Source organism: Winogradskyella sp., from assembly GCF_965656915.1.
GTDB lineage: Bacteria > Bacteroidota > Bacteroidia > Flavobacteriales > Flavobacteriaceae > Winogradskyella.
The window spans coordinates 57,672-114,534 of record NZ_CBFHMI010000002.1; the positions used below are offsets into that span (position 1 = coordinate 57,672).

General features: G+C 32.8%; 54 protein-coding genes, 1 other RNA gene and 2 pseudogenes (1 of these 57 running past the window's edge). 24 read left to right on the plus strand and 33 right to left on the minus strand.

The genetic code is table 11. From position 1 onward, the window contains the following. The 6 genes and pseudogenes from ACTG3Y_RS01440 to ACTG3Y_RS01465 all read right to left on the minus strand — a co-directional run. On the minus strand, positions 1-977 hold the 5' portion of the coding sequence (locus ACTG3Y_RS01440) for an ATP-binding protein (protein ID WP_439151145.1). The gene continues 1,714 nt to the left of window position 1, outside the view; 977 of the gene's 2,691 nt are visible here — the first part of the coding sequence; its start codon is at positions 975-977; its stop codon lies off the left edge, out of view. 257 nt (positions 978-1,234) lie between these two features. Beyond that, entirely contained in the window at positions 1,235-3,010 is a 1,776-nt protein-coding gene (locus tag ACTG3Y_RS01445) for a sodium:solute symporter family protein (protein ID WP_439151146.1), read from the minus strand. Between the two features lie 32 nt (positions 3,011-3,042). Then, the gene (locus ACTG3Y_RS01450) at positions 3,043-3,303 is read right to left on the minus strand and encodes a DUF4212 domain-containing protein (protein ID WP_439151147.1); all 261 of its coding nucleotides are present in this window, start codon (positions 3,301-3,303) and stop codon (positions 3,043-3,045) included. 38 nt (positions 3,304-3,341) lie between these two features. After that, a complete protein-coding gene (locus ACTG3Y_RS01455; protein ID WP_439151148.1) occupies positions 3,342-4,565 on the minus strand; it encodes a hypothetical protein in 1,224 nt (407 codons plus the stop codon). Positions 4,566-4,672: 107 nt separating this feature from the next. Continuing rightward, a complete protein-coding gene (locus ACTG3Y_RS01460; protein ID WP_439151149.1) occupies positions 4,673-5,092 on the minus strand; it encodes a transposase in 420 nt (139 codons plus the stop codon). Between the two features lie 86 nt (positions 5,093-5,178). Further along, positions 5,179-6,123: pseudogene (locus ACTG3Y_RS01465) on the minus strand (alanine/glycine:cation symporter family protein); the annotation flags it as partial. Between ACTG3Y_RS01465 and ACTG3Y_RS01470 the strand changes: the two are divergent. Together ACTG3Y_RS01470 and ACTG3Y_RS01475 are read left to right on the plus strand one after the other, a co-directional pair. Beyond that, positions 6,124-6,549, plus strand: coding sequence for a hypothetical protein (locus ACTG3Y_RS01470; protein WP_439151150.1), 426 nt, complete (start codon positions 6,124-6,126; stop codon positions 6,547-6,549). It begins immediately after the preceding pseudogene. Between the two features lie 209 nt (positions 6,550-6,758). Continuing rightward, the gene (locus tag ACTG3Y_RS01475; RefSeq protein WP_439151151.1) at positions 6,759-7,853 is read left to right on the plus strand and encodes a heparan-alpha-glucosaminide N-acetyltransferase domain-containing protein; all 1,095 of its coding nucleotides are present in this window, start codon (positions 6,759-6,761) and stop codon (positions 7,851-7,853) included. Here ACTG3Y_RS01475 and ACTG3Y_RS01480 read toward each other — a convergent pair. Then, positions 7,850-8,773, minus strand: a complete 924-nt coding sequence (locus ACTG3Y_RS01480) for a LysR family transcriptional regulator (RefSeq protein ID WP_439151152.1) — start codon at positions 8,771-8,773, stop codon at positions 7,850-7,852. The two genes, ACTG3Y_RS01475 and ACTG3Y_RS01480, sit on opposite strands and share 4 nt — an antisense overlap. A 108-nt stretch (positions 8,774-8,881) precedes the next feature. Here ACTG3Y_RS01480 and ACTG3Y_RS01485 point away from each other — a divergent pair, with 108 nt between their 5' ends. The 4 genes from ACTG3Y_RS01485 (at position 8,882) to ACTG3Y_RS01500 (ending at position 10,194) form a co-directional block, all read left to right on the plus strand. Further along, positions 8,882-9,103 (plus strand): hypothetical protein, encoded by a 222-nt coding sequence (locus ACTG3Y_RS01485; RefSeq protein WP_439151153.1) that lies wholly within the window; start codon positions 8,882-8,884, stop codon positions 9,101-9,103. Positions 9,104-9,138: 35 nt separating this feature from the next. Then, on the plus strand, positions 9,139-9,450 hold the full coding sequence (locus ACTG3Y_RS01490; protein WP_439151154.1) for a hypothetical protein: 312 nt from the start codon (positions 9,139-9,141) through the stop codon (positions 9,448-9,450). A 394-nt stretch (positions 9,451-9,844) separates the two neighbouring features. Continuing rightward, the gene (locus ACTG3Y_RS01495) at positions 9,845-10,003 is read left to right on the plus strand and encodes a hypothetical protein (RefSeq protein WP_439151155.1); all 159 of its coding nucleotides are present in this window, start codon (positions 9,845-9,847) and stop codon (positions 10,001-10,003) included. Continuing rightward, the gene (locus ACTG3Y_RS01500; protein WP_439151156.1) at positions 10,000-10,194 is read left to right on the plus strand and encodes a nuclear transport factor 2 family protein; all 195 of its coding nucleotides are present in this window, start codon (positions 10,000-10,002) and stop codon (positions 10,192-10,194) included. The genes ACTG3Y_RS01495 and ACTG3Y_RS01500 overlap by 4 nt, the downstream gene beginning before the upstream one ends. A gap of 323 nt (positions 10,195-10,517) precedes the next feature. Here ACTG3Y_RS01500 and ACTG3Y_RS01505 read toward each other — a convergent pair whose 3' ends face one another. From ACTG3Y_RS01505 to ACTG3Y_RS01530, 6 genes are read right to left on the minus strand one after another with little or no spacing between them, the layout of a single operon-like run. Further along, positions 10,518-11,066, minus strand: coding sequence for a 1-acyl-sn-glycerol-3-phosphate acyltransferase (locus ACTG3Y_RS01505; protein WP_439151157.1), 549 nt, complete (start codon positions 11,064-11,066; stop codon positions 10,518-10,520). Position 11,067: 1 nt separating this feature from the next. Continuing rightward, positions 11,068-12,150, minus strand: a complete 1,083-nt coding sequence (locus ACTG3Y_RS01510; RefSeq protein ID WP_439151158.1) for an iron-containing alcohol dehydrogenase family protein — start codon at positions 12,148-12,150, stop codon at positions 11,068-11,070. 38 nt (positions 12,151-12,188) lie between these two features. Beyond that, entirely contained in the window at positions 12,189-12,899 is a 711-nt protein-coding gene (locus tag ACTG3Y_RS01515; protein ID WP_439151159.1) for an HAD family hydrolase, read from the minus strand. Then, entirely contained in the window at positions 12,890-13,603 is a 714-nt protein-coding gene (kdsB, locus tag ACTG3Y_RS01520) for a 3-deoxy-manno-octulosonate cytidylyltransferase (RefSeq protein ID WP_439151199.1), read from the minus strand. The genes ACTG3Y_RS01515 and kdsB overlap by 10 nt, the downstream gene beginning before the upstream one ends. A gap of 49 nt (positions 13,604-13,652) precedes the next feature. Further along, on the minus strand, positions 13,653-14,228 hold the full coding sequence (locus ACTG3Y_RS01525) for a DUF4126 domain-containing protein (protein WP_439151160.1): 576 nt from the start codon (positions 14,226-14,228) through the stop codon (positions 13,653-13,655). Positions 14,229-14,232: 4 nt separating this feature from the next. Then, a complete protein-coding gene (locus tag ACTG3Y_RS01530; protein WP_439151161.1) occupies positions 14,233-15,675 on the minus strand; it encodes an ATP-dependent DNA helicase in 1,443 nt (480 codons plus the stop codon). Between the two features lie 155 nt (positions 15,676-15,830). On the opposite strand from ACTG3Y_RS01530, the gene ACTG3Y_RS01535 reads away from it, so the two are divergent. From ACTG3Y_RS01535 to ACTG3Y_RS01555, 5 genes are all read left to right on the plus strand, one after another. Beyond that, positions 15,831-16,556, plus strand: a complete 726-nt coding sequence (locus ACTG3Y_RS01535) for a hypothetical protein (protein WP_439151162.1) — start codon at positions 15,831-15,833, stop codon at positions 16,554-16,556. A 2-nt stretch (positions 16,557-16,558) separates the two neighbouring features. Next, positions 16,559-17,365, plus strand: a complete 807-nt coding sequence (locus ACTG3Y_RS01540) for a DUF3822 family protein (protein ID WP_439151163.1) — start codon at positions 16,559-16,561, stop codon at positions 17,363-17,365. Beyond that, complete coding sequence (gene rsmD, locus ACTG3Y_RS01545) at positions 17,365-17,904, plus strand: 16S rRNA (guanine(966)-N(2))-methyltransferase RsmD (RefSeq protein ID WP_439151164.1); 540 nt, start codon at positions 17,365-17,367, stop codon at positions 17,902-17,904. Before ACTG3Y_RS01540 ends, rsmD begins: the two co-directional genes overlap by 1 nt. A 253-nt stretch (positions 17,905-18,157) precedes the next feature. Further along, on the plus strand, positions 18,158-18,562 hold the full coding sequence (locus tag ACTG3Y_RS01550; RefSeq protein ID WP_439151165.1) for a hypothetical protein: 405 nt from the start codon (positions 18,158-18,160) through the stop codon (positions 18,560-18,562). A gap of 29 nt (positions 18,563-18,591) precedes the next feature. Next, positions 18,592-19,104, plus strand: coding sequence for a hypothetical protein (locus tag ACTG3Y_RS01555; RefSeq protein WP_439151166.1), 513 nt, complete (start codon positions 18,592-18,594; stop codon positions 19,102-19,104). Positions 19,105-19,143: 39 nt separating this feature from the next. Here the strand turns inward: ACTG3Y_RS01555 and rnpB are convergent. Next, an RNA gene (rnpB, locus tag ACTG3Y_RS01560) (RNase P RNA component class A) lies at positions 19,144-19,451 on the minus strand. 101 nt (positions 19,452-19,552) lie between these two features. Between rnpB and dnaX the strand changes: the two genes are divergently transcribed. From dnaX to ACTG3Y_RS01575, 3 genes are read left to right on the plus strand one after another with little or no spacing between them, the layout of a single operon-like run. Next, entirely contained in the window at positions 19,553-21,274 is a 1,722-nt protein-coding gene (gene dnaX, locus ACTG3Y_RS01565; RefSeq protein WP_439151167.1) for a DNA polymerase III subunit gamma/tau, read from the plus strand. Between the two features lie 4 nt (positions 21,275-21,278). Next, positions 21,279-21,863 (plus strand): hypothetical protein, encoded by a 585-nt coding sequence (locus tag ACTG3Y_RS01570; protein WP_439151168.1) that lies wholly within the window; start codon positions 21,279-21,281, stop codon positions 21,861-21,863. A gap of 2 nt (positions 21,864-21,865) precedes the next feature. After that, the gene (locus ACTG3Y_RS01575) at positions 21,866-22,447 is read left to right on the plus strand and encodes a tRNA-(ms[2]io[6]A)-hydroxylase (RefSeq protein WP_439151169.1); all 582 of its coding nucleotides are present in this window, start codon (positions 21,866-21,868) and stop codon (positions 22,445-22,447) included. A 62-nt stretch (positions 22,448-22,509) separates the two neighbouring features. On the opposite strand, the gene ACTG3Y_RS01580 is transcribed toward ACTG3Y_RS01575, so the two are convergent. From ACTG3Y_RS01580 to ACTG3Y_RS01595, 4 genes are all read right to left on the minus strand, one after another. Beyond that, positions 22,510-23,040, minus strand: a complete 531-nt coding sequence (locus tag ACTG3Y_RS01580; protein WP_439151170.1) for a porin family protein — start codon at positions 23,038-23,040, stop codon at positions 22,510-22,512. Positions 23,041-23,135: 95 nt separating this feature from the next. Continuing rightward, positions 23,136-24,041 (minus strand): Ppx/GppA phosphatase family protein, encoded by a 906-nt coding sequence (locus ACTG3Y_RS01585; RefSeq protein ID WP_439151171.1) that lies wholly within the window; start codon positions 24,039-24,041, stop codon positions 23,136-23,138. Between the two features lies 1 nt (position 24,042). After that, positions 24,043-26,097, minus strand: a complete 2,055-nt coding sequence (ppk1, locus tag ACTG3Y_RS01590) for a polyphosphate kinase 1 (RefSeq protein WP_439151172.1) — start codon at positions 26,095-26,097, stop codon at positions 24,043-24,045. Beyond that, entirely contained in the window at positions 26,097-26,582 is a 486-nt protein-coding gene (locus tag ACTG3Y_RS01595) for a SixA phosphatase family protein (RefSeq protein ID WP_439151173.1), read from the minus strand. Before ACTG3Y_RS01595 ends, ppk1 begins: the two co-directional genes overlap by 1 nt. Positions 26,583-26,908: 326 nt before the next feature. On the opposite strand from ACTG3Y_RS01595, the gene ACTG3Y_RS01600 reads away from it, so the two are divergent. From ACTG3Y_RS01600 to ACTG3Y_RS01610, 3 genes are read left to right on the plus strand one after another with little or no spacing between them, the layout of a single operon-like run. Further along, a complete protein-coding gene (locus ACTG3Y_RS01600) occupies positions 26,909-32,467 on the plus strand; it encodes an HYR-like domain-containing protein (RefSeq protein WP_439151174.1) in 5,559 nt (1,852 codons plus the stop codon). Between the two features lie 9 nt (positions 32,468-32,476). Then, positions 32,477-33,412 (plus strand): PorP/SprF family type IX secretion system membrane protein, encoded by a 936-nt coding sequence (locus ACTG3Y_RS01605; RefSeq protein ID WP_439151175.1) that lies wholly within the window; start codon positions 32,477-32,479, stop codon positions 33,410-33,412. Between the two features lie 14 nt (positions 33,413-33,426). Beyond that, positions 33,427-35,334, plus strand: a complete 1,908-nt coding sequence (locus tag ACTG3Y_RS01610; protein WP_439151176.1) for an OmpA family protein — start codon at positions 33,427-33,429, stop codon at positions 35,332-35,334. A 174-nt stretch (positions 35,335-35,508) separates the two neighbouring features. On the opposite strand, the gene ACTG3Y_RS01615 is transcribed toward ACTG3Y_RS01610, so the two are convergent. Both ACTG3Y_RS01615 and pdxH read right to left on the minus strand, forming a co-directional pair. Next, a complete protein-coding gene (locus ACTG3Y_RS01615; protein WP_439151177.1) occupies positions 35,509-36,006 on the minus strand; it encodes a CAP domain-containing protein in 498 nt (165 codons plus the stop codon). 200 nt (positions 36,007-36,206) lie between these two features. Next, the gene (pdxH, locus tag ACTG3Y_RS01620; protein ID WP_439151178.1) at positions 36,207-36,854 is read right to left on the minus strand and encodes a pyridoxamine 5'-phosphate oxidase; all 648 of its coding nucleotides are present in this window, start codon (positions 36,852-36,854) and stop codon (positions 36,207-36,209) included. 82 nt (positions 36,855-36,936) lie between these two features. Between pdxH and ACTG3Y_RS01625 the strand changes: the two genes are divergently transcribed. Together ACTG3Y_RS01625 and ACTG3Y_RS01630 are read left to right on the plus strand one after the other, a co-directional pair. Further along, on the plus strand, positions 36,937-37,065 hold the full coding sequence (locus ACTG3Y_RS01625) for a hypothetical protein (RefSeq protein ID WP_439151179.1): 129 nt from the start codon (positions 36,937-36,939) through the stop codon (positions 37,063-37,065). Between the two features lie 57 nt (positions 37,066-37,122). Further along, positions 37,123-37,350, plus strand: coding sequence for a hypothetical protein (locus ACTG3Y_RS01630; RefSeq protein ID WP_439151180.1), 228 nt, complete (start codon positions 37,123-37,125; stop codon positions 37,348-37,350). Positions 37,351-37,385: 35 nt separating this feature from the next. On the opposite strand, the gene ACTG3Y_RS01635 is transcribed toward ACTG3Y_RS01630, so the two are convergent. The 5 genes from ACTG3Y_RS01635 to rpsA all read right to left on the minus strand — a co-directional run bounded on the left by ACTG3Y_RS01635 (position 37,386) and on the right by rpsA (position 42,083). Beyond that, on the minus strand, positions 37,386-38,294 hold the full coding sequence (locus ACTG3Y_RS01635; protein WP_439151181.1) for a ribonuclease Z: 909 nt from the start codon (positions 38,292-38,294) through the stop codon (positions 37,386-37,388). Between the two features lie 4 nt (positions 38,295-38,298). Beyond that, positions 38,299-38,631, minus strand: coding sequence for a ribonuclease Z (locus ACTG3Y_RS01640; RefSeq protein ID WP_439151182.1), 333 nt, complete (start codon positions 38,629-38,631; stop codon positions 38,299-38,301). A gap of 3 nt (positions 38,632-38,634) precedes the next feature. Next, positions 38,635-39,564, minus strand: coding sequence for an aspartate carbamoyltransferase catalytic subunit (locus tag ACTG3Y_RS01645; protein WP_439151183.1), 930 nt, complete (start codon positions 39,562-39,564; stop codon positions 38,635-38,637). A gap of 16 nt (positions 39,565-39,580) precedes the next feature. Further along, entirely contained in the window at positions 39,581-40,120 is a 540-nt protein-coding gene (gene pyrR, locus ACTG3Y_RS01650; protein WP_439151184.1) for a bifunctional pyr operon transcriptional regulator/uracil phosphoribosyltransferase PyrR, read from the minus strand. Between the two features lie 124 nt (positions 40,121-40,244). Beyond that, positions 40,245-42,083: a 30S ribosomal protein S1 gene (gene rpsA / locus ACTG3Y_RS01655; protein ID WP_439151185.1), complete on the minus strand. Its 1,839-nt coding sequence runs from the start codon at positions 42,081-42,083 to the stop codon at positions 40,245-40,247. Positions 42,084-42,365: 282 nt separating this feature from the next. Here rpsA and ACTG3Y_RS01660 point away from each other — a divergent pair. Further along, positions 42,366-42,742: pseudogene (locus ACTG3Y_RS01660) on the plus strand (LysM peptidoglycan-binding domain-containing protein). 42 nt (positions 42,743-42,784) lie between these two features. Here the strand turns inward: ACTG3Y_RS01660 and cmk are convergent. From cmk to lon, 4 genes are all read right to left on the minus strand, one after another. After that, positions 42,785-43,498: a (d)CMP kinase gene (gene cmk, locus ACTG3Y_RS01665; RefSeq protein ID WP_439151186.1), complete on the minus strand. Its 714-nt coding sequence runs from the start codon at positions 43,496-43,498 to the stop codon at positions 42,785-42,787. Then, positions 43,482-44,513 carry a type IX secretion system protein PorQ gene (gene porQ / locus ACTG3Y_RS01670; RefSeq protein ID WP_439151187.1) on the minus strand — a complete coding sequence of 344 codons (1,032 nt, stop codon included), beginning with the start codon at positions 44,511-44,513 and terminating at the stop codon, positions 43,482-43,484. The genes cmk and porQ overlap by 17 nt, the downstream gene beginning before the upstream one ends. A gap of 73 nt (positions 44,514-44,586) precedes the next feature. Further along, a complete protein-coding gene (locus ACTG3Y_RS01675) occupies positions 44,587-45,321 on the minus strand; it encodes a LysM peptidoglycan-binding domain-containing protein (protein ID WP_439151188.1) in 735 nt (244 codons plus the stop codon). Then, positions 45,305-47,758 carry an endopeptidase La gene (gene lon, locus ACTG3Y_RS01680; RefSeq protein WP_439151189.1) on the minus strand — a complete coding sequence of 818 codons (2,454 nt, stop codon included), beginning with the start codon at positions 47,756-47,758 and terminating at the stop codon, positions 45,305-45,307. The genes ACTG3Y_RS01675 and lon overlap by 17 nt, the downstream gene beginning before the upstream one ends. Before the next feature lie 229 nt (positions 47,759-47,987). On the opposite strand from lon, the gene ACTG3Y_RS01685 reads away from it, so the two are divergent. From ACTG3Y_RS01685 to ACTG3Y_RS01700, 4 genes are read left to right on the plus strand one after another with little or no spacing between them, the layout of a single operon-like run. Beyond that, the gene (locus ACTG3Y_RS01685) at positions 47,988-48,542 is read left to right on the plus strand and encodes an RNA polymerase sigma factor (protein ID WP_439151190.1); all 555 of its coding nucleotides are present in this window, start codon (positions 47,988-47,990) and stop codon (positions 48,540-48,542) included. Between the two features lie 12 nt (positions 48,543-48,554). Then, on the plus strand, positions 48,555-49,118 hold the full coding sequence (locus ACTG3Y_RS01690; RefSeq protein WP_439151191.1) for a hypothetical protein: 564 nt from the start codon (positions 48,555-48,557) through the stop codon (positions 49,116-49,118). Next, complete coding sequence (locus ACTG3Y_RS01695) at positions 49,096-50,184, plus strand: hypothetical protein (protein WP_439151192.1); 1,089 nt, start codon at positions 49,096-49,098, stop codon at positions 50,182-50,184. The genes ACTG3Y_RS01690 and ACTG3Y_RS01695 overlap by 23 nt, the downstream gene beginning before the upstream one ends. A 26-nt stretch (positions 50,185-50,210) precedes the next feature. After that, positions 50,211-50,933, plus strand: a complete 723-nt coding sequence (locus tag ACTG3Y_RS01700) for a head GIN domain-containing protein (RefSeq protein ID WP_439151193.1) — start codon at positions 50,211-50,213, stop codon at positions 50,931-50,933. Positions 50,934-50,990: 57 nt separating this feature from the next. On the opposite strand, the gene ACTG3Y_RS01705 is transcribed toward ACTG3Y_RS01700, so the two are convergent. From ACTG3Y_RS01705 to ACTG3Y_RS01720, 4 genes are all read right to left on the minus strand, one after another. Beyond that, positions 50,991-51,875: a hypothetical protein gene (locus ACTG3Y_RS01705; protein ID WP_439151194.1), complete on the minus strand. Its 885-nt coding sequence runs from the start codon at positions 51,873-51,875 to the stop codon at positions 50,991-50,993. A 64-nt stretch (positions 51,876-51,939) separates the two neighbouring features. Then, a complete protein-coding gene (locus ACTG3Y_RS01710) occupies positions 51,940-53,322 on the minus strand; it encodes an MFS transporter (protein ID WP_439151195.1) in 1,383 nt (460 codons plus the stop codon). A gap of 68 nt (positions 53,323-53,390) precedes the next feature. Continuing rightward, a complete protein-coding gene (locus tag ACTG3Y_RS01715) occupies positions 53,391-54,221 on the minus strand; it encodes a M48 family metallopeptidase (RefSeq protein WP_439151196.1) in 831 nt (276 codons plus the stop codon). A gap of 91 nt (positions 54,222-54,312) precedes the next feature. Beyond that, positions 54,313-56,718, minus strand: a complete 2,406-nt coding sequence (locus ACTG3Y_RS01720) for a glycoside hydrolase family 31 protein (RefSeq protein ID WP_439151197.1) — start codon at positions 56,716-56,718, stop codon at positions 54,313-54,315. Positions 56,719-56,863: the final 145 nt, after the last annotated feature.

Here is a 56,863-nt window from a genome sequence, read left to right on the forward strand (position 1 = left end):
AATGTGTTGCCATTTTGCAAAGGCAATAATAAGGCATAGTATTCTGCTTGCTCAGTGTTTCCAATCGTTAAATTACCAGCCCAAGCAATAAAAATGACAAAAACATTAAATAGAAGGAGGTATAACGGAAACATCCAAATTGCATTCTTTAAATGCTTCTCTCTAACATTCTCAACAACAGAAACCTGAAACTGTCTTGGCAATAAGAATATTGCCATAAAAGACAACATTATGGTGTATAACCAATTAAAGCCACCTTCAAAACCATTGATTGTAGTTAAGGTCTCAAAATTATCAGCGTTAGACATTTTGGAGTAAATATCTGAAGTACCATCAAATAAAACATAGGTTACGTATATACCAACAAACAAAAAGAAAAGCAGTTTTAAAATAGACTCAAAAGCCACTGACACTACAATGCCTTTATGCTTTTCGGAAGCATCTGTAGTTTGGGTACCAAAAAACGTTGCAAAGACCGCTAACAATAAGGCTATATAAAATGTTGAATCATCATAAACAGAGGTTGACACATAACTCGTTTCGTCCGATAGGATCTGAAACGTTTCTGATACTGCCTTAAGTTGCAATGAAATGTATGGCACAATTGCCATGAGACAAACAATGGTTACTAATGCTCCTAAAAACCTATGATTACCATAACGCAATGAAATAAAATCTGCGATAGAACTTATCTTATGCTGTTTAGAAATTCTTACAATTTTCCTCAATAAAACGATCCATAGCGGCGCAGCAATCACAGGACCTAAATATATCGGTAAAAAGTTGACACCAGAGTTAGCTGCAATACCGATACTCCCATAGTAAGTCCATGCAGTACAATATACCGCTAGAGACAAAGTATAAACTACAGAGTTATTTACCCATTTGCTCTTGGAATTCTTCTCTGCTAGGTAGGCAATGAAGAATAAAGTTGCGAGATACGTTACTATGATTATAAATAAAACGTAATTACTCATAATGACGCTTTAAAACGATATAAGACACTAGTACAACAATCAACCAAATTAAAAAAATTGAAACGTAAAATATTGGAACTCCAAATATGTGACCATCATGATTAAAAATCAATAAGAATGGTAGATTTAATACAACTAGAGCTGTAATTGAAAGAATAATTAATTTTTGCTCGTGTCTTTTTTTCATGGGTAACTAAAATACAAAAAACAGTGTTGTAAATGCAACACTGTTTTTACTGACTAATAAAACTTGTCAATTAATGACTTTGTGCTTCACCAGCTCCTGAAGGAATTCTGATGTTTTCTACTATTTCCTGAACATGTTGTGGTGGTGGTGGTGTCATACGAGAGACAACAACTGAAACAACCACATTAACAAGCATAGCTACTGTACCAAAGCCTTCGGGCGATGTTCCAAACCACCATTCACTTGCTGGTCTAGGATCCATAACACCAATAAGTCCCGTTTTGTAACGAATCATATAAAATAGCATTAAAGTTATACCGACTATCATTCCTGCAACCGCACCTTGGCGATTCATTCGTTTATCAAAAATTCCGAGAATAATTGCTGGAAAAAATGATGCAGCTGCTAAACCGAAGGCTAGTGCGACGACCGCGGCGACAAATCCTGGTGGATAAATACCGAATAATCCTGCAATTATAATTGCAACAACGATTGCTCCTCTAGCCCACATTAACTCACCTTTATCAGAAATATTTGGTTTTAATTGTTTCTTAATTAAATCGTGTGATATTGATGTAGAAATAACCAGTAATAATCCTGCAGCCGTTGATAATGCTGCAGCTATACCACCAGCTGCTACTAAAGCTATAACCCAATTTGGTAGATTTGCAATTTCCGGATTAGCTAATACCATAATATCTCTATCTACATAAAGTTCGTTAGCTTCAGCATTAGGGTTTGAAATGGTGCGCTCGCCATATTCGCCTCGAACATCAGTATATACTGGCTTTTTACCCTCGATAGCACTTCCTGCTACATATTGAATTTTTCCATCACCATTTTTATCAGACCAGGCAATTAATCCTGTATCCTCCCAATTCTTGAACCATTGCGGAATTTCTTTATATTCAGTATTACTAACCGTTTCGATTAAATTAGTTCTTGCAAAAACCGCAATTGCTGGTGCCGTTGTATATAATATAGCAATCAGTAATAATGCATAACCAGCAGATTTACGGGCATCTTTTACTTTTGGTACTGTAAAGAATCTCACAATTACGTGAGGTAATCCTGCTGTACCAACCATTAATGCTAAAGTAATAGCGAAGACATCCCATGTTGACTTACTACCATCCGTATATTCGTTAAAACCTAATTGCGTATGTAATGCGTCCAATTTATCGAGTAAAAATGTACCGTCTTCAACGGTTCCGCCCATACCTATCTGTGGGATTATATTCCCTGTCATCTGAATAGAAATGAAAAAAGCAGGAACCATAAAGGCGAAGATTAATACACAATATTGTGCCACTTGTGTATAGGTAATGCCTTTCATTCCACCTAAAAAGGCAAATATTAAAACAACAGTCATACCGATAATCACACCTAGTGTAATATCTACCTGTAAGAATTGAGAGAATACTATTCCTACACCTCTCATTTGTCCAGCTACATATGTAAATGATACAATCAATGCACATATAACTGCTACAGTTCTTGCTGTGTTAGAGTAATATCTGTCACCAATAAAATCAGGCACTGTAAATTTTCCAAATTTCCTTAAATATGGCGCTAATAGTAAAGCTAGTAGCACATAGCCACCTGTCCAGCCCATTAAGAATACTGAACCATCATAACCCATAAAGGAGATAAGACCAGCCATTGAAATAAATGACGCTGCACTCATCCAATCTGCGGCAGTTGCCATACCATTTGCTAAAGGTGAGACTCCACCGCCAGCAACATAAAATTCTTTTGTTGAGCCCGCTCTGGCCCAAATTGCTATTCCGAAATATAGTGCGAATGTTACGCCAACTAATATCCATGTCCAAGTTTGTACACTCATAATTTTTTATTTTTTTTGGTTATTAGTTCAGACTATTCGTCGAAACCGTATTTTTTATCAAGTTTATTCATAATGCGAACGTATACGAAGATGAGAACAACGAATACGTAAATAGAACCTTGTTGTGCAAACCAGAAGCCTAGCTTAAATCCACCAAGTCTAATTTCATTTAAAGCATCCTTAAAAAGGATACCACAGCCATAGGATACGATGAACCATATAGCTAACAAGATAGAAAGGTATTTTACATTTTCCTTCCAATATGCTGTTGCGTGTTTTTGTTTTTCTGACATAATTGATTGTTTGATTATTAAATTGTATCAAGCGAATTCTATAAAAAGATCATGGCTTGTACAGTAAAAATTCCTGTGGCATCGCCATCTCCAACTTTACTATTGGTATAATCAAAACTTAATTTTGAATGATGACCAGTAAAGAATATATTGGCTCCAAGCTTAAATTGATTTGCATTATCTTCAATAACATCAATGCTTCTTGTAGAATATGCCACATAAGGTTGAAATCTGGTTTTAGTTTTATCTCCAGGAAGTACATAACCAACATGACTGTATATCATATCACCAGTGGCATATGGTCCTAGAAAAAAATCCTCACCATAATCATTACTTTGGTACGTTGCGTAAGCTGTGATTGCAGATCCATTATCTCCTATTGGAGCATCATAGAACGCATCTGCTGCAAATAAAAGTACATCATCTCCTTCGCCATTTGGTAATACCACACCATTTGAATGGCTAAAGAAACCAGCACCAATATTGAATACCTTTTTACTACCCATATATGTTCCTACCTTGTATGGTAAGGCATTAGACTCCTGGTCTAGAAGGTTGACATCTACATAGCCTTGAATCACTTTACCAGCAGCAGCTGAACCTAATACTTCTCTACCACGATATACCGTTGCAGACCCAACATCTCTAGGTGCTCCATCATTATCCAAGGTATTTGCATTGGCTTCATTAAGCGCAAATCGATATTGTAATTTTCCTAATTTACCTTTTACGTAAAAACCAATATGTCTTGCAAATTGATCAGAAAGACCAAGTGTTGACCAAGACGATCTATTGTTGTCTAAAGTCAACATATTTAATGTACTTTGATTATTTAATCTAGAAATACCATTCCAATAATGAAGTCCACCACCAATGTACAGGTCATCACTAACCTTATATTCTCCCCAGAAATCGTGAAAGAATAGTTGTGCGCTAGCATCTTTTCCTACTGGCCCAGTATTGTCGCCATTTAAGCTGTTAAGTCCAAAGTGAGCTACCATTGAGAATTTATCACTGAATTTAATCCAGGTTAAGATTCTAGCTCTTCTTACACTGAGCGCAAGTTTTTGGGTACCTTCTGGTGCATCATCATTATACTGTGCCCAAAATTGTCCCCATGAAATAAATCTCATGTATTTGGTACCGTCATCGTTGAAATTAATTCTGTAGCCTTTCCCGTAACCTGTTTCTTCTTCAGATTGAGAATACCCAGAAAAAAAACATAGCAATAGAATTACTATGATACCATTAAGTTTCTTCATAAAGTATAGAGTTAGTTAGTTATACATTGGTTTTGTGTGCAGCACTAAGCTCTATAAAAGATGAGTTGTAAAAAAAATTGGTATAGTTATTTGGTAATTATATATATCTAATCTCTAAAGCGTTCCCATTTTATAAGCATAAACTTATCGCCAAGTTCGGTAACTAAAGTTCCTGCACCGGAAAGATTATCTGCATTTGAGAAGAATTTAGATAGCTCTTCGGCATTTAATATTTTATATGTTGGATGGTATTTTGAATTGTAAGGACGCTTAATATTATACTTCTTAACCCAGTTCATAATACTAACATGAGATATCCCTAAAATACGCTCTATTTCTCTATAGGTTAATCCTTCTAAATAGAGTTGTAACGCCTTATTAACGTAATAATCGTCTATCTTTTTTCCTAACTTATTAACCGTGAAATAATAGTTGCACGATTTACATTTATAACGTTGTCGGTCATTGACTATACCACTTTTAACATAGTCATCGGAGTTACAATTAGGACAAAGATTAATCTTCATGTATATTATTTTAGCATAAATATATCAATTTAGCACAATATACCAAACTACACCTTGTTTTAGACGTTAATTCTTACAAAACAAAACTATTTCTGAGATTTTAGATATTTGAAATATCGTTTAGACTCGTTAATAACTTTTGGCGCTAAAATTATAGTTGCCGTCATAGTTGGTATAGCCATAAGCGCAAATACTCCATCAATTAAGTTAATCATAGTTTCAAACTCAGTTGTTGCCGCTAGTACGATACTGGCGATATATACATAGTTGTAGTAATGTTTCTTATCCGCATCTATTAAAAAGGACATACACTTATTGCCATAGTAGGCATATGAAAATAATGATGAGACGCTAAATAAAAATACGCATAGCATTAGTAAATATTGACCATAAACAGGTATCGCGCTCTGAAATGCGGCAGCCGTTAAAGTTACTCCATTATTTGAAGATGATTCCCAAACACCAGTCACTAATATGACTAATGCCGTAAGCGTACAAACTACAAGTGTGTCTATTGCTGGTCCTAACATTGCCACTAATCCTTCACGAACAGGTTCATCCGTTTTTGCTGCACCATGCGCCAAAGGCGCCGTACCTAAACCAGCTTCATTAGAAAATGCACCACGTTTAATGCCATGTAATATTAAAGCACCTAGAACACCTCCCAAGAATAGTTTGTCTTCTGGAAAATAATCGGCATTAAAAGCATCGGTAACAAATAAGGCTAAATATTTAGGAACTTCAGAAAAATTTAGTGCTAAAATGATGATGACTAATACAAAGTACAAAACCACCATAGATGGCAGTAGTTTAGAGGCTATTTTACTTATTCGATTTAAACCGCCAAGTATTACCATACTTGTAAATACAACCAGAATTGACGCAATTATAAGATTTGACTGAAAAGAGACTTCTACTCCATTAGGTATTAGAATAATATCATTGATAGCTTGCTTTAATTGGTTAACATTAACCACAGGCAATGCACCTAACATACCAAAGAAACTGAACATTACAGCTAGAAATTTCCAGTGATTCAAGGACAGGTAAACTACCCACCAAATATTTTATATACACTTGCATTTATTGATGTGTGTACTTTAATTGGTTTTGCAGTTCTATATACCCTAGCATTGTATTTTCGGAAAAACCTGATGCTTCATTCACGATTTATGGTTAGTACTATTTTTGGTCCTCTTATTCCTGCGTTAACCAGATTGTTTTTAATCGTGTTGGGAATTGCCTCTAACTTTACTGATGCTTTAACCTACTCATATATTACTGTTGAATTTGTGCTACTGATAATCATTTGGAAAGAAAGAAACGCAAAGGAAATTAAATTTACATTTGTGCCTTTTTTGATTTTTATTTTAGTCCAACACATATTCATATACTATGTGGATAATTGGATTTGGTGGAAAACATTAATGAATAGTTTCGCTAACTATTCAACTTAAGTAAATAAAAAAAACGACTACCAACAATTCATATAAAAACTGACGAAACATTAATAAAAACAAGGCTTTAGACTCAAATTAAACGTTAGACCTAAGTGATAGTTTCGGGCTTCAAAATCGGCTACTTTTCATATACTAACCGATAATTGCAATATTTAAAAACCAATTAATTCACGAAATAGTATATTTGAAACTCAAGCCCATTGCTATTGCAAACTACTAAACGTTTATATTTTATTGATGCTGTAAGAGCCTTTGCCATTTTAATGATGTTACAAGGGCACTTTATAGATACGCTGTTAGATGTGTCTTACAGAGACCAAGCAAACACTGCATTTAAAACCTGGGAATACTTTAGAGGTATTACTGCGCCTACATTTTTTACTATCTCAGGTTTAATATTTTCGTATTTATTAATTAAAGCAAAACATAAGGGCAACACAGAACAACGTATGCGCAAAGGTTTAGTGCGAGGCTTTATGCTTATAGGTATTGGTTACTTATTGCGCGTGCCTGTTTTTGAGTGGCTTATTGGCGAGTTTGATAGCTATTTTCTAATTATTGATGTTCTACAGTGTATTGGCTTATCGCTTATACTTGTTGTCTTCATATACAGGCTTACTTTTAAAAAGACACTCGTATTTTCTATTTTAATGTTAGTAATTGGTATTACCGTATTTGTTACAGAACCATTATACAGATATTTGAAGTTATCACATGTACCAGAACTATTTGCAAATTATTTGAGTAAAGAAAATGGTTCTGTATTTACCATTATTCCCTGGTTTGGCTATACCGCTTTTGGTGCTTTTATAGCAACATTATTTTATCGTTATGTAGAACGTAAACACTTTAAAATAGCCATTTTATTTGGCTTTTTTATCGTTGGACTATTACTGATATTTAAATCCTCTTGGGTATTAATGCAGCTGTACTTTATACTCGATGTTGAATTATTAAAAGATGTTGCCTATTATAATTATCTATTCACACGACTTGGGAACGTCCTAATATTATTCGGCTTATTTTATGCTACTGAGCGCTATATAAAGCTACCTTTAATTTTAAAGGTAGGACAAAAAACTTTATCCATCTATGTTATTCATTTTATTATTATTTATGGCAGTTTTACTGGTATAGGCTTACACCAAATTATAGGAAAAACTTTATTGCCATGGCAAGCTATACTCGGAGCCTTAGCGTTTTTAACTACTGTTTGTTTTATGTCGTTTCATTATGCTAAAACCAATCATTTTGTTTACAATATGACAAGAAAAATGATTGAAAAAATTAAGCGCATTTAGTAATCCTCATACCAATCGAAATTTTCTTTAATTATTCGGTCTTTTTCAGCTTTTATAAACTCCAAAAATGCTAATGCGGTTGGTGATAAATTTTTTGATTTTTGCCATACTAAATTCCAGTTTGTCACAATAGGTAATCCTTTAAATGGAATAATCTCAAGATCACCATTTTTTAGCTCATTATTAATTCCTATTAAAGGCATAATAGAGTAGCCTAAACCAGCTATTACGGCTTGTTTTAGTGCTTCGTTAGAGGTTAACTCCATACGCTTTGGAGTAGATATATTATGGCTAGCTATGAAATTTTCCATAGCATTACGCGTGGCAGAACCATCTTCTCTATATAACATCGGATAGGTTTCAAAAATTTTCTTTTTACTCACCTTTCTATTGAACTTTTCTTTGGTACCACCAACAAGATAAAGTTTGTTAGCCATTAACTCTATTCGCTCTAAATTTAATTGGTCTGGTATAACAGATACCAATGAAAAATCTACTTCATTCTTTTCCAGGCTTTTTACAACGCTTGTCTTATTAGTCACATCCATGATGAGATCTACACCTTTGTTCTGATTTGTGAAGTCTGATAAAAAATAAGGCATCACATATTTTCCAGTGGATACGACAGATATTTTTAAACGACCTGCAACCTGACCTTTAAAGGACATCGTCTTATAATCAATAGCTTGTACCTGGTTTAATATATTTTCAGCAGCTTCAGCTATTTCCTGACCGAAATCAGTAACATAAAGTTGTCTTCCTACAACTTCAGTTAAAGGAATTGAAAACTGATCTTGAAATTTTTTTAGTTGAATTGAAACCGCAGGTTGACTCAAGAATAATGCTTCCGAAGCCTTAGTAATACTCTTCAATTGTGTGATCTTTAAAAAGATTTGAAGCTGATGCAAAGTGTAATTCATAACTTTTACTTATGTATATTATTATATATATATATAAAAATAAATAAAATATTCTTTTAAACTTTGTGTATCGAAAAAAATTAATGAACATTTAATATTAGAACAAACATGTCACGATTAGAATCTAATGCAAGAGTTGAAAATTTAAGAAACACAAAGTCGAAAAAATCTGCTTTAAAAACTAAAGTATATGCTGCACTTACTTTATTAGGCCTATCTGCACTTGTAACGTTATCTTATTTAAACAATAACATCTTTATTGAGCATATTGCAGTCAGTGCTTTTATAATTTCATGTATTGCCATAATTAAACTTATGGAGATCAAATAACAAATTAGTATAAACCATAATAAAACCTATAAACCATGTCAAATACAAAAACAAAAACTGACGTAAAAGAAGCAAAACAAGCGGTGCAATTAGTAGAAGGATTATTTAAACCTTCTGAAGCATCACATATTGTAAATGTATTATTAGAACAAAAAATTAACTTTCACAAAGTTCAAAAATTAAGATTATGTGAGGGCAATGAAAATTCTGACACCACATATGAAAACTCACGTATTGAAGAGCTTTTAAAAGAAAAACAGATAGCTAAAGATTATATATCTATTGCGCGTAAAGAAGGATACAATGTTGTAATCAATGGCACTTTAGATATCTCATTTGTAAAATAGTGTCTCTGTTTATATTGAGCTAATTTTATTTAATGAACTCATAATTTATTAATTTAGAGTTTTAGTAGCCAAAGCTTCTCTCATTTCTTTACCAGCCGATATTGGCTTTACTGCACCTAAGACCAGAATAATTTGTTGTTTACCAATGGAACTAGCGATTACGTCTCTAAATAATTTTGCACCAAGTGTGCAGCTATACTTATTCTGTTATTCAAAAATTTCTAAACAATAATGTTCAAGTCGAAAAGGCTTCCACAATCATGGAAGCCTTTTACTTTCATAGCAATTAATCACAATCAACTTAAAGATTTAATTACCTTTATAACATAGATCGTGCTATTACAATTCTACATACGAAGTTTTTACAGTAGCGGTTTTATATTTTTAATTTATTATGGTAAATCTTATTGAAACATTTTACATAGCATTTCAGAAATTAGATGCAAAAACCATGAATTATTGCTATCATAATAACATCGTTTTTGAAGATCCTGCTTTTGGTGTTTTAAAGGGAAATCGTGCTAAAGCAATGTGGTTGATGTTATGTGAATGACGAAAAATAAGGACTTTAAGGTGGTTTACTCAAACATTAAAACCAATGGTAATAATGCATCTGCGCATTGGGAGGCATTTTTTACCTTTAGTAAAACAGGACGAAAGGTGCATAACAAGATTGACGCTAGTTTTGAATTTAAAGACGGATTAATTATTAAGCATACTGATGGTTTTAATCTTCATAAATAGGCTCGACAAGCCTTAGGTTTCAAAGGACTTATACTTGGTAATACTGGGTTTTTTAAAAAGAAACTAAACTCACAGACTAATTATCTCCTTGATAAGTATATAAATGAAAAAAAGCTACCTAAATAATTTTAGATAGCTTTTTTTAAGTTGCAATGTTTCTTTTTAGGGACTTATTAGTTTACTTTATGTTTCATTGCATATAATAATATTCAATTCTTATGCCAAATTTCTCTTTAAATTAAAAAAAGCAAGATTCATTACTATTATTATATATCAAAGGCAGAAAAATAGGATGAAAATATAACTTTTGAAAATTTATTCGATTAACTGTAATCTTTAATTTTTCCCTCTATACCTTCATAAAAGGCTTTAATATGCTTAAAATCAGCTTCCATATCGTCTGTGGGATAGAACGGTTCTGAAACTTTATTCTGTTTATCCTTAAAGTCTAGTGTGAACATTATTATAGGCACTTTTGCAGATTTAGCAATATAGTAGAATCCCGTTCTCCATTGTGCAACTTTTTTACGAGTACCTTCTGGCGCAAGGGTTAATCGAAATTCGTCTTCTTCTTCAAATAGTTTAGTAATAGCTTCTACTTTGTTTTGACCAGATGTTCTGTCAATTGGTCTTCCTCCAATTGCCTTAAAATAGTAATTGAAGGGCCATTTAAATAATTCCTTTTTACCTATAAAATTAGTTTTTACACCTGTAATTTTCCTTAGATATAAACCAATAAAGAAATCATGCCAACTCGTATGAGGTGCTGCTATAATGACTGCTTTCTTTACGGTGTCCTTTGAAAAATTAGTGTTTCCAACGATATTCCAACCAAGGATCTTGAAGTAAATTAATTTCGCTAACCAACGCATCTTACATCTTTTTGTAGAGCGCTAAGAGCTTTTGACGCGTCATGATTTTATTCCAGTTCTTTCCCAATGCGTTTTCCCAAAGTGGCTCTAAGCTTAATGCAACATCTATCATAGTTTCAAATTCACTATCAGATAAATCTGAGCAGACACCTTGTGGTAAAGTAATATTGTGCTTAGACTTCATTTTTTTAAACATTGCAACTCCTTCAGGATAATAATCTTCTAAATGATCAAAAGCGATACAATTCCCTATGCCATGTTTAACACCTAACAAATAACTAAGCCCATAACTCATGGCATGTGCTACACCAACCTGAGAATAGGCAATACTCATTCCACCATGCCAGGAAGCCATCATTAATTTATCTTGAGAATCTTCTTTGCTCAAATTATCGCTTAAAAATATTTCTTCACAAAGCTCAAAGGCCTTTTCACCATAGCTCTGGCTAAACGCATTTAAATAAGTGCCGTTTAAAGATTCTACACAATGCACAAAACAATCCATACCTGTGTAAAACCACTGGTCATGAGGTACATTTTTAGTTAGCTCTGGATCTAGGATAACTTGATCGAAGGGCGTGAAGTCACTGTTGATACCTAGTTTACGGTCTGGTCCTGTTAATATGGTAGTACGAGATACTTCTGCGCCTGTACCAGAAATAGTCGGAATTCCTACATGACAAATAGCTGGGTATTTTATAAGATCCCAACCTTGATAGTCCTTTGATTCACCTTTATTAGTTAACATCAATGATACCGCTTTAGCAATATCCATAACTATGCCACCTCCAATACCAATTATTCCGGAAGGTAATTCACTAAATTCTAAAATAATGTCTTCAACTAATTGATCAATTTGCGAAGTTTTAGGCTCTTCTTTAGTAGGTACATAAATAATTTTATCCTTATAAGACAGTGTAATTCTTGACGTTAACCAATGATTGCCTTTAAAAACATCATCTACATAAAAAATAAATGGTGCATTTCGTCCATTTCGTTTAGGCGAAAGTATATCATCTAACTGATTAAAGCTTCCGCGTCCAAACACAACTCTAGACACCATTGGGTAATTCTTATATATCATCTACTCTATATCTTTAACAAAAATAAAACTTAGTTTATTTAATTGTTTTTAAAAAATTTTAAAATTTCTAAAAGGCTGTAAACCGTTTTGTAATCTACACCATTAGTTTCGTTTTCTGAAACTTTTTCATGCTGCCACGTGGTATGAAATGGAACATGGATAGCTTCAGAACCAATATTTATTAATGGTAAAATATCTGATTTTAATGAGTTTCCTACCATTAAAAATTCAGATGGTTTTATATCTAAATGTTTCAAAAGTCTAGAATAATTGTATTCTTGTTTTTCACTCAATACTTCTATATGATGAAAATAATCAATCAAGCCAGATTTTTCTAATTTTCGCTCTTGATCTAATAAATCACCTTTGGTTGCAAGGATTAATCTATAATCCTTAGATAAGGTTTTTAGTACTTCCTCTACTCCTTCGAGTAATTCTATAGGTTTATTTAACATTCTTTTTCCTATGTTCAGAATGTCTGAAATGATACTATTTGAAACCTTACCATTAGATAATTCTACAGCTAATTCTATCATAGATAGCACAAAACCTTTTACCCCGTAACCATAAGTTCCAAGATTTTTAAGCTCCATTTTATAAAGCTCCTGATCTATTTTATTAGGCGTTTCGTAGTGCGATAATAATTTACCTACCTCTTCTTCTGCTTCTCTAAAATAGGTTTCATTCACCCATAGCGTATCATCTGCATCGAAGCCAATAACTTTTATGTGACTGTAATCTATTTCCACAAACGTTTTGCTTTTTCTAAATCTTCTGGAGTATCTATTTCTACACCTTGCACTTCAGTTTCTACCATTTTTATACGCTTACCGTATTCAAGATATCTTATGCATTCTATCTTTTCTGTCGCTTCAATAAACTGCATTGGCAGCACAGAAAAATCTAGTAGCGCCTGCTTTCTAAATGCATATATACCTTTATGTTTAAAATATCTTGTATTAGCATTTTTATCTCTAGGGTATGGTATAGGACTCCTGGAAAAATACAAAGCAAAATTATTTTGATCTACAATAACTTTTACAGTATTTGGGTTACTTATCTCGTCCCAATCCGTAATCTCTACCATAAGAGATGCAAGGTCTATTTCTTTATTGATATCGTCTTTAAAAACTTCCAATACTTTAAACAGACTTTCCCGCTCTGTAAATGGTTCGTCTCCCTGAACATTAACAACAATATCACAATCTACATCGGAAACGGCTTCAGCTATTCTATCACTACCAGATTCATGTTCTGTTTTGCTCATAATGGCTTTTCCGCCGTTATTCACAATTTCATTAAAAATGACCTCACTGTCAGTAACCACATAAACTTCACTAAAAAGTTGAGTTGCTATAGTAGCTTCATAAGTACGTAAAATCACGGATTTTCCAGCTAAGTTTTGCATTAACTTACCGGGAAAACGAGATGCACTATAGCGTGCAGGAATCATTGAAATAATCTTCATTTTACTTACTTAAGCGAATTTCAAAAATACAGTTTTACGATGATTTAGGCTTCCTCAATTTTAACTTTTTATACAACCTATATACTATGTAAAGAATTATAAGAACTAAAATAATAGCCAGAACAGGAAGAAATATAGAAATAACGGACATAACTACAGACGTACCTGTTTCGATTGTAGACACCACAGGATTGGCAACTCCAGCTGTTGAAACTGTTGATCCCAATCTTGTGACACTTGCAGAACTTTTAATTGCTGCCGCAGTTCCACCACCAGCAATAATAGCCAATGCCCAAGTTACAACCGGACTTAAATCAGCCACTGTAGAAACCATGACGGCTGTTCCCGCAACTGTCGCTAAGGGAATTGCAATAGTATCTAGGAGATTATCAACAACAGGTAAATAATAAGCTATTATTTCTACAACGGTAGCTATGCCTAATGTAATTACAGCAACTGTACTGCCAATCCACATCCAAGATTCATTAAGTTCCCAGAAATTAAAATAGACTGCTAAACTTAAAGCAAATAAAGGCAAGAAAACTCTGAAGCCAACCGATGCTGATAAGCCTATGCCTAAAAATATGCTAAGAATTGTTTCTGCTGTCATTCTTCTAATTTAATTCATTTTCTTCAAACAGATCATCTTTAAAACCTATGAGATATAATTTTTCTTTTGCTCTTGTTACTGCAGTGTATAACCATCTTATGTAATCTTTATTCATACCTTCTGGTAAATAGGGTTGCTCAATAAATATGGTATTCCACTGACCACCTTGAGACTTATGACATGTTATGGCATAACTAAATTTAACCTGTAGCGCATTAAAAAACTTATTGTTCTTTACTCCTAAAAATCGTTTGTAATTAGAGGTTTCATCTGCATAATCTTTAGAGACTTCTTGGTATAATCGGTTAGATTCCTTATAACTTAATGATGCACTTTCTACCGCAATTGTATCTAGCAATAATACAGTTTCAAAAGGACGCATTTTTGGATAATCTACCATCTTTACTTTCACTTCAGCAAACTTAAATCCATACAATTCTTTGATGCTAAAAATCTCTAAGACTTCAATTATATCGCCATTAGCTATAAAACCAGCTTCAGATGTTGGCTTTACCCAGAAATAGTTATTCTTTACTACCATTAAATAATCACCGGCGGACAATTCACTCTCATTAAATAAAATGCGTTGTCGTATTTGTTGGTTAAACATATTCGCACGTTTGTTGCTTCGCACTATTATGGCTGTTTCCTCATAACCTTCATTACTGTAGGCATCATTGATAGCATCCATAATTTCATAACCATCGATTAGTCTTACGATATCTTTATATGGTGTAACATTAAATTTAAAACTATCGTAAAAGGTAGAAGCTAATACTGCTCTTAATTCTGTAGCGTTTTCTAATATTCCTGAATCTTGTTCTTGCCTAACAACTTCATCTAATTCTATACCGATGACATCCTTATTGTAATTGAGACTTAATTTATCAGCATCTAAAGCCGGGCTTAAATCAGATTTTACTGGTGGTAATTGTGCTTTATCCCCTATTAATAATAATTTACACTGGTGACCAGAATAGACATACTGCATTAAATCATCTAAAAGTGATCCGTTTTCAAACAATTTTGAGTCTGAAGGTACATCTGGAATCATAGAAGCTTCATCAACTATAAAAATTGTATTTCTATGTTTGTTGGGCTGCATTACAAATTTTACACCACCACTTTTTTCTTTTTTTGGAAAATATATTTTCTTATGAATGGTAAAAGCCTCTTTATTCGAATAATTAGAAATCACCTTCGCCGCTCTTCCTGTTGGTGCTAGTAAAACTGCACTTTTTTTTGCTTGCCACAGGTTTGAAACTATCGTACCAATAATACTAGTCTTACCTGTACCTGCATAACCTCTTAATAAATATAAGGTATTTTTAGAGGTACTGAATATAAACTCAGAAAGTTGCATTAAAACCAAATCTTGCTTAGATGTTGGCTGAAATGGAAATTTAGATTTTAATAAAGAGTAAAATGCAGAAGCATTAGTAATCATAAAGAATTTTTTATAAAGCAATATAACATTAATATCCATTTTTACAGAGGCATAGTGCTAATAGATATTTATTTTGAATGATTTTTATTTAGATAGTTTTAACGAACAAAAAAAAATTGTAGATTTGCGATAGACCTAATTAATAAAGACATTATATGAAAGTAATTATAGCAATTGTAGTTATTATACTGTTAACCATTTTAATTGTATGGCTAATAGATAAGTTTGTTCCCAAAAAAGCTAAACCTATAATCAACGTTTTACTTTGGGTATTAATTATTTTCTTAGGTTATAAAACCTATATGTCAGTATACAAAGAGATTCAGTTTAACCAGCTAAAGGTTGAACGCTACAAAGTTGTTATCGATCAACTTATAGATATTAGAGATTCTCAATTAGCATATAAAGAAGTCAATGGAGAATACGCTGGTAATTTTGATAAATTAGTGAGGTTTATTGATACAGCTAAAGTTCCAATCACTCAGAGAAGAGATGTTACCGTTTTAGATGAAGAGGCTACACGACGTTTTGGTGGAGTAGAAATGTTTAAAACAGAAGTTGTAATTGATACACTGAGTTATTACTCTGTAAAAGATTCTTTATTCGATGGTACTAATCGTTACAAAACAATGATGAATTTAACTGTTGGAGATAAGAGTGCTAAAATTAAATTAAAAGCAGATAAAATAGATGATATTCCGGTGTTTGAGGCTAGTATAGCAAAAGAACTTATTCTTAGCGACCAGGAAAAATATTTAATTGAAAAAGAAAAACAAGTCGTTTCAGTTGACGGTGTAAATGGATCTATGCTAAAAGTAGGTTCTTTAGAAGAAGTTAATACTACCGGAAACTGGCCAAAAAACTATATCAAATCTCAATAGTTTTGACCAAAAACAACATTAAAGAACTGTCCATTCAAGTTAATTTGAATGGGCTTTCTTTTTGTATACTAAATAGAACGTCAAATACAGTAGAGTTACTTAAAACTATCGATTTTAAATCTAAACTTACTCCATTCGATGTACTTAATAGATTAAAAACTGAGTTGAGCAGTAATACGGAGTTTTCTGACGAATTTGACTCGGTATTGGTAATACATCAGAATGAACTATCTACACTTGTTCCTAAAGCTTTATATGACGATAATTTAAAAGCAGATTATTTAAAATTTAATTCAAAGATCTTAAAAACAGATCTTATCGCAGAAGATGAGATTACGGTCAATGACAGCATTAATGTGTATGTGCCATATGTAAATATCAACAATTACATTTTTGAGACTTTTGGTGAATTTGTGTATAAACATGCCACAAGTATTTTTATAAATTCTGTGTTACAACATAAACATTCAGAAAAACATTCAGAAGTTTATATAAATGTAACCCATAACGCTATTGAATTGATTGTTACAGTACACGGAAGACTTCAGTTGATTAACGTGTTTGATTATACTACCAAAGAAGATTTTATCTATTATGTTCTATTTGTTTTTGAACAATTAAAACTAGATGCAGAAACAACACTAATTCATTTAAGTGGAAATATTGACAAAGATGGCGAGCTTTATAACGTATTATACACTTATGTTAGACATATTGACGTAGTGAAGTTTACAAGTTCATACCATTTTAATAATTCTATAGATTCTGATGGTCTACACAGACACTATCTTATTCTAAACTCTTTCTAATGCGTATTATATCTGGTTTGTATAAAGGTAGACGCATTTCAGCTCCAAAAAAGCTACCAGTGCGACCTACAACAGATATGGCGAAGGAAGCCTTATTTAATATTATAAATAATCGGTATTATTTTGATAATATTTCAGTCTTAGATTTATTTGCTGGTACTGGGAACATTAGTTATGAATTTGCCTCCAGAGGCACTGAGAAAATCTTAGCTGTAGATGATAATTATGGGTGTATAAAATTTATTAATAATACTTCCGAGTCTTTTGATATGCCTATTAATACAATAAAAAGTGACGTTTTTAAATTCCTAGAACAAACTCAACAAAAGCATACCATTATTTTTGCTGATCCTCCTTATGATTTTGAGATTGAACGCTTTTCTAAGCTACCAGAATTAGTCTTTAAAAATACTATTCTAGAAGATGAAGGATTACTTATTGTAGAGCATTCTAAACATACGGATTTAAGCCACTTAAATAACTATTCACATTCCAGAAGTTATGGAGGAAATACGTTTAGTTTTTTCGAAAATAACTGAATACCAGAAACGTAGGGCAATTCCTAGTTAATAATTATACTTATCTTGTATGTTATTAACTATTATACCTCCCTTCATTTACTTCTTCTATTTTTGATATGGTTAAATAAGCTATTAACCAAAATCAAACAATTATGAAAATTTTTAAAAAGACCATTCTTTTAGTATTATAATACTAGCAGGTAATTTTATCTATGCACAGAGTGAACCAGAAGTAACCCTAAAATTTGAAAACGCAAAGGTCGCAGAAACTTTGGTCAAAAATTATACTGATGCTTTACAAAATGGAGATGTAGACAAAATGAATGCACAACACCATGATGAGGCTATGATATATGGATTAGGTAGCGGTCTAGATTCATTAACTGTGAAACAACATAAAGTATACTTTACTAATAGCACCAATCAATACAAACATTCAAGATCAGAAGATTTATATCTACCCGTAAAAGTAGATAACAACAGGAATAAAGGAGAATGGCTTCTATCTTGGGGAACTAATACAATTACCGATAAAAAATCAGGTAAAGAGATAGTAGTACCTTACCACACAGTGTCAATGATTGCAGATGGAAAAATTGTATTTATGCGTTATTTCTATGATATGATGAATATTATGACTAGTCAAGGTTACAGTATTTCACCACCTAAAGAATAATATTTTAAAATCGTTAAAATCTCACGAATATGAAAAATTTATTAACACTAGGATTATTAGTTTTATTATTTACTTCTTGCCAGGAACAAAAGCAAAGATATTTTGCAGAATCAACTGAAACTAAGACTTTAGAAGCCGGCATTACCGCTTACGAAAGTAGTGATTGGGACAGATGGAAAAGTCATTTTGCTGACACAGCTAAGATCTATGTCAATTCTAAAGAACCGATGACCTTAGATGCTAGATTAACTAATCTAAAAGCTATGACTGACGCGTTTTCTTCTTATGGATTTGATAAAAACGATGATTACATGAAAATGGTAATAGATAAAGAAGACGAAACATGGGTCTATTATTGGGCTCAACATAGTGGAACCATGGTCAATGGAACTAAATTGTCTATGCCTGTTCATTTAGCAGTTCAATTTACTGATGGAAAAATAACAGCAGAGCACATTTACTTTGATGCCACAGCAATGAATGCTGTGCTCAATGCTATGCAAGCGGCCGAAACTGAGAACACTGAATCTATTGAAGAATAGATAGCAATCAAAAAAACCTTCTATTGCTAGAAGGTTTTTTTCTTAAGTAAATCTATAAGCCGAATTCTGTACTCAAAATGAGCCCTTATCATTTATCTACGTTTACTATTACTAGCAAACTTTAGCTGCCTACCCTCTAACATTGCACGTGCCGCACTCAAACGTTAGTTTACATGACATTGCACCACATAGAGTTTACCTGATTTCACTACAGCATTACCTGTACATACTTTCTGTTGCACTTTTCCTAGTCTCTCGACTGATGGCTGTTAGCCACTATGTCTGCACTATGGTGTTCGGACTTTCCTACTCTAAATAAATTTAGAATCGATAAGGCAATCTACTCGCAGTAAAAGTAATCAAATTGTTAATAACTCATATTAAATTTTAACTGCATTAAAGCGCAATTTATTGGTTATTCTTAAATTTGTAATTCAGTTAAATCTCAATGGAACACTTCGTAGTATCGGCACGTAAATACAGACCACAAACCTTTAAGGATGTTGTGGGTCAGCAGGCCATTACAAACACTTTACTAAATGCTATTGAGAATAATCATTTAGCCCAAGCTTTATTATTTACTGGTCCACGTGGTGTTGGTAAAACAACATGTGCTAGGATTTTAGCCAAAATGATAAATAGCGATGGTAACACCAGTGAAGATGAAGACTTTGCATTTAATATTTTTGAATTAGACGCGGCTTCTAATAATTCTGTAGATGATATCCGAAATTTAACCGATCAGGTTCGTATTCCACCTCAGGTAGGTAAATATAAAGTTTATATCATAGATGAGGTACACATGCTGTCCCAAGCGGCTTTTAATGCGTTTTTAAAGACCTTAGAAGAACCACCTAAACACTGTATATTTATTCTAGCTACAACGGAAAAGCATAAAATTATACCAACTATTTTATCACGTTGCCAGATTTTTGATTTTAAGCGTATTACAGTTACTGACGCTAAAGAGTATTTAAAGTATATCGCTGAAGAACAAGACATCAATGCAGAAGATGACGCGCTTCATATTATAGCTCAAAAAGCTGATGGAGCCATGCGTGATGCTTTGTCCATATTTGATCGTGTTGTGAGTTTTTCAGGTAAAAACTTAACGCGCCAGGCCGTAACTGAGAATTTGAATGTACTCGATTACGAGACTTATTTTACCAGTACAGATTTAATATTAGAAAATAAAATCCCTGATTTGCTGGTGCAATTCAACGCTATACTTTCAAAAGGGTTTGATGGACATCATTATATAGCAGGTCTAGCTTCTCATTTTAGAGATTTAATGGTTTGCAAAAACCAGGTAACCATAGAATTATTAGAAGTTGGTGAAGACACTAAACAGAAATATATAGAACAATCACAGAAAACATCTCATAGTTTTCTAATGAGAGGCATACAATTAGCCAACGACTGCGATTTAAAATACAAAACCAGTAAGAATCAACGCTTATTAGTGGAATTAACACTCATGCAATTAGCCTCTATCACTTTTGATGGAGAAAAAAAAAACAATAAGTACTTCATAATTCCTCCTTCATATTTTAAAGCAAGAAGTATTCAGCCAATTCCAGTTCAAAAACCAAAAGCTGAAACTAAAAAACCTGAGCAGACTGCTTCCACCACAAAAGAAGATATAGAAGAAAATATTACTGCCGTTGCAGAGCCTGTGGTTATTCCAAAAATTTCTATTGAAAAACCGAAGAAAGTCACATCTGGTTTATCGTTAAAAAGCATACGGGAGAAAAAAGAACATCAAATACGACAAATGGATGTGGTAATTGATGAAGAAGATTTGCCAAAAGAACCTGTTAAACAAGAAGATCTTGAAAAGGCCTGGTATAACTACACCCAATCGCTTCATAAGAAAGGCGAAAAAATTATGGCTTCAATTCTAGAAATGGAAGCCCCTAAATTAAAAGGTATAGCCATATGCCTTACCTATTCTAACAATACGAATAAAATAGAATTAGAGCGCTCTCAATATCCTTTATTGGTTTATTTGAAAAAGACATTAAAGAATTACGATTTACACTTAGATATTTCAGTTAATGAAGAAGTCGCAAAAAAGTATGCCTTTACTCCACAGGAAAAGTATGAGAAATTGAAAGAAAAAAATCCGAATATAGAAATTCTTAAACGTACGTTTGGATTAGATGTTTAATACTATGAAACATATTTTATATCTATTTCTAATTTCCGTTTTGGTATTTATAAGTTGCGAAGGCCGTAAAACGTCTCATGAAGCGCTACTTGAAAGTATCGAAGCATATGACAAAGAGGTTGTAACTGAAAAAATAGTTTTTATCCCAGAATATTATTCTGAACGTGAAGTAGATACTTTATTTCAAAATGGCTACAGCGTACAGATAAAAACTTACTCAGATATGGCTAATAGTATACTTTTTACCAAAATTGAAGACACTATTAATTACCAAACCTATTATAGAAATTTTAAGTTTGATATCCGTATTGAAAGAGATGGCAAACTCATCTTTGAAGAGTGTTTTGATAAAAAGAAAATTAATCTTCTTTTTAGATATGATACAATAACCAAATCTAATATCGAGGATCACGAATTTGATAAAATCGGAATTCTGAAATCAATCGAAGTCAATGATGATGCACCTATGGCTGATAAATTAAAAATAGATGTGATCTACGCTATACCTGAAACCGATAGAACATCTTTACACTCTATAATTATTGATAAAAAAGGAAGATTAAAAGTAGAACGAATAGGACCATATTAGATATGCTAGGACTAAAACTACCGACAGACCCAAGATGGGTAAATATTGTAGAAAAAAATATTGAAGAAATATTAACTGATCATGCTTATTGCGAACAAAAAGCTGCAAGTACGGCAGTTTCATTAATTGTGAGTTTCCCTGAGTATACAGAACTGGTACAGGAAATGATTGAGCTTGTTAATGAAGAGATGAGTCATTTTAAAATGGTACACGATCTTATCTTAGAGCGAGGATGGATACTAGGTCGAGACCGTAAAGATGAGTATGTAATTGAGCTATTAAAGTTCTTTCCTAAAGGCGGAAGCAGAACGACGCAACTTGTACACAGATTACTTTATGCGGCATTAATAGAAGCACGTAGTTGCGAACGCTTTAGATTATTATCTGAAGAACTAGAAGATAAAAAATTAGCTAAGTTTTATAGAAAACTTATGATAAGTGAAGCTAGCCATTATACCATGTTCTTAAATTTTGCAAGACAATATGGTGATAGAAAAGAGGTTGATGAAAAATGGCAAAACCTATTGGAATATGAAGCTGAAATAATGAAAGACTTAGGGAATAAAGAGACTGTACATGGGTAACTTAAAAAAGCCTAGCAATTTGCTAAGGATTTTTTAAGTTATTTTGATTACTGTATTACTGTTTAAATTTTAATACCAAAACCAAATTGCATAACGTGGTTATTAGCTTCTATATCAGTTAAATCTTCATCTAAGATATTAGTAAGACCATAAGAGAATCTGGCATCAACGAATAAGTCATCTGTTATCATGTATTCAAAACCAGCTACGCCAGAGAACGCAAATGTTGAAAACCCATCGTTATCTTTCCATGTTTTTAAAGCTACTTGTGGGCCAACTCCTATTCGTAAACGATCCGAAACGGATAAACGTAATAAAATTGGTAATTGAATATAATCAGCTCTTATAGATTCATCTTTTCCTCCTTCTGCAGACCATTGTAGTTCTGTTAAAAGTGATAAATTCTCTGAGAATTCAAATTCTACAAATCCTCCAAAGGCAAAACCATTTCTATGATCATTTTCAAAAGTTGCATCTGGTTCAAAGTCTAAATTTGATACGTTAATAGCTCCTCTTATACCATATCTTATATCCTGAGACACACAAATAGTTGTAAAACAAACTAACACTAAGGCAAGTAAATATCTTTTCATAATTTTCAATTTGAGAGTGCCAATATAAATTTTAATTTCAAGATTTCCATAATATTATTGATTTTCATTGCTGAAAATGGGTTGAAATGCAAGATTTAAATAGTAACGCTAGAGACTGTTTCGTGATAAATACTTTTTATAATTCCATCAGATAATCCAATTTTAGGGACATAAATATCCTTTGCTCCACTCCATTTCATCGCAGATAAATAAATTCTGGTTGCAGGAATTATAACATCAGCTCTATCTTGATTTAAATTTAATTTAGTAATACGTTCTTCGTAAGAATAATTTTGTAACATTTTATAGTAACTCGTTAAATAGAAATAAGTTAAGGGCTTACCTAAGTCCTTACCTGATATCTTAAATATCTTATTAATATTACCACCAGAACCGATCAGCTCTATTTTGTAATACTGCTTGGTATTTTCTTTAATCCAGGTTTCTAGCTCGATCCAGGTTTCATTTTTAACAATATCATTTAATAGTCTAACCGTACCTATTCTAAATGATTTGGATTTTATTTTTTCTCCGTTATGAATAATTGAGAATTCTGTACTACCACCACCAACATCTACATACAGATATGTTTTATTTGGGTCTATAAATCTGTGTAAATCTGTGGCAGCGATTATAGCTGCTTCTTCTTCCCCATCAATAATATCAATATTTATGCCGCAGGATTCTAAAATATGGTTGGACAGGTATTCACTATTCTTTGCTTCTCGCATAGCCGAAGTTGCGCATGCTTTATATCTAACCACGCCATGAGACTTAATTAGTAAACTAAATGCCATCATGGTATCAATCATACGTTTTTGATTGTACTCTGACACTTCACCATTAACAAATACATCTGCTCCTAGCCTAATTGGCACTCGAACTAATGAATTTTTCTTAAAAATAACGGGTTCTCCTTCCTGCTCAATTATATTAGATATGAGCAGCCTCACTGCATTAGAGCCTATATCTATAGCGGCATATTTGCTTATTTTTAGCATATTATTTTTCTAACTTTTTGAGATAATAATTATAGGTTTCAAATTGTGCACGTATCTTTTTATGATCATTACGTTTGTAAGTATTATCCTGAGTTTGATTAATGATACGGGCTTTTACATTATCATTCCAGCATATTTCGAATAAATCCTGTAGTTCATTTTTTATATCTTCGTCGTAAATTGGACACGTCACTTCTACCCTATTATCAATGTTTCGCGTCATCCAATCTGCTGATGAAATGAAAAATTTTGGCTTATCGTTATTCGAAAAAATAAACAATCTAGTATGTTCTAAAAATTTATCGATTATACTAATGATTTCAATATTTTCACTCATTCCTTCTACACCTGGCACCAAACAACATAATCCTCTAACAATCATCTTTATCTTTACACCTGCTCTGCTGGCCTCATAAAGTTTATCAACCATCTTATAACTACTAATACTATTCATTTTTAACTTTATATAAGCAGTATTACCTAGTTTGGCATTACGTATTTCTTCATCTATTAAAGCAAATAGTTTAGACTTGGTGTAATGTGGTGAAGTTATTATGTGCTTATACCGATGAATTTTATAATTGACCTCAAAAAAGTTGAATACTTTATTGATATCCTTTAATATTTTAGAATTTGCTGTTAACAAGGTAAAATCTGTATATATCTTAGCAGTAGATTCATTGAAGTTTCCTGTACTTACAAAGCCATAACGTACAAGCTTTTCATTTTCCTCTCGTTCAATAACACACATTTTGCAATGCACTTTTAAGCCTGTAACCCCAAAAAGCATATTTACACCTGCATCCTTCATTTGCCCAGCATAATTTATATTCGCTTCTTCATCAAATCTCGCTCTTAACTCTATGCAAACTGTTACTTTTTTACCATTCTTAGCTGCATTTATTAATGAACTTGCGACATGAGAAATTTGGGCTAGCCTGTAAATGGTAATTTTTATAGTTTTTACCTGAGGATCCAAAGCAGCTTCTCTCAAAAATTTAACTACATATGAAAACGTATGATATGGCGTATATACTAAGTAATCTTTTTGTTTGATAGTTTTAAAAATACTTACTTCTAGACTTAACCCTTTAACAGGTAAAGGTTGAATTTTACTATAAAGTAGGTCTGTTCTTCCTAAACTAGGAAAATCCATATAATCTCTACGATTATGATATCGACCACCTGGTATTATACTATCTTTAGTGTCAATACCCATGCGATCTAATAAAAAGTTTAATGTATCTTCTTCAATACTTTTATCGTATACAAACCTAACCGGATCACCACTTTGTCTATCTTTAACACTATCAGAAAGTTTATCGATAAAACTCTTACTTAAGTCACTGTCAAAATCTAACTCACCATCTCGTGTTATTTTTATCATATGGGCAGATATGCTGTCATAATTAAAAATATTAAAGATATCATCTAAGCAATAACGCAACATATCATCTAACATAATGATATAATTAGACTCTCCTTTTCGTGGTAAAACCACAAAACGATCCATTGCTTTAGAAATTTCAATTAATGCGAACTGATCTGCTCCGTTTGAGTTAGTCATTTTAATGGTTAAATAAGCTGCACTATCTTTTAATTCAGGTAATGCAACATCTTCGTTTAAGACTATGACTACTAATGCTGGACTTATTTCCTGATAAAAATAATCTTTAATAAAATCGTGTTGATCAGCATCAATATCGTTTTCTTTGATTATATGAATATGTTCATTCTCAAGCTGTCGGTTTATAGAATCTAATATTTCTAAGCTTTCACTTTGCTGATTAATTACTATTTTAGTTATCTGTTCTAAAAGTTCACTTGCTTTAATACCACCAAGTTCGGCTTTACCACCTTTGCCTGCCTCATCGATTCGCCTTACTGTTGCGTATCTAACTTTAAAAAATTCATCTAAATTGTTGGAAAAAATACCTAAAAACCGCAATCTCTCAATTAACGGAACTTCCTCATCTGCAGCTTCTTGTAATACACGAGCATTAAACTGTAACCAACTTAATTCTCTATTTATATAGACGTTTTTTTCTTTTGTCATTATCGTAATTCCTTGGGGATAATAGTTTGTATTGTCTTACCTTTTTTTAATGAATTCCAATCATCAATATCTATCTGTATTTTTACTAATCCACTTGTAGGAAGATTAGACAAATAAACACTTCCAAATATATTAGAAATAGATGTGAAAGCATGATTATGACCAAAAATCATTACATCACTGATATCATTTGGTAATTTTTTGATGAAATTAATGACACTTTCACCACCAAAATCGTATAAATCTTCTTGTATTTTAATATTCTTTGTAGGAAAATTACTAATACTACAAAATAATTCACATGTACTTAATGCTCGTTTTGCCGGACTTGAGTATATGACTTCAGGTAAATTATTAGACCTAACAAACTGATTAGCAACTAGCTTGGCATCTGTTTTTCCTCTTGACTTTAAAGGTCTATCACGGTCTGAAACGTCATGTTCCCACAACGATTTACCATGTCGCATAAGTGTAATTATTTTCATATCTTATCGTTTAAATGCATATTTTTTAGACAAAATGTTGTATGTCACCGTTTTAACGAGTATTTTGCCACTTTAACTCTAATGTTTGTTTATGATTATAGTTATAGGTTCTTTTGTTTTGTAAAATTAATGTAAATGACCCCAAATCAAAAATATATTAATCCATTCATTGAATCGTTTATTTTAGTTTTTACTTCCCTCTATTTTAAGCAAAAAAAGAAATAATAATGCTTTTGAAGTGTAAATAGCATAAGTCTACAGTTATCTGTAATTATTTGTGTTTACAAGTGAATGCATCACAGACATTATAAGTTATTATGTATAATATGAGAAACAAATACAATTGTATTTCAGTCGTAAACATAATTAGGGCTATTGTTATAGCTCTATTTGTTGTTTTGCCTAATTTGTTATTAGCGCAACAAACGCCATCTATTCAAACTGGTATAACATTTCAATGGTCTGATGTCCAAAATAATTTAGACGATCCAGCGACAATTGAATCAATTTCTATTAATGGAACTATCTATAATAAATTTGTTGTGCCTACAAGTTATGAGATGACTCGTTTAGGACCTGATGGCCATAGTGATAATAAGATTAGATTGAATGGAGAATTTTCTGGTGGAGATAGTGGCCAGGACAACTGGGTAATAAACGCTACTCATGCTTTTCAAGATAAAAACTTAAATCATTACTTTAGAGCAAATCATAATGGTCAAGATATTTGTTTGGATTTTAATGCTATTGACACTACAAATGCACAAAAACAAACTATTTTCTATAGCCCAGCAATTCCATCCAACTCAGATGGAGTATTAGCTATAACTGAAAGAGGTGGAAATAACTGCTTTTATATTGAGGTTTGGGGAACACCTCCAGGTGGAGGTCCTGAACAAAGATTAGGACAAACTTTTATAAGGAATTCGGGAAATTATTTTGGATATACATTTGGACCACCAGAAAATGGTTCGGATTATTGGAAATCAGGACGTTGCAATGAGAATGGACAAACAATTGGTATTGGATTATTTTTCTTAAATGCACTAGCCCCTCAAGGTTCAAAAATTACTAAAATTGAGTTTACTGGTACAACAAGAGATCATGGTGATGGCAAGATTTTTATTCTTCAAAAATACGCTGTAGATCAAAATGACACAAATTGTATTGATACTAAATATTCAGGAAACGTAGATTTATCTAATAACGTTCCTATTAATTCTACGTATTCTTTAGTATCTGGACCTACTCCTGCAGGTGATTCATTTGTTTTTAATAGTTATGGTTATTACAGTTATACACCAACTCCTGGTTTTACTGGTAATGTAACCTTTGAATATGAAGTTTGTTTACCGGTTCCAAATACATCAGTTTGTGATCAAGCAACTGTGACTATAGACTTTGCTCCATTACCTCCAGAACCGGAATTTTATATTTCTTGTGGATCTACAAATGATAACTTTACAATATCAGTTTCTAGTCCACTTGGGCCAGAATTTGAATATTCTTTAGATAATGGAATTACGTTTCAATCTTCACCAGATTTCACAGGATTAAGTGAAGGGTCTTATAATTTAGTAGTTAAAAATATTTTTACGGATTGTATAACATTTAATAATAATCCTATTGTTTTAGACAATCTCGAATTATCGAGTACAACCACAGATGTATTATGTAGAACTGAAGCTACAGGTGCAATTGATATTGCTGTATCTGGTGGATCATCACCTTACAGTTATTCTTGGAATAATGGTGAAACAAGCGAAGATCTCGTAAATGTGATAGCAGGAAATTACACAGTTACTGTAACTGATGCAAATGGATGCGAGATCTCACAAAATTTTATAATTTATCAACCGGCAAAAGAACTTACCTCAACTGGAAGTAAATCTGATGTTCTATGTAATGGTGATAATACAGGATCAATTGACTTAAATGTAAATGGTGGAACAGCACCATATTCATATTTATGGAGTAATGGTGCTACTACTGAAGATATTTCAAATCTTGTAGCTGGCACATATTCAGTTACTATAACTGATGCAAATGGATGTACAGCAACTAATCAATCTACTGTAATCGAACCTTCAGAAGTAGTTTCAGGCTCTATAACTAATATAGTTGATGTTGATTGTTTAGGATCCAAGACTGGTAGTCTAACTGCTCAGGGTTCAGGAGGAATAACGCCTTACACGTATTCTATTGATAATGTTACTACTATTCAGGCAAGTGGATTATTTGAGAACTTAATTGCTGGTGACTATACCGTATTAATTACAGATGCCAATGGATGTACATTTACAATTAATGCTACTATTGACACTGATGATAACACAAGTCCTGAAATTTCAGTGCCATCAAACTTAACTATTGAAGGTTGTTCAACTGATGATATTGATTCAGCAAATGCCGTATTTGGATTTAATACTACTGTTTCAGGTGATATACGAGTAATTTTTGCTTCAAATCCAGATTACAATGCTTCTGACGATTTTAATATAAACAGTATAACATATATTGATGTCGTCAATTCTACTGATAATTGTCCAATTACTGTCACAAGGACTTTTACAATAACAGATAACTGTAATAATACAGCAAGTGCAATACAAATAATAACAGTTCAAGATACCACGCCACCAATACTAACGATTCCTATGGATGTCACTATTGAGTGTACTGAGGATGAATCTAGTAACAATACGGGTGAAGCTACTGGTGTTGATACCTGTGGTGATGTCACTATCACACAATCTGATGTAGAAACTGCAGCTTGTGGTAATACGAAAACCATAACTAGAACATGGACAGCTACTGATACTTGTGATAACATAACTTCTGCTGACCAAACTATTACGGTTCAAGATACCACAGCGCCAACGTTTACAACTCCTGTAGATGTAACGATTGAATGTGATGTAGATGTAACTGATCTATCAATAACAGGTAATAAAACTGATGAAGCTGATAATTGTGATACAACTTTAAATGCTACTTATATTGATGTTGCTGCTGCTGGTACTTGTGCTAATGAATCTATCATTACTAGAACATGGACCTTAACGGATGACTGTGGAAATACGACAACACAAACACAAATTATTAATGTTGTAGATACAACAGCACCTACATTTACAGCACCTAATGATTTAACTATCGAGTGCGATACAGATGCTACTGACCTTTCTATTACGGGTGATGTGACTGATGAAGCTGATAATTGTGATAATGATATAGATGCTTTATATAAAGACATTGTTGTTGACGGTAATTGTCCTAATTCATTCGTTATTATGAGAAAATGGACATTAATAGATGATTGTGGTAATCAATCAACAGCTGAGCAAATCATTACTGTACAAGATGTAACGGCACCAACATTTACTGTTCCTAATGATATAACAATAGAATGTGATGAAAATACAGAACCAAAAACCACTGGTGATGTTGTAGATGAAGGAGATAATTGTTCGGTGGATTTAGAAGCCACATTTACAGATGACATTGCTGCTGGTAATTGTTCAAATGAATCAGTAATTACAAGAATATGGTCTTTAACTGATGAGTGTGGCAATACAACAATACAAACACAAACTATTAATGTAGAAGATACTACTGCGCCAACATTTACTGTACCTGACGATATAACCATTGAGTGTGATGTAGATGCTACTGACCTTTTTATTACTGGTGATGTTTCTGATGAAGCAGATAATTGTGATACAACCTTAGATGCCACTTATTCTGATGATGTTGCAGCTGGTCCATGTGCAAATGAATCAGTAATTATAAGAACATGGACATTAACTGATGATTGCGACAATACAACAACACAAATACAAACTATTAATGTAGTAGATACTACTGCACCTACTTTCACTGTTCCTGCTGACATAACTATTGAATGTGATGAAAATATAGAACCTGTGACTACTGGTGAAGTTACCGATGAAGTAGATAACTGTTCTATAGATTTAGAAGCTACATATACAGATGTTGTTGCAACGAGTAACTGTGCTAATGAATCTATAATTACACGTACATGGTCTTTAACTGATGAGTGTGGCAATACGACAACATTAGTACAAATAATTACAGTACAAGATACAACTGTACCAACATTTACAACTCCTGCAGATGTAACTATTGAGTGTGCTGTAGATGCCAATGATTTAACTATTACTGGCGACGTTTCAGATGAAGCTGATAATTGTGATACGTCCTTGGAAGCTGCATATACTGATAGTATGTCCGATGGTAGCTGTACTAATGAAATGGTAATTACACGAACATGGACGTTAACTGATGACTGTGGTAACACAACAACACAAACACAAACTATTAATGTTGTGGATACAACTGCTCCTACGTTTACAGTTCCTTCTGATATAACAATTGAATGTGATATTGATGTTGATGATGTAACTATTACTGGAGATATGACTGATGAAGCCGACAATTGTGATACAGGTTTAGAAGCTGTTTACACTGATTCTATCGTAGATGGTGATTGTGTAAATACGTATATGATTGTTCGTACTTGGACATTAACCGACGCTTGTGATAATGTGACAACGGCTCAACAAACAATTAATGTTGAAGATACTAGAGCTCCTACTTTCGAAGGTACACTTCCTGGTGAAATTACTATAGAATGTGACGCTATTCCAGCGGCAGAAACAATAACTGCAATTGATAACTGTAGTGATTCTATTACTGTAGTATTTGAAGAAAGCAATACAGCTGGCGCTTGTGACAATGAATTTGTATTAGTTAGAATATGGACAGCCACTGATGAGTGTGGTAATGCAGTATCGCACACACAAACTATTACTGTTATAGATACTACTGCACCAGAATTTAATGAAGATTTACCTTCAGATGCAACAGTTGAATGTGATGTCGTACCTACGGCTGAAACTTTAACTGCAACAGACAATTGTGGTGTTGCAGAAGTTACTTTTGAAGAAATAATTACAGATGGTGCATGTACTGGTGATTTTATAATAGAAAGAACCTGGACAGCTACTGATACTTGTGGAAATGATAACGTTTACACACAGATTATCATGGTTCAAGATACAACAGCACCTGCACTTGTCACTCCTTTCGATGAGAATGTAACAGTCGCTTGTGATGATATTCCAGAAATTCCTGAATTAGTATTTGAAGATGCTTGTTCTAATGATATGGAAGTGACATTCAATGAAGTGTCTACTCAAGTTAATGATTTCGAAGATTACGAAATTATTAGAACATGGATTGTTTCTGACGACTGTGGAAATGTTGATGAGTTTGTTCAAAATATAACTGTTGAAATTAGTAATGTGATTAATGCTTTTGATAACTCACGTTGTATTGAAGATATTGAATTTGATCTATTCGATTTATTATCTGGTGATTTTGACATGAATGGTACGTGGAGTGTTGTTGCTGGAAATGCAACCATTAATGGTAGCTTATTTGATCCATCTTCTGTTGAATTAGGAGTATATACATTTATGTATTCTTTTACAGACGGACCATGTCCTAGGGAAATTGAAGTTAATGTAACAATCGATGATAATTGTGTTGTTTTAGCATGTGGTAAGGATGATATTGTAATTTCTAAAACAGTAACAGCTAATGGTGACAACTTTAACGAGTTCTTTACTATAAGAGGTATTGAAGACTGTGGATTTGTTATAGAATTACAGATATTTAACAGATGGGGAGCTGAGATTTATAAGTCAAACAATTACCAAAATAATTGGAATGGCGATGCTCACGGATCTTCGGTAGGAAGTTCTGGAAAAGTCCCAACAGGTACTTATTATTATATTATAAATTTAAGAAATAGTGGATTAGAACCATTCGCTGGTCCTATCTACGTTGCAACTAAATAAACTTAACCGATGAAGTTATCTAAATTTTTAAGTATTGCAATAGTTTTATTGAGCGCCTCTGCTGCATTTGCGCAGCAGTTACCTCAATTTACGCAATACATGTTCAACACCATCTCTATAAATCCGGCCTATGCTGGTAGTAGAGAAACATTCAGTGCCGTTGGTCTTCATAGAAGTCAATGGGTTGGATTAGAAGGTGGACCAGAAACTCAAACCCTTTCGCTTCATACTCCTTTGAGAAATAAAAAAATAGGATTAGGACTTTCATTTATAAATGATAAACTAGGTTATGAGAATTTCTCATACATCTATGGTGATTTTTCATATACGATTCAAACTGGTGTAGAATCTAAACTTGCCTTTGGTATTAAAGGTGGATTTACACATTACAATTTAGATGAAGAATTGTTGAATGATCCATCGGTTGTCAATGATCCATTCTTTAATGATGTATCTAATCGTTGGAGTCCAAATATTGGTGCTGGTTTATATTGGCACACTAATCGTTGGTATTTAGGACTTTCTGCTCCTAGAATACTTAATACAGATTATAATAAAGGAAGAAGTGGTTCAGTTGATTATGTAGCATTAGAGCGTATTAGTTATTACGTTACTGGTGGTTATGTATTTGATTTAAGCGAAACCACCAAGCTAAAACCATCGGTTTTATTAAAAGCTACAAATGGTGCTCCTTTATCTTTTGATATCTCTGCGAACTTTCTATTTAACGAAACGTTTTGGATTGGAGGCGGTTACAGAATAAATGAATCAGCCGCAGCCATTGGAGGAATAGCAGATTTTCAAGTGTCTAAACAATTGAGAATAGGCTATGCTTATGAATATCCTATTTCAGACATTAGACCTTACACTAGTGGTACTCACGAGGTATTACTAATGTTTGAAGTCTTTAAGAGTAAACGAATTAAATCGCCTAGATACTTCTAAAAACGAAACGCATTATGAAAACAAAAATAGTAGTTCTCATCCTTACACTAAGCTGTTCGTTCGCTTTTGCTCAGACGAAACTAGCTGATAAATTCTTTAAGAATTTTGGCTATGTAAAAGCTATTGAATTATATGAGAAAGCCGTAGAAAAAGGTGATAGTAGCGCTCACGTGTTAACAAGACTTGGTGATGCATATTATAATAATTCTAAGTCAGATAAAGCCGCATTTTGGTACAAAGAAGCCCTAAAGAGACATAAAAAAATCGATGCAGAATATCTTTATAAGTATATACAATCTCTAAGAAGTATTGGTAATTACGAAGAAGCTGATCGTTGGTTTAAAGAACTAAGTGTTGCACAACAAGGTGATAGCAGATTAAAAGGTTATAACCCAGACGAAGTTGATTTATACAATCAATTAACCTCAATGAAAGAGAATTTAATTGTTGATATAAAAAATTTAGATTTAAATTCAGAATACTCTGATTTTGGATCTTACATAAGTGATAATACCCTTTATTTTGCTTCTGCAAGAGGAAATGATAATAAGGTCTACAATTGGAATAAAGAACCCTTTCTGGACTTATTTCAAGTTGCAATTACTGATGAAGGTAATGTGAGAACTTACGGATCTGTGATTGAAATTACGGCAGAAGATATTAATACAGATTATCACGAAGCTTCTGTAGCGATTACGAATGATGGGAATACAATGTATTTTACCAGAGATAATGTAACTAAAAGAAATCGTTTAGATTACGATAAACAGGGAACATCGCACTTAAAAATATATAAGGCATCTTTAGTAGATGGTAATTGGTCTGATATTGAAGAACTACCATTTAATGACGATGTATTTTCTACAGGTCACCCTGCACTTAGTGTGGACAATAAGACTCTATATTTTGTCTCTGATCGTGAAGGTGGTATCGGACAAACCGATATTTACTCTGTCCAAATTAATGAAGATGGAACTTACAGCGACCCAGAAAACATGGGAGAGAAAATTAATACAGAAGGTAGAGAAATGTTTCCTTTTGTAGCTAAAGATAGTACGCTATATTTCTCATCAGATGGATACTTAAATTTAGGTTTATTAGATATTTTTAAATCTAACATCCTAAAAGGTGATAATTCAGAGCCAAAAAATATGGGAGCACCATATAACAGTGGTTATGATGATTTTGCCTTCTTTATGGATTCAGAAAGTAAAAAAGGCTATTTTTCATCTAACAGACCAGATGGTAAAGGTGGAGATGATATCTATAGTTTTAATTCTTACCAATGTAAACAAGAAATTACAGGAACCATAACAGATGCTCAGACAGGTGCACTATTAACCGGAGTTAATATTAGATTAATAGACGAAACTAGAAAAGTCATTGAAGAAATTAATACAAAAGAAAAAAGTGACTATACTTTTACTGTAGATTGCAATAAGACCTATACGGTTGTAGGTAATAAAATTGATTACAAAGAAGATCAAACCTCTGTGAAGACAACAGAAGAAAACGATAAGAGTATTACAGCTAATCTAGAACTAATACCGTTGATTATAGACAATCAAATTGTAATTAACCCAATTTTCTTTGACTTTGATAAATGGAATATTAGAACTGATGCACAATACGAACTTGAAAATATTGTGGATGTTTTACGTAAGCATCCAGAAATGATAATTAAAATTGAATCGCATACAGATAGTCGTGGTGGTGACCGCTATAATATGAAGCTTTCAGATAGAAGAGCTAAGTCTACCAGAGATTATATTATCTCTAGAGGAATAGACGCTAGTAGAATTGAAAGTGCCATAGGTTATGGAGAAACACAATTACTAAATAAATGTGCTAACCGCGTAAAATGTAAAGAAGAAGAGCACCAATTAAACAGACGTTCTTACTTCTATATTGTAAACGAATAATTCAACCCTCGAATTACTTAAAGAAAAGCAAGCTCTTAAGGAATACCGAATTAGAAAAAATATTAGTCGAACTATTCGCCACCGATTAAAATACAATTACGCATATTTTTAAATTAAAAAAAGCCACATTTCTGTGGCTTTTTGTCTTTGCTATTAATCAACTTTTTATGCGGTTTAACGCTTAATGAAGATATTAGTAAAATACCATTTACCTTCACTATTCTGTTCGGCGGACACATCAAAATCAGTGAAATCGCCTTCTATGTTTTCTTTATGACTTGGACTATTTAGCCAAGCATTAACTACAGATGCCGCAGAATTAAAGCCATATGCTACATTTTCTGACACTATATTCGCATCTGCATTGTCTTGTAAACTTTGTTTTCTTTGAAAGAAGTTATCGTGAGAAACGTTATCTACTTCAATCATATAATCTGTATGCGTATAAGCAACTGCTTTTACGGTATTATGATCTAATAATGGATTTAAACTTTGATTGATTCTATGAGCATTTATAAGCTCCATAATTTCAATCTCTATCTGTTTTGCTTGAGGTGCAACAGGTACTTCTATTGAATTTACTTTGCCGTCTGCTGCGCTATCCGTAGAGCAAGAAGTAAAGCCTAAGAGGGCAACGATAGCCATAAATGGCAATAGTTTAGTAACTTTCATAAGTAGGTTATTTAGGTTATGGGATTACTAAATTAAAAGCCTACTTGTGTTAATTTGTTAATAATATGTTAAAATCGATTAAATGCATGTCGTTCGTCGATTTTTAATGTAAAACATCGATGAAATGCACATTTGAAATTAAAAAAAGTGTATTACAGCGAAAATATAATGTATTTCGTCGATTAAAATACAAGACTGTATTATGGAGCTAATCGATCTATTGTCCAATTGAAATCATCTTGTAACCGATAACGTATTCTATCATGAAGTCTATTAGGTCGTCCTTGCCAAAATTCAACTTCTATTGGTTTTACTATATAGCCTCCCCAATGTTTTGGTCTTTCTATTTCTTTCCCTTCGTATCGAGATTCTAAATCTTTCAATTTAGTTTCCAATTCTGATCGGTTCTTAACTACTTCACTCTGATTAGACACAACAGCACCTAGCTGACTACCTCTTGGTCGTGATTCAAAATACCCATCGCTGAGATTTTCTGGTATCTTCTCAGCTTTACCCTTAATTATTACTTGTCGTTCGGCAGCATGCCAAAAAAAGGACAAGCAAACATTTGGATTGCTTTCTATAGCTTTGCCTTTTTCACTATTATAATTGGTATAAAATATAAATCCTTCGTAAGTATATTTTTTAAGCAGCACTACTCTACTCTTTGGATAACCGTCTAATCCTAGCGTAGAAATAGTCATGGCATTTGTTTCATCAACATCAAAATGTGTATCTACTTCTATGAACCAGTTTCTAAATAATTCAATAGGGTTTTCTGGTATACTATCTTTAAGAAGTTCTCCTTTTTCGTAAGATTTTCTGTAGTTGCTTAAGTCTTTTTCCATAGTCTTGCGAAGTTAATTCAATATTTCGTTTCTATCAAAAAAAGTGTAGCTTTGATAACCCTTAATATTAATAACCCTTTAAATGCAATTTGAAAAGTCCTCCTTTTCAAAATCTTTAGATTATAATAAAGTCGTTTTAGATTTTGGATCGTATTACCTCTGTGATGATTTCTTTACTATCGAAGTCAATGAAGGAGTTCAATTTAATTAGAATAAATTAAATAGACTTCTTTCTTCATTACGCCAACATTATGGCCATGGCAAAACATTGGCATATATCGCTAATCGTGTCAACTCTTATTCAATTGACCCAGTACTTTGGTCTTATTTTGATAAGGATGACAGCATATTAATTGCGGCGTCGATAGTGAGCTACAGAGATTCAACATTTCTAAGTGCTAACATAGAAAAACAAATTGCTGCTATACCTTTAAAACGTGCTAATAGCTTAGCAGAAGCTATTGATTGGGTCAGTCAATTAAACGAATTACAATAGTTAATTATAGTTTTACTATTTGCTAGAGTTCCTATTTATGAGAATTCAAAAGACTTTCCATCTTTAGCTAGTAGTACATTTTTAAACACCGTTTCTGCCTCGGACTTAAACTCGTCATACCCATTATAACGTGTCGAATAATGACCTAGGATTAAAGTCTCTACATCGGCTTTTTTAGCAATTGTTGCGGCTTGTTTTGCTGTGCTATGTTTTGTTGGAATGCAAAGTGCTTCATTTTTATCTAAGAAAGTAGATTCATGATATAATACAGTTGCATTTTTTATAATTGGTATAACAGATTCATTATATACTGTATCACTGCAAAACGCGTAGCTTTTAGGAGGTATAGGATCTTTAGTTACCTTTTTATTATCTATTAATACTCCATCCTCATTCTCTACATCTGCTCCCTGCTTTAATTTTCTATAATACGCCATATTAATATTTGCATTTAATACAGCACTCATATCTAACTTTCGTTCGTTTTCCTTTTCTTTAAACAGAAAGCCATTAGTATATATGCGATGTTTGAGAGGAATTGTATGGACTTCAACTTTGTCGTCTTCAAAAATCAACTCTGACTTTTTTGAACTTAACTCATGAAAAATTAAAGGATAATTAGTCCAGGAGTCAGATAATTTCATTTGTAATGTAATTACTTCCTTTAGACCTTTTGGTCCGTAAATATGAAGTTCTGTTTCTCTGGTCAGTAACCTGAAAGTACTTACGAGACCTATTAAACCAAAATAATGATCGCCATGTAAGTGTGAAATAAAAATATGCTTAATCCTAGAGAATTTAATCTTATTTCTACGAAGTTCTACTTGTGTGCCTTCACCACAATCTATAAGAAACATGTGGTTCTTAATTTCTAAAACCTGAGAGGTTGGATTGGTGTTGGTACGTGGCGTAGCACTATGGCAGCCTAATATGGTTAATTTCATAAATTTAAAACCCTAAATCACGTTCAATATCTTCCATTTCAATAATATCGTAAGCTTCATGAAGCGTTGGTACCACAACAATTTCATCTGGCATTTGGTCTAAATCTGCTGTCTCTGTAACTATTACAAAGGATTTTTTATCACCACGATGGTTATTACTTAAGCGTAAAAATTCAATAACATCTACTAAACTTATTTTATCTAGGCTAGATAAATTCACAATTAAATGATAGTTTTTGTATTTATCGTAAGCTTGTTCAATATTATTTACTAATGTCTTAACTGAAGCTTTTTCTTGTGTAATTATGGTAATATTACCGTCTCTATCTACAATCATTACTTACTGTTTTATTTTAGATGCCAATAAATAAATTACAGCCATTCGTACTGCGACTCCATTCTCTACCTGATCTAATATAATGGCTTGTTTTGAATCTGCCACATCACTTGTTATTTCTACACCACGATTTATTGGTCCTGGATGCATTATAACAATATCTTTTTTTATACTGTCTAAAAGCTCTTTATTCACACCAAACTGTTGTGTGTATTCTCTTGTGGAAGGGAAATAAGTAATATCCATACGTTCGTTCTGCACTCTTAGCATATTTGCAACGTCACACCATTCTAAAGCTTTTTTCAAGTTTGTCTCTACTTTTACTCCTAGCTCTTTAATATATTTTGGTAAAAGTGTTTTAGGTCCGCAAACCATAACTTCAGCACCTTGTAACTGCAAAGCGTAAATATTAGACAATGCTACTCTACTGTGTAGAATATCTCCTACTATTACAACTTTTTTGCCTTTAACCGTTCCTAATTTCTCTCTAATTGAGTAGGAGTCCAAAAGCGCTTGCGTCGGATGCTCGTGCGCTCCATCACCAGCATTTACAATACTTGCATTCACATGTTTAGATAGGAATACTCCTGCACCAGGATTTGGATGACGCATGACCACCATGTCTACTTTCATTGAAAGTATGTTATTCACGGTATCAATGAGCGTTTCTCCTTTCTTTACTGATGACTGTGATGCGGAGAAATTAATAACATCAGCGGATAAACGTTTTTCAGCAAGTTCAAAAGATAACTTTGTACGTGTGGAATTTTCAAAAAAAAGATTAGCTATAGTAATATCTCTAAGTGAAGGGACCTTTTTAATTGGTCTATTAATAACTTCTTTAAACTGGTCTGCAGTTTCAAAAATTAAATCAATATCTTGTTTGTTTAGATATTTAATTCCCAACAAGTGATTTACACTTAACTCACTCATAATTTTGATTTCAATTTTATTTATCTATTAAATACACTACATCTTCACCTTCATTCTCTACCCAATTAACTTTCACTTTCTGCTTATCTATGGCATCAACTTGTCTACCTTTATAATTTGGTTGAATAGGCAAATGTCGACTAAACCTGCGATCTATTAACGTTAATAATTCTACATTTTTTGGTCTACCGAATGACTGAATTGCTGTAAGAGCAGATCGTATACTTCTACCCGTATATAAAACATCATCAATAAAAACTACGTTCTTATCTTCAACTATAAAATCAATAATTGTAGTATTAGCTTCTAATGGTTTATCTCCTCTTCTAAAATCGTCTCTAAAAAATGTAATATCTAAGTGTCCCAATTGAATATTCTTAATTTTGTATTCCTTAGTGAGCATCTGTGCCAAACGATCCGCAAGAAATTTACCTCTTGGTTGTATACCTATAAGAACTGTTTCACTAAAATCATCATGGTTTTCAATAAGTTGGCAAGCCAATCGATGTAGAGTGATATTGACTTCTTTAGAGTTTAGTAGTACTTTTTGACTCATGTAGTATCCAAACGTTGTTGGTTGGCAAAGTTAAGCTAAATAATGAGAGTATCAAATATAGGTGGTCCATAAAAAAAGCCTCTCGATTTTCGGGAGGCTTTAATAAATTTATAATCTCAAGGAATTATTTCTTCTTCCCGTCCATTTTATCTTTAAGTGCTTGTAAAGCATCATTAGCATCACCTAAAGTTGGTTTAGCTTCTGCCGCCTGAGCTTCTGCCTTCTTAACAGCCTGCTTAACGATCTTAGCTTCCTCTTCTCTAAATACTGCAGTATGCGACGCTACTACACGTTTGAATTCTTTATTGAACTCAATGATCTTAAATTCTGCTTCTTCACCTTTCTTAAGTTTAGAGCCATCTTCTTTTTCTAAGTGACGTTGTGGCACAAATGCAGTAATGTCATCATTAAAATCAATTGTTGCACCTTTATCTACTATCTCAGTTAGAGCAGCAGTGTGTGATGTACCTAAAGCAAATTCAGTTTCGTACTTGTCCCAAGGGTTTACAGTAGTTTGTTTGTGACCTAAAGATAATTTACGTCCTTCTACGTCTAACTCTAATACAACAACATCTAACTCATCACCTACGTTACAGAACTCAGATGGATGCTTAATTTTCTTAGTCCAAGATAAATCAGAAATATAAATTAATCCGTCAATACCTTCTTCTAATTCAACAAATACACCAAAGTTTGTAAAGTTACGCACAATACCAGTGTGTTTAGAACCAACAGGATATTTTTTAGTAATATCTGTCCATGGATCTGGTGTTAATTGCTTAATACCAAGAGACATTTTGCGGTCTTCTCTATCTAATGTTAAGATAACAGCTTCGATTTCATCACCTACAGATACAAAGTCCTGAGCAGAACGTAAGTGTGTTGACCAAGACATTTCACTAACGTGAACTAAGCCTTCAACACCTTCTTCTACTTCTACGAATGCACCGTAATCAGCTATGACTACTACTTTACCTTTAACTTTATCTCCAACTTTAATATCTTCACCTAAAGCTTCCCAAGGATGCTTAGATAATTGTTTAAGACCTAATTGGATTCTTGATTTGTTCTCGTCAAAATCAAGGATTACAACATTTAATTTTTGATCTAACTCAACAATCTCATTTGGATGGTTGATACGAGACCATGATAAATCTGTAATATGAACTAAACCATCTACACCACCAAGATCGATAAACACACCATAAGAAGTAATATTTTTTACAATACCTTCTAATACTTGTCCTTTTTCTAACTGGCCAATGATTTCTTTCTTTTGTTCTTCAATATCAGCTTCAATTAAAGCTTTATGAGAAACTACTATGTTTTTGAATTCGTGGTTGATTTTCACAACTTTAAATTCCATAGTTTTATTAACGTACTGATCGTAATCTCTAATCGGTTTAACATCAATTTGAGAACCTGGCAAGAAAGCTTCTATACCAAATACGTCAACGATCATACCACCTTTAGTTCTGCATTTTACAAAACCGTTTACGATTTCGCCAGTATCATGTGCATTGTTAACTCTATCCCATGCTTTAATTACACGAGCTTTTCTGTGAGATAATACTAACTGACCAGTTGCGTCTTCACGTACGTCAATTAATACTTCTACTTTATCACCAACTTTTAAATCTGGATTGTAACGGAACTCGTTAAGAGAAATTACACCTTCAGATTTTGCATTGATGTCAATTATAGCATCTCTATCTGTAATATGTATTACTTTTCCTTCAACAACTTCATCATCTAAAGTGTCTACGAAATTTTCAGATACTAATTTTTCAAATTCTTCTAATTTTTTGTCCGCTACTTGTTCAATTCCTTCTTCGTAATTGTGCCAATCGAACTCTTTTAAGAATTTTTCTGGATTTGCTTGAGCTTCAGAGACTACTGGAGCTTCAACTGTAGTTGCTTCAGTTGCTTCAACCTCAGCTTTTGTTGTTTTCTTTTCAGCCATTTTGCTGATTAAAATTTGTATTCTACACCTATACTAGAAAATGAAGCGACATAAGTTGTAGAAGCGTTTTAGTTTTATTTGTTTTTTCCTTTTGTTTTCTATCATCGCCAAAAGGTCTGCAAAAGTAGTATATATTATTCTGAAAACCAAACAATAAAGTAAGTGACTTTATTAAATAAGTTGTGTCTTATTATTAGTGTATCAAAATGATGTCTACAATCTAAATAATGACATTAAAATTGGTATCTTTACAATACTATTAATTAATAAAAACTTACAACTATGGTTAGAGCTAAATATCAAGATTTACTTGATCTAGGTGAGAAATTAAACATTCAAGACGGGAACGTAGAAGAAGCTGACGGAAAGCTAAAAGTATGGGAACTGCAGCTACTCAATATGAAAAAAACTTAATCTGGGATAAGATTAAAGAAATTGGTGGGGAAAATCCATCTGATATAATGGCAGATATTAAAGTTGCTGATGATTCAGTATATGCAAGACATACAGTTTCTTCTGGTGAAACTTTAGGAAAAACTGCTAAGCATTATTATGGTGATGCCATGAAGTACAAACAAATTTTTGCTGCTAATACAGATATTCTTAAGAATCCGGACTTAATTCATCCAGATCAGGAATTAATTATTCCAAATCTTTAATAATATTAATAAAATCAAAAAGCGACTTTAGGGTCGCTTTTTTTATTTGGAAATTTTATGAGCTGCTAAATTTAAAATAGTTTCTAATTGCTCTTCAATAGTTAAGTCTGAATTATCAATTTCTATAGCATCATCTGCTTTTACTAAGGGAGAATCTTCGCGTGTAGAATCAATACGGTCTCTGGTGGTTACATTTTCGAGAACATCTTCATAACTTAAATTATGACCTCTTTCTAACAATTCTTTATAACGACGCTTTGCTCTGGTTTTAGCTGAAGCTGTCATAAATATTTTTAATTCTGCATCAGGAAATACAACTGTACCAATATCGCGACCATCCATAACAATACCTTTATCTTTGCCCATGAGCTGTTGTTGCTCTACTAACTTACGCCTTACTTCAGATAATGTTGCTACAGGACTAACAAATTGAGAAACTCTAAGAGTTCTAATATCAGATTCAATATTTTTATCATTTAAATAAACTTCAGCAAACCCTTTGATGTCACTATACTTAAAAGTAATAGTAATTTCATTTAAGTTTTCAATTAACCTTTCTGAATTAAAAAAATCGTCACCAATAAAATCATTTTCTAACGCGAAGTATGTAACAGCTCTATACATAGCTCCTGTGTCTACATAAATATAGCTAAGCTTGTTCGCCAATTTTTTGGCAATAGTACTTTTGCCTGTAGATGAAAAACCATCAATGGCTATGACTATCTTCTTATTATTGGTTTTACCTTCTTCTTCCATCTAAATCTATTTGAAGTCCAAAAAAGCTGGTATTTGATGCACTAGTATATCTGGCATGCGTATAACTAAAGCGCATTTTATTAAGTTTTATAGCTATGCCAACAGAAAGACCAGAAAAGTTTCTTTGGTCTACAATTCTTAATTCTTCAGCTCTTCTAAAATTATAACCAAGCCTTACATTAAATCCACCTTCTGGAAACAACTCAGCACCAAGGATGAGATGGCGTAATGTTTTATTTAAAAACCCAACCTCTTCTTGACTTTGATTACCATCTAAGTCTGTTGTAGCTCTTGCAGGATTTGATACACCTATAGGCCATTGCTGTAAATTTTCTAAGGTAACATGCCAGCGTAATGGTACGTTTTCCAGAGTTTGAGACATACCAAAGTTTATCTCTAAAGGCAAAGGCTCATTTTGACCTGCATAAGTAGAAAATTGTGTTCCTATATTTCTAACCGTTAATGCGGCATGAAAATCTAAATCTTCATTAATGTACATAGCACCAAAATCTAATGCACCGCCAATAGAGTTATACTGCTCTAATAAAGATGTGATTATTTTAATATTAGCACCTATGTAAAAATCTGTGTAAGGAATGTTGTAATTATAGCCTGCTGATAAGGCGGCTTCGTTACCGGTAAAAGTTCCGGTTGAGACACCATTTACATCATAACCATCAAATGTGCCGTAATTGATATAAGTAATGCCTATATGAAAGGTTTGTACATGTCTATCCCAAGTGTATCCATAAGCTGCAGTTCCATAACTAATTCCACCTAAATAGCTTGAATAATTAACCGCTAATTGATTATGCATTTGATAATTAATTGATGCTGGATTATATAAGGCATCGGTAACATCATGATCGAAATTGGTAATAACTTTACCTCCCAATGCAGCCTGTCTTGGTGAAGACACTAAATTTAGGAATTGATAGGTTGATTCACCACCCAATTGCGCGAACAATGGCAAAGCCAATAGCCAAAAAAATAAGGTAGTAATCCTTCTAATCATAGATTTTGCAAAATAACTAAATCTATCTTAAAACGACAGTATGTATTTTTTATTTTTTGAGAGGATGTGAATTCTACTTTAGCTTTAACTTTTGACCAATATATATTATGTTATTACTCAAAGCATTTAAGTGTTTGATAGTATCTACTGTAATTCCACTTTTCTTAGCAATACTATATAAAGTATCACCCTTTGAAACTAACCAATATGAGTCACCATAGGTATTGGCTGCAGATTTAAAATTTCTGATTCGTAGTTTGTCTCCTACTTTAATTAGATTAGACTTTATATGATTCTGGTGTTTTAAATCTGTTAAGTCTCCATTGTAGCGTTTTGCAATACTATATAAGGTTTCTCCTTCACTGACAATATGATAATCAGAATTATTAGACGAATACTTTTTTTTAATGACTTTATTAGCTTCCTTGTTAACAGGAACGTCTAGATGTCTAACTTTTAATTTCTGACCTTCGTCAATTAATGTCGTTTCGAGATTATTAGCATTCTTTAGATCTGCCATAGAAACTTTAAAGCGTTTCGCAATATCAAAAAGTGATTCACCATCTTTTACAACATAATAATCTGTACTAATTTCTAATGAATCTTTAGGTTTTGACCTATCTACTTGAATTTTAAGAGTTTTATTTTTATCCTCATTTACTAAAGTAATTTCACCAGTAGCAACATTTAATTTTGCTGGTTTACCATCTAAAATTACATCTTTAAACTCGTCATCTTGAGCAAAAGCTAAAAGGCCAGATAATAAAACAACTACAATAGATAGTACTAGTTTAAAGTTTCTTTGCATTCTTTACTTTTTGATTAGTTATGGCAATATCTAGAACTTCGCTCATATCCTTTACATAATGAAAGGTTAATCCTTTAAGATATTCTGGTTTTATTTCATCGATATCACGCTTATTATCCGCACAAAGTAAGATTTCTTTTATCCGAGCACGTTTAGCCGCAAGTATCTTTTCTTTAATACCGCCAACTGGTAAAACTTTACCTCTAAGTGTTATTTCACCTGTCATCGCTAAGCTCTTTTTCACTTTACGTTGTGTAAATAAAGATACTAAAGATGTTAACATAGTGACACCTGCACTTGGTCCATCTTTAGGTGTCGCTCCTTCAGGCACGTGAATATGTACATTATATTTCTCGAATACTTCAGGGTTTATCTCAAATTCATCTGCATTAGCTTTGATGTATTCCATAGCTATCGTTGCAGATTCTTTCATTACTTTACCTAAGTTTCCGGTAATGGTAAGATTACCTTTTCCTTTAGATAAAATAGACTCAATAAACAATATGTCACCACCTACTCTGGTCCATGCCAATCCTGTTACAACACCTGCTACATTATTATTTTCGTATTTATCACGTTCTAACCTTGGACTTCCTAAAACTTCAATAACATCGTCATTAGAGACCTTTATATTGTAATCTTCTTCCATCGCAATATTCTTAGCAGCATAACGTACCATTTTTGCAATTTGCTTTTCTAAACCTCTTACACCAGATTCTCTAGTATAACCTTCCACAATTTTCTCTAATTGTGGTTTTCCAATTTTTAAAGCTGTACTATCTAAACCATGCTCTTTCAATTGTTTTGGTAATAAATGACGTTTAGCAATTTCTACTTTCTCCTCAATGGTGTAACCAGTTACATTAATGATCTCCATTCGGTCTCTTAATGCAGGCTGAATTGTATTTAAACTATTCGAAGTTGCTATAAACATAACCTTAGAAAGGTCGTAACCCATCTCAAGGAAATTATCATAAAATTCATTGTTTTGTTCCGGATCTAATACTTCTAACATGGCAGAAGACGGATCACCTTGATGACCAGAAGATAATTTATCTATTTCATCTAAAACAAAAACTGGGTTTGAGGTTCCGGCTTTCTTTAAACTCTGAATAATTCGCCCTGGCATGGCTCCAATGTAGGTTTTTCTATGACCACGAATTTCAGCCTCGTCTCTTAATCCACCAAGTGATATCCTCACATATTCTCTTCCTAAGGCCTCAGCTATAGATTTACCTAATGACGTTTTACCAACACCAGGAGGACCATACAAACAAAGTATTGGCGACTTCATATCATTACGAAGTTTCAATACTGCTAAATATTCTATGATTCGTTTTTTAACATCGTCCAAGCCAAAATGATCACGATCTAAGATTTTCATAGCACGTTTAAGGTCGAACTTATCTTTGCTAAATTCATTCCACGGTAAGTCTAAAAATAAATCGAGATAATTTCGCTGTATAGAATACTCGGCTACCTGAGGATTCATGCGTTGCATTTTAGCTAATTCTTTCTCAAAATGTTGGTTCACTTTTTCATCCCAGTTCTTTTTCTTAGCTCTGGACTTCATTTCTTCAATCTCTTGTCCAGAAGAAACACCACCACCCAACTCTTCCTGTATGGTTTTCATCTGTTGGTGCAAGAAATACTCACGCTGCTGTTGGTTCATATCACTCTGAACCTTATTCTGAATATCATTCTTAAGCTCAAGCTTTTGATATTCGAGATTCATATACTTTAAAGTCTCTAAAGCACGTTCCTTTAAATCATTAATCTTTAAAAGCGCTTGTTTCTCTTCAACCTTTAAGTTCATGTTGGAAGACACAAAATTGACTAAAAACGAATTACTTTCTATATTCTTTATAGCAAATGTAGCTTCTGTAGGAATGTTTGGACTCTCTTTAATAATATCTAAAGATAAATCCTTTATTGAATCTATAATAGCTTTAAACTCTTGATTATCAGGAGCAGGTTTTGCCTCTGGTATATCTGAAATTGTTGCTGTAAGATATGGCTGTTCTGAAGTGATTTCATTAATACCAAAACGCTTTTTACCTTGTATAATAACGGTTGTATTACCGTCTGGCATTTTCAACACTTTTAGTATACGTGCTACTGTACCTGTTTTATATATGTCGTTCGCCTTAGGGTTTTCTACGGATTCATCCTTCTGCGCAACTACACCAATGACTTTACCTCCTTTGTTCGCATCATTAATTAGTTTAATAGATGCATCTCGACCTGCTGTGATAGGAATTACAACACCTGGAAATAACACCGTATTTCTCAATGGTAAGATTGGTAAAGACTCGGGCAAAGACTCATTATTTATTAACTCTTCATCCTCAGGAGTCATTAAAGGAATTAATTCTGAATTTTCATCAAAATCCTGAAATGACAAACTGTCTAGGTTTATAAAATTTGATTTCTTCATAATATTTTTAAGCCATTCTGTCATTTTAAATCAAAGAATGGAGTTTTTTTAATTGTATTATTAATTAACTTTAAGCTGAATATCAGTTATTTATAAGATATTCAAAGTTATTCACACTATTGTAATTTCAATTCTTATGCCATTACCTTTATAATTACTAAAACTTTTTTTGAGTTAAACTGTAACACTACATGAATCTACTCATCTATATAACAAAGCAATTGTTTTTTTGACATCAACCAATCAGGATATCGAACAGTTACTATTGCTATGTAATTCTGGAAACCAACGTGCACAATTAGAGGTTTATAACAGATATAACAAAGCAATGTATAATACAGCAATAAGAATTGTAAAAGATTCTTATAAAGCTGAGGACATAATGCAAGAGTCTTTTTTAACGGCTTTTACAAAGCTTAATACGTTAGAAGATTCTAAAGTATTTGGCTCGTGGTTAAAACGTATTGTGGTGAACAATAGTATTGCTCATTATAATAAAATTGTAAAGCAAAATGAAGTACCTCTAGATAAAGTACTATACAGAATTGAAGACGACAATGGCATTGAAGAAAAGACTCAGAGCAATAATGATAAAGTAAAAGAAATAATATGTGTAATGAAAACATTAAAACCAAAATATAGTGTAGGTTTAACATTACATCTTATTGAAGGTTATGACTATGAAGAAATCTGTGAAATCATGAATATTTCTTATGCTAATTGCAGAACATTAATCTCTAGAGCAAAGGAAAGTTTACGTAAAAAGTTAATGCAAAACGTATAAAAAAATAGAAGAATGCATAAAGATACTATAGAAAAATTGTTTAATAATTTAAAAGGCGAGTTTGATGTTTATGACCCAAAAGAAGGACATGAACATAGATTTCTTAATAAATTACAGACTAACGAAACATCGTCTGATATAGCTTTTTTGAAGTCTGGTTTTAATTGGAGACCATTTATTGCTGTTGCTGCGTCTATAGTTATTTGCCTTACCATTTTTATGACTTTACCAAATACTGATGAGACGCTTGATTTGGCCAGTGTTTCTCATGAATTATCAGAAACACAAGATTTCTTTACAACTACAATTCAAACTGAATTAAAAAAGCTTAATAATGAGCGCTCACCTTTAACAGAAAGTATAATTAACGATGCTCTTAAACAAATAGAATTACTTGAAAATAATTATCAACAATTAAAAACTGATTTAACCAAAAGCGGCAATGACCAACGTGTTATTTATGCAATGATTGCAAACTTTCAAAACAGAATAGACATTTTAAACACTGTTTTAGAACAAATTAAAGATGTTAAACAACTTAAAACCAACAATGATGAATTTAAAAATACAATTTAGAATTGCCTTATTATTTCTGTTAATACCATGTATTGCATTAGCAAACACTAATAACGGCAGTATAAAATCAACAAAAGAAAAGAAAATCACCAAATCTTATGATGTCAACTCAGATGCGACTTTAAAGATTAATAATAGTTTTGGCAACATTGATATCGTAACATGGGATGAAGACAGAATTGAATTTGATATTATCATAAAAGTTACAGGAAATAACGTTGACAAAGTAGAAGATCGTCTCGAAAGAATTGATGTAGAGTTTTCAAGTTCTAAAGATTACGTTTCTGCCATCACAAAAATTGGAAAAAACAGTAAAAACTGGTGGAATTGGGGAAAAAAGATGAATCTGAAATTAGAAATTAACTATCGTGTTAAAATGCCAATCACTAACAATGTTGATTTAAGTAACGATTATGGAGCCATTAATTTAGATAAAATAGAAGGTGTCGCAAAGATTAACTGTGATTATGGTAAAATCACAACCAAAGAACTTATGGGAGATAACAATGTCATTAATTTTGATTATAGTAATAACTGTTATTTTGAATACATAAATAGTGGCAAAATAAATGCAGATTATAGCGGCTTTACCGTAGCAAATACTAAAAATTTAGAACTTAATGCAGATTACACAAAGTCTATCATAGAAGTCTCTGAAAACATTCTTTATCGTTGTGATTACGGCTCGTTAAAAGTAGAGAACGTTAATAATATTGAAGGAAATGCTGATTATTTAACATTGCGATTAGGCAATGTGTATAAAAACGCTGATATAGAAGCCGATTATGGCTCAATCAAGATAGACCGAATGGCTTCAAAAGCAGGAAACATAAACATTAATTCAGAATTTACAGGAATTACCATAGGCTATGATAGCGCTTACAATTTCAATTTTAAAATTGATTTAGAATATGCATCATTGCGTTCTGATGATAATTTTACGTTTATAAATAAGGAAGTAAATTCATCTGATAAAAAATATGAAGGTTTCCATGGTACTAAAAACTCAGGTAACATGGTCACTATTGATTCTGAATATGGTAGCGTAACTTTTAAGCGTTTTTAAAACAACCAAGAATTAAAACAATACAAATGAAACTGTTAAAATCAATCACAATTTTAGTTTTCCTATTAAGTACAACCCTGTCTTGTGCACAATGGGAAGGAAAGAAAATTAAAGGTAATGGTAATATTACAACCATTACAAGAACCACATCTGACTATGATGGTATAAAAGCTACTGGCCCAATGGACTTTAAGCTAGATCCTGGTACAGAAGGTAGTATTACTATAAAAGGTGATGCTAACCTGATGGAATATATAATTACTGAAGTCAAAAACGGAAACTTAGTTGTTAAGGTCAAAAATGGTGTAAATCTTAGACCAAGTCAAACTATTGTTGTGATTGTGCCTTATGAAACTATTGACAATGTGTCCTTGGCAGGATCTGGTGATGTCAAGAATACAGGAAGCATTTCATCCAATAGTTTTGATGTTTCTTTGGCTGGGTCTGGAGATATTAATTTGAAAATTGAAGCACAAACAGTAGAAAGTAGTATTGCCGGTTCTGGAGATGTTGAATTGAGAGGGTCTACTAAAGATTTAACGACTAAAATTACAGGTTCTGGTGATTTTAATGGAAGCGTATTAAATAGCACTAATGTTCAAGCAAAAATAACTGGTTCTGGTAATGCTGATATTGTATGTAATAGTGAATTAAAAGTTCGAATAACAGGTTCTGGTGATGTCAAATATTCTGGAAATCCGACGAATAAAGACACTAAGATTACTGGCTCCGGAAGTGTGAGTAATTAGAAATAAAATCTAACCAAAAAAATGATAAAGGACTGGCATTGCTGGTCTTTTTTTGATCTATAACTTTACATACTCGTATATCAAATCTTCAACAATAGAATCTACATTAGGACTAATACTAGTAGCGACAAAGTCATCGCGTCTGGCAATAAAGATATTGTCTCCATTTCTAAAGAAATTTAAAACGGTGCCATCCGTATTCAAAGTGACGTCAATAATGTTTAGTCCTATTTGTTCCCATGTAAAATCAACATTAGTGATTTCTTCTATACATGTTACAATAAAATCGACATTATCAAAAGTACCAGGAGCTGACTCTACTTGTATTTCAGTGTACGATCTAAAGAAAAATGTACCAGTACCATCTGTATTAAAATCTACAGTTTCGTTATTATAACAATCAAACTCATCTAAATAGTCATTAGATACATCACCATCATTATCTAAATCCCTCGCAATGTCGTTAGTTATAGAAACAACCATCCAACTTCCCGTAACATCAAATACTACAGGCAGACAATCGCCAAGCTCATTTATTAATGATTCTAAAGAACCATCATCACCACAGGCAATAATCTCATTTTCTAATGCAGTAACATATGCAGAGCAAGTCACTTCGTAATCTTGTGTTGTTGTATTTAAAAACGCTTCAAAAGCTAGCGCAGTAGCACTTTGTGCTATTTCGCACGGGTCTTCACTTTCAACGCTACAGTCTTCAATCAACTCGATCACATCTTGTAAGTCGCCACTGTCATCTCCACAAACTTCAATTTGATTTTCTAAAGCACTTCTATACAACTCACACAGTAGAGCATAATTTTCTGTATTAGAATTAATTAAATTCTCGGCAGCAGAGTTAGTAGCTTGTATAGCTAGATTACATGAGTTGTTCTCAGTAATAATTTCACCTTCGTAAGGCTCATTATCACAATTGATTGCCATAAAGAGCACTGCGAATGAACACAATACGAATATTTTCTTAACCATAGCATGGTAAAGTTAAGCATTAATTTTTTGTCTTCGGAACTCTAAAAAGTAAAATAATACCTAAAATAAAGAATATGACAAGAAATAATATGCCATTAAGCATACTTCCTGTAATTTGATCTATTGTGGCAAAAATACCCATACCTATAACAATTCCAATCTTTTCAGCGACATCATAAAAACTGAAGTAGGATGTAGTGTCCTCTGTATCTGGTAAAAATTTTGAATATGTAGATCTTGCTAACGACTGAACACCTCCCATTACTAATCCAACCAATGAAGCGGCAATATAAAATTGCATAGGAGTCTTCATAATAAAAGCATAAAAGCACAATGACATCCAAATTAAATTTACTGCAATCAGAGTTTTAATATTTCCAAATTTAGAAGATGCTCTAGACGTTAAAAAAGCTCCAGCAATGGCCACTAATTGTATGACAAGTATACTGGTAATTAATCCTTGTGTTTTGGCATCAGAACTTCCCCAAGCAATTTCTTCTTCTCCAAAATAAACTGCCACTAACATTATAGTTTGTACTGCCATACTAAAAACAAAAAATGCTGCTAAATAGCGCTTTAATCTTAAGTTTTCTCTTAGTTGTTTCCAAACTAATCTGAGTTCTCTCAAACCATTAAAAACTACTGTTTTTGTGACCTTATGATCTTTTGAAACACCTTTTGGTAATATGTAAAATGTATACTGACTAAATAAAATCCACCATAATCCTACGGTTATAAACGAGACTTTCATAGCTCTAAATGAAGCTGCATTTTTTGCATCTTCTATTGCTTTTGCAATCTCTCCTTCACTTCCATTTTCTGCAATTGTTTGAGAAATACTGGTATCAAATCCAAACCAATCTGGTTTCATCACCATAGCCAGGTTCAGTAGTAATAAAATAACACTACCTACATACCCCAAACTAAATCCAACAGCACTTACTCTATCTTGTTGCTCAGGATAAGCAATATCTGGTAAGTATGAATTATAAAAGACTAAACTTCCCCAATAGCCTATTAAACCCATAAAGTAAAACAGAAGACTAATATGAATATTATCTATACTAAACCAGTATAAACCAATACATCCTAATCCGCCTACATAACAAAAGAACTTCATAAAACTCTTTTTATTACCTACATAATCTGCAATTCCAGAAAGAATAGGAGACGTTATAGCAACGACCAAAAAAGTAAATGCTGTAATATATGTAATTAATGCCGTGCTCTTAAAAACCACACCAAATGCTGGTACTAACTTCTCCGTTTGAGAACCAAATAAAGCAGAATAAAATATAGGAAATATAGAAGATGCAATTGTTAATGTATAAACAGAATTGGCCCAATCGTAGAAAGCCCATGCATTTAGAAGCTTTTTGCTCCCTTTTTTAAATTCTCCCATAAGTTATAAAATATAAAAGCTGCTCAATAGAGCAGCTTCTAAAATAATCAAATATTTTTTATTGGTAATTAGTTTATTGGTCTAAATGATGTTACACCAAACTTCTTAGCCTCTGCTTTAGCTTTTGGTGCTAAAGCCTGTAGATTTTGAATTCTTGTATCGTTACTTGGGTGCGTGCTTAAAAATTCTGGTGGAGCTTGTCCTCCACTGTTTGCTTTCATACGTTTCCATAGCTCTGCAGCTTCATCTGGATTATATCCTGCAATCGCCATTAATATTAAGCCAATTTTATCAGCTTCTGTCTCGTGACTTCTGCTAAATGGCAACATGCCACCCACAGTAGAACCAAGACCGTAAGCCTGCATCCACATTTGCTGTTTTTCGGGGCTTTGATTTCCTGTTGCTACAGCAACTGCGACTCCTCCGGCTTGTTGCAACATGCCAGAACTCATACGTTGTTGCCCATGATTTGCTAAAGCATGTGCTACCTCATGTCCCATTATTGCAGCCACACCTGTTTCGTTTTGCGCTATAGGTAAAATACCTGTATAAAATGCAATTTTGCCACCTGGCATACACCATGCATTCACTTGTTCTGATTCTATCAGTTTATATTCCCATTTATAGTCGTCTAAGTAACCCTGATGTCCATTTGCGTTTAACCAACGTTCTGCTGCAACTGCAATTCGCTGACCAACACGTGTTATCATTTCGGCATCCTTAGTACCAGTTATCACTTTATTCTCGGACAATACGTCATTGTATTGTGCAAAAGCTGCAGGAAATAATTGATCATTAGACACAAATGCCATTGTCTTTTTTCCTGTGAATGGGTTTGTTGCGCAAGAGATACATACAGCAACAAAACCTACTGCTAATATTGTTTTTCTTAAATTCATTTATAGATCGATTTAATAATTACTAAAATACAAAAATTCAATGGATACTTTTTTGACACAAAAGCATGTAAAATGTCACATAATAATATGACTATTTTCCTATAATATGTAATTCTGAAAAGTTTTTATCAACTACTATTGTACTAGTGCCATTAGATCTTAGTTGTTTTAAGTTTATTAACTCATTGTCTAATTGTATTTGCTTTATCTCAAACGGCAATCCATGAATTTGAATTTTAAACGTGTCGTAGGGTGTTATAAACTTACCTTCTTTATGTTGATTTATAATCAGTTCGTTGCTTCTACCAGTTAAATTAAAAGTTCTTAAACTAAAGCGTCCTTTAGTATAATCAAAACCATCATTAGCATCACTAAATAATTCACTTTTTTCTTTACCTTTTGTATAATACACATCTAAGGTGATTTCTTTTATTTCTTTCTCACCGACGTATTGCTGAATTGGGTATTTAGGAATAATGGCTCCTTCTTTTACAAAAATTGGCATACTATCTATATCTGCATCTACCCACATTTCCTTACCGCCCTTAAGAATCTCATCAGTCCAGAAATTATACCATTTTCCTTTTGGTATGTACATACGTCTTCCTTTTGCATTAGGCTCTAAAACAGGACATGCTAATATTTGCTCACCAAAAATAAACTCATCTGTCCTGTAATGCGTTTGTACGTCATCCTGATCATACAACACTAAAGATTTTAATAATGGTGTGCCGTGGTCTGTATAATTCCAAAATGCTGTATATAAATATGGTAATAATTGATATCTTATTTCTATAAACTTTCTAACAATATCGGTAACGTCTTCATCAAAAGCCCAAGGTTCTTGGTCACCATGATCACCAGAAGAATGAACTCTAAAAAATGGATGAAAAACACCTAGCTGTATCCAACGTGTAAATAATTCACCCTGTGGCTGTTCTGCAAAACCTCCAATATCACTACCCGCAAATGAAAACCCAGACATTGCCATACGCTGACATTGAATATTTGCAATCCATAAATGTTCCCAAGTTGCTACATTATCACCTGTCCAAGTTGATGTATAGCGCTGTGTACCTGAATAAGCCGCTCGAGTGATTACAAACGGACGTTTTGGGTAAGAATATTTTTTTAAACCTTGATAGGTCGCTCTAGCCATTTGCATACCGTAGACATTATGTGCTTTTCTATGGCTACAAGGATTACCGTCATAATCATGACGTACATCATCTGGAAATGTTTTATTTGGAACCTCCATCACTGCAGGTTCGTTCATATCATTCCAAACACCTTTAACTCCTATTTCTTCGATTAACTCTTTAAACAAACCAGACCACCAATCTCTAACTTCTGGATTGGTAAAATCTGGAAAATAACATTCTCCAGGCCACACTTTACCCTTCATATACGGTCCATCGGCTCGCTTACAAAAATAATCTTTATCTAAGGCTTCTTTAAAAACCGAATAGTCTTTATCTATTTTAATACCAGGATCTATTATCGCAACAGTCTTAAAACCTTGATCTTTAAGTTCCTTTACCATACCTTTTGGATCTGGGAAGTACTCTTTGTTCCATGTAAAACAGCGAAAGCCTTCCATATAATCAATATCAAGATATATAGCATCACATGGTATCTGAAGTTTTCTAAATGTAGATGTAATTTCTTTTACTTTAGTTTCTGGGTAGTAACTCCATTTGCATTGATGAAATCCAAGAGCCCATAATGGTGGTAAGTGATGAGGTTTACCTGTTAAGTCCGTATAACTTTCAACAACATCATTCATTTTTGGTCCGTAAAAAAAATAATAATTCATTTCTCCTCCTTGTGCCCAAAAACTTGTTACATTTCGTCTTTCCTGTGCAAAATCAAAAGACGATCTAAAGGTATTATCAAAGAAAATACCGTATGCTTTTCCATGATGTAAACCTGTATAAAAAGGAATAGCTTTATAAATTGGATCTGTATCTTTTCCATAGGCGTAAGAATCCGTAACCCAATTATCATAACGTTTTCCCTTTATATTAAGATGATTTGGTTTATCGCCAAGTCCATAATAGCTTTCGCCGTCATTAGAGACTTTACTCATTTTAACAATATTACCACCGTATTCATAACTTTCTTCCCAGTGAAAACCTATTTCATCCTGGTTTATTAGAATACCATCTTTTACATCATATATTGAAACTCTTAAACTTTCTTTTGAAATGTCGCATCTCAATTTTGATGTTGTTACAACATAACAGTCATCATTTTCTTCAATTTCTAACTTGTTATAACCAATACTTGCGTACTTGGTAATAGCATAAGAAAAATCATTATCAAAATTGCCAACGGTAGTATATCTAAAACGTAAAAGACTATCTCTTACAACTGTTATTTGAAGAATGACATCATTTTCTGTAGAGAAAAACAACTTATCTACATCCTTTTCAAATCCTATTATTTTAGAAGGAAACAAGTTCCCTTTATTCTCTAATTCTGTATTTACAATCATAGCTTTATTTTTATATAAAAAGCACGTAAAAAAACGGAAAAATAAGAACAATAAAAAGTGTAGAAACCACTATTTATACAGAATTGTTAACTATATCGATTTCGGATAAATATTTTAGGTTAATCTCAATTAATACCCTAATAAA

Bases quoted from the DNA above. Each gene is read 5' to 3' on its own strand.
- dnaX (WP_439151167.1), top strand. From the start codon at position 19,553: ATGGAACACTTCGTAGTATCGGCACGTAAATACAGACCACAAACCTTT.
- pdxH (WP_439151178.1), bottom strand. From the start codon at position 36,854: ATGGAAAAAGACTTAAGCAACTACAGAAAATCTTACGAAAAAGGAGAA.
- ACTG3Y_RS01710 (WP_439151195.1), bottom strand. From the start codon at position 53,322: ATGGGAGAATTTAAAAAAGGGAGCAAAAAGCTTCTAAATGCATGGGCT.
- pyrR (WP_439151184.1), bottom strand. From the start codon at position 40,120: ATGAGTCAAAAAGTACTACTAAACTCTAAAGAAGTCAATATCACTCTA.
- ACTG3Y_RS01485 (WP_439151153.1), top strand. From the start codon at position 8,882: ATGTCACGATTAGAATCTAATGCAAGAGTTGAAAATTTAAGAAACACA.
- ACTG3Y_RS01570 (WP_439151168.1), top strand. From the start codon at position 21,279: ATGAAACATATTTTATATCTATTTCTAATTTCCGTTTTGGTATTTATA.
- cmk (WP_439151186.1), bottom strand. From the start codon at position 43,498: ATGGAAGAAGAAGGTAAAACCAATAATAAGAAGATAGTCATAGCCATT.
- ACTG3Y_RS01450 (WP_439151147.1), bottom strand. From the start codon at position 3,303: ATGTCAGAAAAACAAAAACACGCAACAGCATATTGGAAGGAAAATGTA.
- ACTG3Y_RS01625 (WP_439151179.1), top strand. From the start codon at position 36,937: ATGCAATTTGAAAAGTCCTCCTTTTCAAAATCTTTAGATTATAATAAA.
- ACTG3Y_RS01600 (WP_439151174.1), top strand. From the start codon at position 26,909: ATGAGAAACAAATACAATTGTATTTCAGTCGTAAACATAATTAGGGCT.
- ACTG3Y_RS01695 (WP_439151192.1), top strand. From the start codon at position 49,096: ATGAATTTAAAAATACAATTTAGAATTGCCTTATTATTTCTGTTAATA.
- ACTG3Y_RS01490 (WP_439151154.1), top strand. From the start codon at position 9,139: ATGTCAAATACAAAAACAAAAACTGACGTAAAAGAAGCAAAACAAGCG.
- porQ (WP_439151187.1), bottom strand. From the start codon at position 44,513: ATGATTAGAAGGATTACTACCTTATTTTTTTGGCTATTGGCTTTGCCA.
- ACTG3Y_RS01500 (WP_439151156.1), top strand. From the start codon at position 10,000: ATGACGAAAAATAAGGACTTTAAGGTGGTTTACTCAAACATTAAAACC.
- ACTG3Y_RS01580 (WP_439151170.1), bottom strand. From the start codon at position 23,040: ATGAAAAGATATTTACTTGCCTTAGTGTTAGTTTGTTTTACAACTATT.
- ACTG3Y_RS01495 (WP_439151155.1), top strand. From the start codon at position 9,845: ATGGTAAATCTTATTGAAACATTTTACATAGCATTTCAGAAATTAGAT.
- ACTG3Y_RS01525 (WP_439151160.1), bottom strand. From the start codon at position 14,228: ATGACAGCAGAAACAATTCTTAGCATATTTTTAGGCATAGGCTTATCA.
- lon (WP_439151189.1), bottom strand. From the start codon at position 47,758: ATGAAGAAATCAAATTTTATAAACCTAGACAGTTTGTCATTTCAGGAT.
- ACTG3Y_RS01700 (WP_439151193.1), top strand. From the start codon at position 50,211: ATGAAACTGTTAAAATCAATCACAATTTTAGTTTTCCTATTAAGTACA.
- ACTG3Y_RS01480 (WP_439151152.1), bottom strand. From the start codon at position 8,773: ATGAATTACACTTTGCATCAGCTTCAAATCTTTTTAAAGATCACACAA.
- ACTG3Y_RS01445 (WP_439151146.1), bottom strand. From the start codon at position 3,010: ATGAGTGTACAAACTTGGACATGGATATTAGTTGGCGTAACATTCGCA.
- ACTG3Y_RS01455 (WP_439151148.1), bottom strand. From the start codon at position 4,565: ATGAAGAAACTTAATGGTATCATAGTAATTCTATTGCTATGTTTTTTT.
- ACTG3Y_RS01675 (WP_439151188.1), bottom strand. From the start codon at position 45,321: ATGCAAAGAAACTTTAAACTAGTACTATCTATTGTAGTTGTTTTATTA.
- ACTG3Y_RS01715 (WP_439151196.1), bottom strand. From the start codon at position 54,221: ATGAATTTAAGAAAAACAATATTAGCAGTAGGTTTTGTTGCTGTATGT.
- ACTG3Y_RS01635 (WP_439151181.1), bottom strand. From the start codon at position 38,294: ATGAAATTAACCATATTAGGCTGCCATAGTGCTACGCCACGTACCAAC.
- ACTG3Y_RS01640 (WP_439151182.1), bottom strand. From the start codon at position 38,631: ATGATTGTAGATAGAGACGGTAATATTACCATAATTACACAAGAAAAA.
- ACTG3Y_RS01615 (WP_439151177.1), bottom strand. From the start codon at position 36,006: ATGAAAGTTACTAAACTATTGCCATTTATGGCTATCGTTGCCCTCTTA.
- ACTG3Y_RS01575 (WP_439151169.1), top strand. From the start codon at position 21,866: ATGCTAGGACTAAAACTACCGACAGACCCAAGATGGGTAAATATTGTA.
- ACTG3Y_RS01555 (WP_439151166.1), top strand. From the start codon at position 18,592: ATGAAAAATTTATTAACACTAGGATTATTAGTTTTATTATTTACTTCT.
- ACTG3Y_RS01610 (WP_439151176.1), top strand. From the start codon at position 33,427: ATGAAAACAAAAATAGTAGTTCTCATCCTTACACTAAGCTGTTCGTTC.
- rpsA (WP_439151185.1), bottom strand. From the start codon at position 42,083: ATGGCTGAAAAGAAAACAACAAAAGCTGAGGTTGAAGCAACTGAAGCA.
- ACTG3Y_RS01585 (WP_439151171.1), bottom strand. From the start codon at position 24,041: ATGCTAAAAATAAGCAAATATGCCGCTATAGATATAGGCTCTAATGCA.
- ACTG3Y_RS01645 (WP_439151183.1), bottom strand. From the start codon at position 39,564: ATGAGTGAGTTAAGTGTAAATCACTTGTTGGGAATTAAATATCTAAAC.
- ACTG3Y_RS01720 (WP_439151197.1), bottom strand. From the start codon at position 56,718: ATGATTGTAAATACAGAATTAGAGAATAAAGGGAACTTGTTTCCTTCT.
- ACTG3Y_RS01690 (WP_439151191.1), top strand. From the start codon at position 48,555: ATGCATAAAGATACTATAGAAAAATTGTTTAATAATTTAAAAGGCGAG.
- ACTG3Y_RS01595 (WP_439151173.1), bottom strand. From the start codon at position 26,582: ATGAAAATAATTACACTTATGCGACATGGTAAATCGTTGTGGGAACAT.
- ACTG3Y_RS01705 (WP_439151194.1), bottom strand. From the start codon at position 51,875: ATGGCAATCAATTGTGATAATGAGCCTTACGAAGGTGAAATTATTACT.
- ACTG3Y_RS01460 (WP_439151149.1), bottom strand. From the start codon at position 5,092: ATGAAGATTAATCTTTGTCCTAATTGTAACTCCGATGACTATGTTAAA.
- ACTG3Y_RS01605 (WP_439151175.1), top strand. From the start codon at position 32,477: ATGAAGTTATCTAAATTTTTAAGTATTGCAATAGTTTTATTGAGCGCC.
- ACTG3Y_RS01530 (WP_439151161.1), bottom strand. From the start codon at position 15,675: ATGATTACTAATGCTTCTGCATTTTACTCTTTATTAAAATCTAAATTT.
- kdsB (WP_439151199.1), bottom strand. From the start codon at position 13,603: ATGATTCCTGCACGCTATAGTGCATCTCGTTTTCCCGGTAAGTTAATG.
- ACTG3Y_RS01510 (WP_439151158.1), bottom strand. From the start codon at position 12,150: ATGATATATAAGAATTACCCAATGGTGTCTAGAGTTGTGTTTGGACGC.
- ACTG3Y_RS01505 (WP_439151157.1), bottom strand. From the start codon at position 11,066: ATGCGTTGGTTAGCGAAATTAATTTACTTCAAGATCCTTGGTTGGAAT.
- ppk1 (WP_439151172.1), bottom strand. From the start codon at position 26,097: ATGACAAAAGAAAAAAACGTCTATATAAATAGAGAATTAAGTTGGTTA.
- rsmD (WP_439151164.1), top strand. From the start codon at position 17,365: ATGCGTATTATATCTGGTTTGTATAAAGGTAGACGCATTTCAGCTCCA.
- ACTG3Y_RS01535 (WP_439151162.1), top strand. From the start codon at position 15,831: ATGAAAGTAATTATAGCAATTGTAGTTATTATACTGTTAACCATTTTA.